The organism is Pantoea stewartii subsp. stewartii (assembly GCF_008801695.1).
Classification (GTDB): domain Bacteria; phylum Pseudomonadota; class Gammaproteobacteria; order Enterobacterales; family Enterobacteriaceae; genus Pantoea; species Pantoea stewartii.
Genome location: NZ_VZPF01000028.1, coordinates 1 through 53,964, shown reverse-complemented (window position 1 = coordinate 53,964; position 53,964 = coordinate 1). Strand labels below are relative to the sequence as shown.

Annotated in this window: 63 protein-coding genes, 4 tRNA genes, 1 other RNA gene and 3 pseudogenes (1 of these 71 only partly in view); 30 read left to right on the top strand and 41 right to left on the bottom strand. The window is 53.5% G+C overall.

Annotated features, from left to right (window positions below; genetic code table 11):
* Together F7Q90_RS10255 and F7Q90_RS10250 are read left to right on the top strand one after the other, a co-directional pair.
* Positions 1-757, top strand: the 3' portion of a protein-coding gene (locus F7Q90_RS10255) for a formate/nitrite transporter family protein (RefSeq protein ID WP_006120379.1). It extends 32 nt beyond the left edge of the window; 757 of the gene's 789 nt are visible here — the last part of the coding sequence; its start codon lies beyond the left edge, outside the window; the stop codon is at positions 755-757.
* 111 nt (positions 758-868) lie between these two features.
* A complete protein-coding gene (locus F7Q90_RS10250) occupies positions 869-1,222 on the top strand; it encodes a YfeC-like transcriptional regulator (protein ID WP_006120380.1) in 354 nt (117 codons plus the stop codon).
* Positions 1,223-1,350: 128 nt separating this feature from the next.
* Here F7Q90_RS10250 and gltX read toward each other — a convergent pair whose 3' ends face one another.
* The gene (gene gltX, locus F7Q90_RS10245; protein WP_082999264.1) at positions 1,351-2,769 is read right to left on the bottom strand and encodes a glutamate--tRNA ligase; all 1,419 of its coding nucleotides are present in this window, start codon (positions 2,767-2,769) and stop codon (positions 1,351-1,353) included.
* A gap of 269 nt (positions 2,770-3,038) precedes the next feature.
* Between gltX and F7Q90_RS10240 the strand changes: the two genes are divergently transcribed.
* From F7Q90_RS10240 to F7Q90_RS10215, 6 genes are all read left to right on the top strand, one after another.
* Positions 3,039-3,114 (top strand) — tRNA-Val (locus F7Q90_RS10240).
* Between the two features lie 47 nt (positions 3,115-3,161).
* A tRNA-Val gene (locus F7Q90_RS10235) sits at positions 3,162-3,237 on the top strand.
* 41 nt (positions 3,238-3,278) lie between these two features.
* Positions 3,279-3,354 (top strand) — tRNA-Val (locus tag F7Q90_RS10230).
* A 4-nt stretch (positions 3,355-3,358) separates the two neighbouring features.
* A tRNA-Lys gene (locus tag F7Q90_RS10225) sits at positions 3,359-3,434 on the top strand.
* Between the two features lie 31 nt (positions 3,435-3,465).
* A non-coding RNA gene (locus tag F7Q90_RS10220) (RtT sRNA) lies at positions 3,466-3,598 on the top strand.
* 435 nt (positions 3,599-4,033) lie between these two features.
* Positions 4,034-4,387 carry a FlxA-like family protein gene (locus tag F7Q90_RS10215; RefSeq protein ID WP_006117791.1) on the top strand — a complete coding sequence of 118 codons (354 nt, stop codon included), beginning with the start codon at positions 4,034-4,036 and terminating at the stop codon, positions 4,385-4,387.
* Here the strand turns inward: F7Q90_RS10215 and F7Q90_RS10210 are convergent.
* Positions 4,384-5,304 (bottom strand): LysR family transcriptional regulator, encoded by a 921-nt coding sequence (locus tag F7Q90_RS10210; RefSeq protein WP_006117792.1) that lies wholly within the window; start codon positions 5,302-5,304, stop codon positions 4,384-4,386. The genes F7Q90_RS10215 and F7Q90_RS10210 overlap by 4 nt on opposite strands.
* 95 nt (positions 5,305-5,399) lie before the next feature.
* On the opposite strand from F7Q90_RS10210, the gene F7Q90_RS10205 reads away from it, so the two are divergent.
* Positions 5,400-6,407, top strand: a complete 1,008-nt coding sequence (locus F7Q90_RS10205; RefSeq protein WP_006117793.1) for a bile acid:sodium symporter family protein — start codon at positions 5,400-5,402, stop codon at positions 6,405-6,407.
* Positions 6,408-6,450: 43 nt separating this feature from the next.
* On the opposite strand, the gene F7Q90_RS10200 is transcribed toward F7Q90_RS10205, so the two are convergent.
* The 3 genes from F7Q90_RS10200 to zipA all read right to left on the bottom strand — a co-directional run bounded on the left by F7Q90_RS10200 (position 6,451) and on the right by zipA (position 9,755).
* Positions 6,451-6,669, bottom strand: a complete 219-nt coding sequence (locus F7Q90_RS10200) for a DUF3820 family protein (RefSeq protein WP_006117794.1) — start codon at positions 6,667-6,669, stop codon at positions 6,451-6,453.
* Between the two features lies 1 nt (position 6,670).
* A complete protein-coding gene (gene ligA, locus F7Q90_RS10195) occupies positions 6,671-8,689 on the bottom strand; it encodes an NAD-dependent DNA ligase LigA (protein WP_006117795.1) in 2,019 nt (672 codons plus the stop codon).
* Between the two features lie 67 nt (positions 8,690-8,756).
* Entirely contained in the window at positions 8,757-9,755 is a 999-nt protein-coding gene (gene zipA / locus F7Q90_RS10190; protein WP_006117796.1) for a cell division protein ZipA, read from the bottom strand.
* A gap of 218 nt (positions 9,756-9,973) precedes the next feature.
* On the opposite strand from zipA, the gene cysZ reads away from it, so the two are divergent.
* The 5 genes from cysZ (at position 9,974) to crr (ending at position 14,929) form a co-directional block, all read left to right on the top strand.
* A complete protein-coding gene (gene cysZ, locus F7Q90_RS10185; RefSeq protein ID WP_006117797.1) occupies positions 9,974-10,741 on the top strand; it encodes a sulfate transporter CysZ in 768 nt (255 codons plus the stop codon).
* Between the two features lie 141 nt (positions 10,742-10,882).
* Complete coding sequence (cysK, locus tag F7Q90_RS10180; protein ID WP_006117798.1) at positions 10,883-11,851, top strand: cysteine synthase A; 969 nt, start codon at positions 10,883-10,885, stop codon at positions 11,849-11,851.
* A gap of 390 nt (positions 11,852-12,241) precedes the next feature.
* Positions 12,242-12,499 carry a phosphocarrier protein Hpr gene (gene ptsH, locus F7Q90_RS10175; RefSeq protein ID WP_003848868.1) on the top strand — a complete coding sequence of 86 codons (258 nt, stop codon included), beginning with the start codon at positions 12,242-12,244 and terminating at the stop codon, positions 12,497-12,499.
* 159 nt (positions 12,500-12,658) lie between these two features.
* A complete protein-coding gene (gene ptsI, locus F7Q90_RS10170; protein WP_006117799.1) occupies positions 12,659-14,386 on the top strand; it encodes a phosphoenolpyruvate-protein phosphotransferase PtsI in 1,728 nt (575 codons plus the stop codon).
* 42 nt (positions 14,387-14,428) lie between these two features.
* On the top strand, positions 14,429-14,929 hold the full coding sequence (gene crr / locus F7Q90_RS10165) for a PTS glucose transporter subunit IIA (protein ID WP_006117800.1): 501 nt from the start codon (positions 14,429-14,431) through the stop codon (positions 14,927-14,929).
* Positions 14,930-14,979: 50 nt separating this feature from the next.
* Here crr and F7Q90_RS10160 read toward each other — a convergent pair whose 3' ends face one another.
* The 10 genes from F7Q90_RS10160 to F7Q90_RS10115 form a co-directional block, all read right to left on the bottom strand.
* Entirely contained in the window at positions 14,980-16,329 is a 1,350-nt protein-coding gene (locus F7Q90_RS10160) for an ATP-binding protein (RefSeq protein ID WP_006117801.1), read from the bottom strand.
* Complete coding sequence (locus tag F7Q90_RS10155) at positions 16,326-17,006, bottom strand: response regulator transcription factor (RefSeq protein ID WP_006117802.1); 681 nt, start codon at positions 17,004-17,006, stop codon at positions 16,326-16,328. The genes F7Q90_RS10160 and F7Q90_RS10155 overlap by 4 nt, the downstream gene beginning before the upstream one ends.
* A gap of 165 nt (positions 17,007-17,171) precedes the next feature.
* Entirely contained in the window at positions 17,172-18,053 is an 882-nt protein-coding gene (gene cysM / locus F7Q90_RS10150; RefSeq protein WP_006117803.1) for a cysteine synthase CysM, read from the bottom strand.
* A 115-nt stretch (positions 18,054-18,168) separates the two neighbouring features.
* Positions 18,169-19,257 (bottom strand): sulfate/thiosulfate ABC transporter ATP-binding protein CysA, encoded by a 1,089-nt coding sequence (gene cysA, locus F7Q90_RS10145; protein ID WP_006117804.1) that lies wholly within the window; start codon positions 19,255-19,257, stop codon positions 18,169-18,171.
* Positions 19,247-20,122 carry a sulfate/thiosulfate ABC transporter permease CysW gene (gene cysW / locus F7Q90_RS10140; protein WP_006117805.1) on the bottom strand — a complete coding sequence of 292 codons (876 nt, stop codon included), beginning with the start codon at positions 20,120-20,122 and terminating at the stop codon, positions 19,247-19,249. The genes cysA and cysW overlap by 11 nt, the downstream gene beginning before the upstream one ends.
* Positions 20,122-20,955: a sulfate/thiosulfate ABC transporter permease CysT gene (gene cysT, locus F7Q90_RS10135; RefSeq protein WP_006117806.1), complete on the bottom strand. Its 834-nt coding sequence runs from the start codon at positions 20,953-20,955 to the stop codon at positions 20,122-20,124. Before cysT ends, cysW begins: the two co-directional genes overlap by 1 nt.
* Positions 20,955-21,971 carry a sulfate ABC transporter substrate-binding protein gene (locus F7Q90_RS10130; RefSeq protein WP_006117807.1) on the bottom strand — a complete coding sequence of 339 codons (1,017 nt, stop codon included), beginning with the start codon at positions 21,969-21,971 and terminating at the stop codon, positions 20,955-20,957. The genes cysT and F7Q90_RS10130 overlap by 1 nt, the downstream gene beginning before the upstream one ends.
* Before the next feature lie 207 nt (positions 21,972-22,178).
* Entirely contained in the window at positions 22,179-22,799 is a 621-nt protein-coding gene (locus tag F7Q90_RS10125) for an RpoE-regulated lipoprotein (RefSeq protein ID WP_006117808.1), read from the bottom strand.
* 63 nt (positions 22,800-22,862) lie between these two features.
* Positions 22,863-23,324: a DUF2919 domain-containing protein gene (locus tag F7Q90_RS10120; RefSeq protein WP_006117809.1), complete on the bottom strand. Its 462-nt coding sequence runs from the start codon at positions 23,322-23,324 to the stop codon at positions 22,863-22,865.
* Positions 23,314-23,739, bottom strand: coding sequence for a GNAT family acetyltransferase (locus F7Q90_RS10115; protein WP_006117810.1), 426 nt, complete (start codon positions 23,737-23,739; stop codon positions 23,314-23,316). The genes F7Q90_RS10120 and F7Q90_RS10115 overlap by 11 nt, the downstream gene beginning before the upstream one ends.
* Before the next feature lie 209 nt (positions 23,740-23,948).
* Between F7Q90_RS10115 and amiA the strand changes: the two genes are divergently transcribed.
* Both amiA and hemF read left to right on the top strand, forming a co-directional pair.
* Positions 23,949-24,794 (top strand): N-acetylmuramoyl-L-alanine amidase AmiA, encoded by an 846-nt coding sequence (gene amiA, locus F7Q90_RS10110; protein ID WP_006117812.1) that lies wholly within the window; start codon positions 23,949-23,951, stop codon positions 24,792-24,794.
* A 48-nt stretch (positions 24,795-24,842) separates the two neighbouring features.
* Positions 24,843-25,757: an oxygen-dependent coproporphyrinogen oxidase gene (hemF, locus tag F7Q90_RS10105; protein WP_006117813.1), complete on the top strand. Its 915-nt coding sequence runs from the start codon at positions 24,843-24,845 to the stop codon at positions 25,755-25,757.
* Between the two features lie 59 nt (positions 25,758-25,816).
* On the opposite strand, the pseudogene maeB reads toward hemF, so the two are convergent.
* Positions 25,817-28,036: pseudogene (maeB, locus tag F7Q90_RS10100) on the bottom strand (NADP-dependent oxaloacetate-decarboxylating malate dehydrogenase).
* A 360-nt stretch (positions 28,037-28,396) separates the two neighbouring features.
* Between maeB and tal the strand changes: the two are divergent.
* The 3 genes and pseudogenes from tal (at position 28,397) to F7Q90_RS10085 (ending at position 32,082) form a co-directional block, all read left to right on the top strand.
* Positions 28,397-29,347: a transaldolase gene (tal, locus tag F7Q90_RS10095; protein ID WP_006117814.1), complete on the top strand. Its 951-nt coding sequence runs from the start codon at positions 28,397-28,399 to the stop codon at positions 29,345-29,347.
* A 63-nt stretch (positions 29,348-29,410) separates the two neighbouring features.
* Positions 29,411-31,411: a transketolase gene (tkt, locus tag F7Q90_RS10090; protein WP_006117815.1), complete on the top strand. Its 2,001-nt coding sequence runs from the start codon at positions 29,411-29,413 to the stop codon at positions 31,409-31,411.
* Between the two features lie 275 nt (positions 31,412-31,686).
* Positions 31,687-32,082: pseudogene (locus F7Q90_RS10085) on the top strand (VOC family protein).
* Positions 32,083-32,241: 159 nt separating this feature from the next.
* Here F7Q90_RS10085 and F7Q90_RS10080 read toward each other — a convergent pair.
* The 24 genes from F7Q90_RS10080 to F7Q90_RS09970 form a co-directional block, all read right to left on the bottom strand.
* On the bottom strand, positions 32,242-33,642 hold the full coding sequence (locus F7Q90_RS10080; protein WP_006117817.1) for an HK97-gp10 family putative phage morphogenesis protein: 1,401 nt from the start codon (positions 33,640-33,642) through the stop codon (positions 32,242-32,244).
* On the bottom strand, positions 33,639-33,980 hold the full coding sequence (locus F7Q90_RS10075) for a phage head closure protein (RefSeq protein WP_006117818.1): 342 nt from the start codon (positions 33,978-33,980) through the stop codon (positions 33,639-33,641). The genes F7Q90_RS10080 and F7Q90_RS10075 overlap by 4 nt, the downstream gene beginning before the upstream one ends.
* Positions 33,980-34,312, bottom strand: coding sequence for a head-tail connector protein (locus F7Q90_RS10070; protein WP_052310101.1), 333 nt, complete (start codon positions 34,310-34,312; stop codon positions 33,980-33,982). The genes F7Q90_RS10075 and F7Q90_RS10070 overlap by 1 nt, the downstream gene beginning before the upstream one ends.
* Before the next feature lie 33 nt (positions 34,313-34,345).
* Positions 34,346-35,503 carry a phage major capsid protein gene (locus F7Q90_RS10065; protein WP_044241339.1) on the bottom strand — a complete coding sequence of 386 codons (1,158 nt, stop codon included), beginning with the start codon at positions 35,501-35,503 and terminating at the stop codon, positions 34,346-34,348.
* A 1-nt stretch (position 35,504) separates the two neighbouring features.
* Entirely contained in the window at positions 35,505-36,182 is a 678-nt protein-coding gene (locus tag F7Q90_RS10060; RefSeq protein ID WP_044241341.1) for an HK97 family phage prohead protease, read from the bottom strand.
* 17 nt (positions 36,183-36,199) lie between these two features.
* Positions 36,200-37,471 (bottom strand): phage portal protein, encoded by a 1,272-nt coding sequence (locus tag F7Q90_RS10055; protein ID WP_044241343.1) that lies wholly within the window; start codon positions 37,469-37,471, stop codon positions 36,200-36,202.
* A complete protein-coding gene (locus F7Q90_RS10050) occupies positions 37,471-38,994 on the bottom strand; it encodes a terminase large subunit (RefSeq protein ID WP_006117822.1) in 1,524 nt (507 codons plus the stop codon). Before F7Q90_RS10050 ends, F7Q90_RS10055 begins: the two co-directional genes overlap by 1 nt.
* A gap of 4 nt (positions 38,995-38,998) precedes the next feature.
* Positions 38,999-39,484 (bottom strand): magnesium transporter CorA family protein, encoded by a 486-nt coding sequence (locus tag F7Q90_RS10045; RefSeq protein WP_044241345.1) that lies wholly within the window; start codon positions 39,482-39,484, stop codon positions 38,999-39,001.
* 161 nt (positions 39,485-39,645) lie between these two features.
* Complete coding sequence (locus F7Q90_RS10040; protein ID WP_006117824.1) at positions 39,646-39,840, bottom strand: hypothetical protein; 195 nt, start codon at positions 39,838-39,840, stop codon at positions 39,646-39,648.
* Positions 39,840-40,181, bottom strand: a complete 342-nt coding sequence (locus F7Q90_RS10035) for an HNH endonuclease signature motif containing protein (RefSeq protein WP_044241347.1) — start codon at positions 40,179-40,181, stop codon at positions 39,840-39,842. The genes F7Q90_RS10040 and F7Q90_RS10035 overlap by 1 nt, the downstream gene beginning before the upstream one ends.
* Positions 40,178-40,708, bottom strand: a complete 531-nt coding sequence (locus F7Q90_RS10030) for a hypothetical protein (protein ID WP_006117826.1) — start codon at positions 40,706-40,708, stop codon at positions 40,178-40,180. The genes F7Q90_RS10035 and F7Q90_RS10030 overlap by 4 nt, the downstream gene beginning before the upstream one ends.
* A 140-nt stretch (positions 40,709-40,848) precedes the next feature.
* The gene (locus F7Q90_RS10025) at positions 40,849-42,306 is read right to left on the bottom strand and encodes a glycosyltransferase family 2 protein (protein WP_006117827.1); all 1,458 of its coding nucleotides are present in this window, start codon (positions 42,304-42,306) and stop codon (positions 40,849-40,851) included.
* 2 nt (positions 42,307-42,308) lie between these two features.
* On the bottom strand, positions 42,309-42,875 hold the full coding sequence (locus tag F7Q90_RS10020) for a hypothetical protein (RefSeq protein WP_044241349.1): 567 nt from the start codon (positions 42,873-42,875) through the stop codon (positions 42,309-42,311).
* Between the two features lie 154 nt (positions 42,876-43,029).
* Positions 43,030-43,482: a hypothetical protein gene (locus tag F7Q90_RS10015; protein WP_006117829.1), complete on the bottom strand. Its 453-nt coding sequence runs from the start codon at positions 43,480-43,482 to the stop codon at positions 43,030-43,032.
* Positions 43,479-43,715: an Rz1-like lysis system protein LysC gene (gene lysC / locus F7Q90_RS28125; protein WP_071988722.1), complete on the bottom strand. Its 237-nt coding sequence runs from the start codon at positions 43,713-43,715 to the stop codon at positions 43,479-43,481. Before lysC ends, F7Q90_RS10015 begins: the two co-directional genes overlap by 4 nt.
* Positions 43,612-44,064 (bottom strand): hypothetical protein, encoded by a 453-nt coding sequence (locus tag F7Q90_RS10010; RefSeq protein ID WP_006117830.1) that lies wholly within the window; start codon positions 44,062-44,064, stop codon positions 43,612-43,614. Before F7Q90_RS10010 ends, lysC begins: the two co-directional genes overlap by 104 nt.
* Complete coding sequence (locus F7Q90_RS10005; protein WP_006117831.1) at positions 44,061-44,486, bottom strand: lysozyme; 426 nt, start codon at positions 44,484-44,486, stop codon at positions 44,061-44,063. The genes F7Q90_RS10010 and F7Q90_RS10005 overlap by 4 nt, the downstream gene beginning before the upstream one ends.
* Positions 44,473-44,820: a phage holin, lambda family gene (locus tag F7Q90_RS10000; RefSeq protein WP_044241351.1), complete on the bottom strand. Its 348-nt coding sequence runs from the start codon at positions 44,818-44,820 to the stop codon at positions 44,473-44,475. The genes F7Q90_RS10005 and F7Q90_RS10000 overlap by 14 nt, the downstream gene beginning before the upstream one ends.
* Before the next feature lie 388 nt (positions 44,821-45,208).
* Complete coding sequence (locus F7Q90_RS09995) at positions 45,209-45,622, bottom strand: antiterminator Q family protein (protein ID WP_044241353.1); 414 nt, start codon at positions 45,620-45,622, stop codon at positions 45,209-45,211.
* Positions 45,622-46,605 (bottom strand): DUF7146 domain-containing protein, encoded by a 984-nt coding sequence (locus tag F7Q90_RS09990; RefSeq protein WP_006117833.1) that lies wholly within the window; start codon positions 46,603-46,605, stop codon positions 45,622-45,624. The genes F7Q90_RS09995 and F7Q90_RS09990 overlap by 1 nt, the downstream gene beginning before the upstream one ends.
* Positions 46,605-48,110, bottom strand: coding sequence for a DEAD/DEAH box helicase (locus F7Q90_RS09985; protein ID WP_044241355.1), 1,506 nt, complete (start codon positions 48,108-48,110; stop codon positions 46,605-46,607). Before F7Q90_RS09985 ends, F7Q90_RS09990 begins: the two co-directional genes overlap by 1 nt.
* A gap of 80 nt (positions 48,111-48,190) precedes the next feature.
* A complete protein-coding gene (locus F7Q90_RS09980) occupies positions 48,191-49,045 on the bottom strand; it encodes a hypothetical protein (RefSeq protein WP_044241357.1) in 855 nt (284 codons plus the stop codon).
* Between the two features lie 117 nt (positions 49,046-49,162).
* Positions 49,163-49,576 carry a hypothetical protein gene (locus tag F7Q90_RS09975; RefSeq protein WP_249042819.1) on the bottom strand — a complete coding sequence of 138 codons (414 nt, stop codon included), beginning with the start codon at positions 49,574-49,576 and terminating at the stop codon, positions 49,163-49,165.
* Positions 49,494-49,730 (bottom strand): transcriptional regulator, encoded by a 237-nt coding sequence (locus F7Q90_RS09970; protein WP_071988723.1) that lies wholly within the window; start codon positions 49,728-49,730, stop codon positions 49,494-49,496. The genes F7Q90_RS09975 and F7Q90_RS09970 overlap by 83 nt, the downstream gene beginning before the upstream one ends.
* A gap of 101 nt (positions 49,731-49,831) precedes the next feature.
* On the opposite strand from F7Q90_RS09970, the gene F7Q90_RS09965 reads away from it, so the two are divergent.
* The 11 genes and pseudogenes from F7Q90_RS09965 to F7Q90_RS09915 form a co-directional block, all read left to right on the top strand.
* Positions 49,832-50,560, top strand: a complete 729-nt coding sequence (locus tag F7Q90_RS09965; RefSeq protein WP_044241359.1) for an XRE family transcriptional regulator — start codon at positions 49,832-49,834, stop codon at positions 50,558-50,560.
* 207 nt (positions 50,561-50,767) lie between these two features.
* Positions 50,768-50,977 (top strand): hypothetical protein, encoded by a 210-nt coding sequence (locus F7Q90_RS09960; RefSeq protein ID WP_052310102.1) that lies wholly within the window; start codon positions 50,768-50,770, stop codon positions 50,975-50,977.
* Between the two features lie 72 nt (positions 50,978-51,049).
* Positions 51,050-51,280, top strand: a complete 231-nt coding sequence (locus F7Q90_RS09955; RefSeq protein ID WP_006117837.1) for a hypothetical protein — start codon at positions 51,050-51,052, stop codon at positions 51,278-51,280.
* A 90-nt stretch (positions 51,281-51,370) separates the two neighbouring features.
* Entirely contained in the window at positions 51,371-51,580 is a 210-nt protein-coding gene (locus F7Q90_RS09950) for a hypothetical protein (RefSeq protein WP_044241364.1), read from the top strand.
* Positions 51,570-51,761 (top strand): hypothetical protein, encoded by a 192-nt coding sequence (locus tag F7Q90_RS09945; RefSeq protein ID WP_044241366.1) that lies wholly within the window; start codon positions 51,570-51,572, stop codon positions 51,759-51,761. The genes F7Q90_RS09950 and F7Q90_RS09945 overlap by 11 nt, the downstream gene beginning before the upstream one ends.
* A gap of 1 nt (position 51,762) precedes the next feature.
* Positions 51,763-51,951 (top strand): hypothetical protein, encoded by a 189-nt coding sequence (locus tag F7Q90_RS09940; protein WP_006117838.1) that lies wholly within the window; start codon positions 51,763-51,765, stop codon positions 51,949-51,951.
* Positions 51,948-52,292, top strand: coding sequence for a hypothetical protein (locus F7Q90_RS09935; RefSeq protein WP_006117839.1), 345 nt, complete (start codon positions 51,948-51,950; stop codon positions 52,290-52,292). Before F7Q90_RS09940 ends, F7Q90_RS09935 begins: the two co-directional genes overlap by 4 nt.
* Positions 52,289-52,513 (top strand): ParE family toxin-like protein, encoded by a 225-nt coding sequence (locus F7Q90_RS28120; protein WP_044241368.1) that lies wholly within the window; start codon positions 52,289-52,291, stop codon positions 52,511-52,513. The genes F7Q90_RS09935 and F7Q90_RS28120 overlap by 4 nt, the downstream gene beginning before the upstream one ends.
* Complete coding sequence (locus F7Q90_RS09925; protein WP_006117840.1) at positions 52,510-52,893, top strand: hypothetical protein; 384 nt, start codon at positions 52,510-52,512, stop codon at positions 52,891-52,893. Before F7Q90_RS28120 ends, F7Q90_RS09925 begins: the two co-directional genes overlap by 4 nt.
* A 10-nt stretch (positions 52,894-52,903) precedes the next feature.
* Positions 52,904-53,479: a hypothetical protein gene (locus tag F7Q90_RS09920; protein WP_006117841.1), complete on the top strand. Its 576-nt coding sequence runs from the start codon at positions 52,904-52,906 to the stop codon at positions 53,477-53,479.
* 9 nt (positions 53,480-53,488) lie between these two features.
* Positions 53,489-53,824 (top strand): annotated as a pseudogene (locus tag F7Q90_RS09915) (ORF6N domain-containing protein); the annotation flags it as partial.
* A 43-nt stretch (positions 53,825-53,867) separates the two neighbouring features.
* Here F7Q90_RS09915 and F7Q90_RS27140 read toward each other — a convergent pair.
* Positions 53,868-53,964: transposase domain-containing protein (locus tag F7Q90_RS27140; RefSeq protein ID WP_151160719.1), on the bottom strand; the 97-nt coding region annotated here is incomplete at its 5' end.

The following is a 53,964-nucleotide window of genomic DNA, read 5'->3' as shown; positions in this document are numbered from 1 at the left end:
ACTGGCGATTCAGGCAGGGGTGGCCAAAAGCCATGCCTCCATTAGCTCCCTTATCATTCTTGGTTTCATGGCCGGTGCCTTTATTGCTACAGGGTTCCTGCTGGATGTTCACGTCATTAACTCTTTACCCGCAGACTGGGGGTCATTTGGTGGCTTTTTAGGGGCTGCCGTGTTCCCGGTGGGATTGATCCTGACCATTCTGGCCGGGGGCGAGTTGCTAACGGGTAACATGATGACGCTGCCCATTGCCTGGTTTGCCCGCCGTGTTAGCGGTTACAGCGTATTACGTAACTGGTTCTGGGTAACGATTGCGAACTTCCTCGGCAGCATCGCGATTGCCTGGTTCTTTGGTCACATGCTGGCCATGACCGAAGGTGATTACCTGAAAAAAACGCTGGCGATTGCGAATGCGAAGGTGCATGCCGATTTCCTGCATGCCTTTATCTCCGGCATTGGCTGTAACTGGCTGGTGTGCCTGGCCGTCTGGCTGGCATTCGCCAGTAAAGATGTCGTCGGTAAAATTTTTGGCATGTGGTTCCCGGTGATGGCGTTCGTGGCGATTGGTTTCCAGCACGTTGTCGCCAACATGTTCATTATTCCTGCGGCGATTTTCGCCGGTCAGATGACCTGGGCTGAATACTTCCCGAATTTTGTGGCGGTATTTTTAGGTAATGCTGTAGGCGGTGCCGTCTTCGTGGGTCTGGCTTACTTCCTGGCGTTCCGCCCCGCTGCCGAACAGGCACACACTGCGCAATAATTCCTCATTGCCTTTTGTTGAGAGACAAAAGGCAATTTCGTTTTCCGTTACTTTCACCCGTTACGATTTCCTGTAATATGTATAGCTAATGTATTGAACAGGGACAGCATCGTGAAAAAGGAATGGCTTACTCCGGAAGAACTGGCAATCGAAACGGGCTACAGTCGGCAGACGGTGAACAAATGGATCAAACGCGAGAACTGGACGACGACGCCAAAACCCGGCGTTCAGGGCGGAAAAGCGAGACTGATCCACATTGATGAGCGCGTAAAAAGCTTTATTCAGTCGACACGTAATCTCAATGAACTTACAGGCAATTATACTCCTCCACCTAATTCATTACCTGCGTTATTAATAAGTTCTGTCCAGCAAATGAGTCAGAATGAACAGGATCAACTTATGGCCCTGATTTTGCGGGAAGGGATAAAAGGTGTGCTTGAGCGTCTGGGCATTCGTGAAGAATAAGAAAACCGGAAGCGCGAGGCTTCCGGTTTTTTTGCGCCGCTGACAATCACGTCCCGCGGCTCAGACTTTAGTCGGGTGTTGTCAGTAAGTGTCCTGATAACATCACCGCCAGCCGTCAAAGAGAAAGATTATTCGCTCTGCGCTTCGCGCTCAGCAATAAAGGCCAGCGCTTTCTCAATACGCTCAACGCTACGGCTGCGGCCAATCGCTTCGACCGTCACATCCAGTCCCGGTGACTGCCCTGCTCCGGTAACGGCTACACGCAATGGCATACCGACTTTACCCATACCGACGCCTAACTCATCGGCAGCCTGCTGGATAGCGGCATGCACCGTTTCGGCATTCCAGTCAGTCAATGCAGCCAGTTTATCGCGAACCACTTCCAGTGGCTGGCGGGCGACCGGACGTAAATGCTTTTTCGCGGCATCCGCATCGAACTCTGTGAAGTCCTGGTAGAAATAGTGGCAGGATGCCGCCATCTCTTTCAGCGTTTTGCAACGTTCCCCCAACAGCGTAACCAGTTTCGCCAGCTCCGGGCCGGTACGCGTATCAATGTTTTGCTGCTCGATATGCCATTGCAGATGCGTGGCAACGTACTCCGGTGGCAGCGCATTAATATAATGATGATTTAACCACTGCAGTTTTTCCGTATTAAAGGCGCTGGCGGATTTGCTCACCGCGTCCAGGCTAAACAGCTCTGTCATTTCTTTAACGGAGAACACTTCCTGATCGCCATGGGACCAGCCCAGACGCACCAGATAGTTGAGCAGCGCTTCCGGCAGGTAACCATCATCACGATACTGCATAACACCGACTGCACCATGGCGCTTAGACAGTTTTTTACCGTCATCGCCCAGGATCATGGAAACATGCGCATAAACCGGTACCTGAGCCCCGATGGCTTTCAAAATGTTGATCTGACGTGGTGTGTTATTGATATGGTCTTCACCGCGCACAACATGCGTAATGCCCATATCCCAGTCATCAACCACGACACAGAAGTTGTAGGTTGGCGAGCCGTCGGTACGGCGAATAATCAGGTCGTCCAGTTCCTGATTACTGAATTCAATCGGGCCGCGAATCTGGTCATCAAAAATGACCGAGCCTTCCTGCGGGTTACGGAAGCGCACCACATGAGGCTCGTCTGCGGCATGGTGCTCGTGGCTGTCGCGGCAACGGCCGTCGTAACGCGGTTTTTCACCGTTCGCCATTTGGGTTTCACGCAGCGTTTCGAGACGCTCTTTAGAGCAGTAGCATTTATAAGCCGTGCCTGCTTCCAGCATTTCATCAATGACGGCGTTGTAGCGATCAAAGCGTTTGGTCTGATAATACGGGCCTTCATCCCAGTCCAGACTCAGCCAGTTAATACCGTCCATAATGGCTTCAATGGCTTCCGGTGTTGAACGCTCCAGATCGGTATCTTCGATGCGCAGCACAAACTCGCCCTGATGATGACGAGCAAAGAGCCATGAATAGAGTGCGGTACGAGCACCGCCTACATGTAAAAAGCCAGTAGGGCTTGGCGCGAAGCGAGTTTTGATTTTCATTCAGTATTGCCTTAAATGCGCGGGTTCTTGTCTGGATGACAAAAAACAGGTTAGACGCGAAAACAGTGCGCACATTCTAGCATCTGATGATGAATCCTCAATGCATGCAACGTAGCAGAGCGGCAGCAAAGCCCGCATTTCTGCTAAGAAAACCAGCATATTGGATAAAATCCCTGCGAGATGTTTAAAATTAAACCGAACGCACAATTAAGTTTTAAAAAGCGTTGACTCAAAATCAACTATCCCTATAATGCGACTCCACACAGCGGGGGTGATTAGCTCAGTTGGTAGAGCATCTCCCTTACAAGGAGGGGGTCGGCGGTTCGAACCCGTCATCACCCACCACTCTTAAGAAGGTTTAAGATGGCCCGCAGTGACAAGAGATAAGATATGGGTGATTAGCTCAGTTGGTAGAGCATCTCCCTTACAAGGAGGGGGTCGGCGGTTCGAACCCGTCATCACCCACCATATCTTAGTCAGATGACACTCTTGTGAAGCAGTACCGAAGTGGGTGATTAGCTCAGTTGGTAGAGCATCTCCCTTACAAGGAGGGGGTCGGCGGTTCGAACCCGTCATCACCCACCACTTCGGGTCGTTAGCTCAGTTGGTAGAGCAGTTGACTTTTAATCAATTGGTCGCAGGTTCGAATCCTGCACGACCCACCAATGTAGAAAGGCGCCCTAAAGGCGCCTTTTTGCTATGCGCAAAAAGTGCAGGATGAAAACCTGCTGCAGGTTCGACTGAATCACACAGCGATTCAGGCTGATACGCCAGCATTACCCGAAGGGCGAGGCCCGCCGGGCCGAAGGCAATCCTGCACGACCCACCAGTGTAGAAAGGCGCCCTAAAGGCGCCTTTTTGCTATGTGTAAAAAGTGCAGGATGAGAACCTGCAGCAGGTTCGACTGAATCGCACAGCGATTCAGGCTGATACGCCAGCATCACCCGCCGGGCCGGAGGCAATCCTGCACGACCCACCAAATTCAGGAAAAAGCGCCTGAAGGCGCTTTTTTCGTTTCTGCGCTCCGATGCCTGACGTGCGGAATGAGAATCTGCCGCAGGTTCAGTTACCCGCCCTGCTTTTTCCCACTGCCGAAATAATGAAACCAACAGCCGTATCCGCCACCGTTACCCGTCTACTCAACTGAATGCTAAGGACTAACGTTAATCTGTAAAAATCTTTTCGTAAATTTAACATTTTGAGGCATTAAGCTTTTGCCGCGCGCATCCGATAACCTAAAACGTCTAATTGCAAGGAGATCATCATGACAACTATTTCAACCAGCACACCGAGCATCGGCAGTGGCTCAACGTCAGATACGACAAGCGCCTCATCAGACACGGCAGCACAAATTGCCAGTCTGAATAAGCAGATTTCGCGCCTGAACGACCAGTTAAAAAGTCTGGGCGATGATAAGACACTGACCACCGAAGAAAAGAAGAAGCAGCAGGATACAATCAAAGCGCAGATTCAGGTTTTAGAAGCGCAAATCCAGCAGCTGCAACGCAAAGAGCAACAAAAAGCCGAAGCGAAACAGGCGGAAAAAGAAGGTAAAACCGTGTCAGCCGACGGCGTCAATCGCCCTACCCAAAATAATCAGCTCGACGTCTATATTTAAAACGCAGGACTGGAAGCACGTTGTTGCGTCAGCAGAGCTCCCTGCTGACGCACCTCCTGCCATATGGCCTCGCCCGCAGGCGTTAACGAGCGATTCTTGCGCTTAATTAATGTCAGGCTGCGATTGATCTCAGGATAGAGACGTCTTACCGTTAACGCGCGCCCCGCAGGAAGCGGTAACGCCAGCGCGGGTAAAATGCTGATCCCGATACCTGCATCAACCATAGGAAACAGCGTGGCCGGATGACCGATTTCCTGAACCACATTGATACTGATGTTCTGCTGACGTAACGCCGCGTCAATTAATATCCGGCTGCCCGACGCATAATCCTGAAGCACCATCGTACGTCCCTCCAACATCGGCCACCTTGCCTGCCCGACCTCAGCAAGCGGATCATCCTCCCGGCACAGCAGTAAAAAGGGTTCATCCAGTATGGCGCAACAGTCGAATTCACTGTCATTCAGCGGGCCAATCACAATGCCAAAATCGACTTCGGCGTGACGTACGCTCTGAAGCACGGCCTGCTGCACCCGATCGTGCAGGATGATCTTTATTTCCGGGTAGCTCTGCTGACTGGCGGCAAGGCATTGCGGCATCAGGCGGGCTGAGATCGTCTGACTCGCCGCGATGCGCACCGTACCACTGCGTTGTTCGCCATAGCTACGAATATCCAGCAGCGTGGTGTTTATCTCTTCCAGCAACCTTTCCATACGTGAAGCCAGCTGCTGCCCGGCTTCGGTCAGCACCACCTCGCGCGTCGTGCGATCCAGCAAGCGGACGCCCGTTTCCGCTTCCAGCTCTTTAATGCTGTGGCTGACCGCAGACTGACTCAGCCCAATCGCCTGCCCTGCCTGGCTAAAGCCACCATAATGCGCAACGGCCACAAAGGTGCGTAACTGACGTAGGGAGTAATTCATTAATTTCTCGCATAGATTCATTTAATAAATCAATTTTATTTCTAAACCCTCATCACGCACAATCACTCCAGACTTAATTTAACCGGATTTTAACGATGGGATTTCTCCGTATTGACCCGATGATGATCAAGCTGATCATCACTGTACTTCTGGCCTCTTTCATTCCGGCGAGAGGCGGCTTCGTCGACTTTTTCACGTACCTGACCACCGCCGCCATCGCCCTGCTGTTCTTCATGCACGGTGCCAAACTGTCACGCGAAAAAATCATCGCAGGCAGCAGCCACTGGCGGCTTCACCTTTGGATCATGTGCAGTACGTTTGTTATGTTCCCGGCGCTGGGGCTGCTGATTGTCTGGTGGCATCCGGTTAACGTCGGCGCAGAAATTTATACCGGCTTCCTTTACCTCTGCATTTTGCCTGCCACCGTCCAGTCGGCCATCGCCTTCACCTCAATGGCTGGCGGCAATGTGGCTGCGGCGGTGTGCAGCGCATCGGCATCCAGCCTGTTAGGTGTTTTCGTCTCCCCGCTGCTGGTTAATCTGGTGATGGACGTCAACAGTAACGGGCCAGGCGATGGCCTTGAGCAGGTGGGTAAAATCATGCTGCAACTGTTAGTGCCGTTTGTTTTAGGTCATCTGTCACGCCGCTGGATTAGCGGTTGGGTGGAAAGGAACCGTAGCCTGATTGGCATCACCGATCAGACGTCCATTCTGTTGGTGGTTTATTCCGCGTTCAGCGAAGCGGTGGTGAACGGCATCTGGAAACGCGTCGGGATTGATACGCTGCTGTGGATTCTGGCGGGCTGCATTCTGCTCCTGACGCTGGTGCTGATTATTAACTATCTTGCTGCGCGCCTGTTTGGCTTCAGTCGTCCCGATGAAATCGTGGTGTTGTTCTGTGGCTCGAAAAAGAGCCTGGCGAACGGCGTGCCGATGGCCAATATCCTGTTCCCCGCCAGCGCGGTGGGTATCATCGTCCTGCCACTGATGATTTTTCACCAGGTTCAGTTGATGGTGTGCTCGTTTATTGCCGGACGCTACAAGCGAACCAATGCGTTGCAGGCGGAGAAAAGCAAAGCGGCTGTCGTGGAATCGCAGAAATAACAGAAACACGTTCAGACACGCGGCCTCATGCGAGGCCGCGAACTCAGTCACCACGCTTTAAAGGTTTAACTAACCCTTCCAGCCCTTCAATTTTTATCGCCAGGGTAAGCTGCATCAGCTCCCCCAAACGACCAGCCGGAAACTCGCCGCTGCGGGCGAACCAGAGCAGATAGGGCTCTGGCAAATCAATCAGCATCCGGCCTTTATATTTGCCAAACGGCATGGCCGTATTCGCAATCTCGACCAGCGCCTGCTTATCCATTTCAGGCACCGAGTCGCCGGATCATTTCGGCTTCATCAATGATCTCGATGCCCAGCTCCTGCGCTTTTGCCAGCTTCGAACCCGCAGCTTCTCCTGCGATCAGCAAATCGGTTTTCTTCGATACGCTGCCGCTGACTTTGGCACCGAGTTCGATGAGTCGCGCTTTGGCATCGTCCCGGTTCATCTGCGAGAGTGAGCCCGTTAACACTACGGTCTTGCCTGCAAACGGACTGTCGATCTCGCCGGGGTTCACCGCCACCACCTGGGGCCAGTGGATGCCAATATCTTCAACCAGTTGCCGGATCACCTCGCGGTTGCTCTCTTCTTCCATGAAGTGCCGCACGTGCTTCGCGACGACCGTGCCCACATCCTGAACCGCAATCAGCGCGTCCAGATCGGCATCCATGACCTTTTGCAGATCGCCAAAATGACTGGCCAGGTTTGCCGCCGTGGCTTCGCCGACTTCGCGAATACCCAGCGCATAGAGGAAACGCGCCAGCGTAGTGGATTTGGCTTTTTCCAGCGCGTCGACCACATTCTGCGCCGACTTCGCGCCCATACGATCTAACCCGGTCAGGGTTTCACGGCTGAGCCGGAACAGATCGGCCGGGGTTTTGACGTACTCTTTCTCGACCAGTTGATCGATAATCTTGTCACCCATGCCGTCAACGTCCATGGCGCGCCGCGACACAAAATGCTTCAGCGCTTCTTTGCGCTGTGCGCCACAGATTAAGCCACCGGTACACCGCGTGACCGCCTCGCCCTCAACGCGTTCAACATCGGAACCGCACACCGGGCACTGAGAAGGAAATACGATCTCACGGGCATTGTCAGGCCGTTCGCTGGTCACAACATTGACCACCTGAGGAATCACATCGCCGGCACGACGAATCACGACTTTGTCGCCAATGCGCAGGCCGAGGCGTTCAATTTCATCGGCATTATGCAATGTGGCATTGCTGACCATCACGCCTGCCACCTGAACGGGTTCCAGTCGGGCAACAGGTGTAATAGCGCCCGTCCGCCCCACCTGGAACTCGACGTCACACACAATCGTCATCTGCTCCTGCGCAGGAAACTTGAACGCCACGGCCCAGCGCGGCGCGCGCGCGACAAAGCCCAGCTTTTCCTGCAATTCCTGCGAATCGACTTTAATCACCACGCCGTCGATATCAAAACCCAGCGTGGCCCGCTCTGATTCAACCTCGTGATAAAACGCCAGCGCTTCATCGGCGTTCTGCACCAGACGAATACGGTCACTGACCGGCAGGCCCCAGGCTTTGAACTGTTGCAGTCGCGCCATGTGGCTGCGGGGCATCTCGCCCCCTTCCAGCAGGCCCAGTCCATAGCAGAAGAACGTTAGCGGTCGTTTCGCGGTGATACGGGGATCCAGCTGGCGCAACGAGCCCGCTGCCGCATTGCGTGGATTGGCAAAGACTTTGCCCTCTGTACGGCGCGCCTCGGCATTGAGTTTTTCAAAGCCGCTTTGCGTCATAAACACTTCTCCACGCACTTCTACTCTGGCGGGAATATTGTCCCCTTTGAGGCGCAGCGGAATGGCACGAATCGTCCGCACATTCGTCGTGATATTTTCGCCTGTTGTGCCATCGCCGCGCGTCGCCGCGCGCGTTAATAAGCCATCTTCATACAACAGGCTGACCGCCAGGCCATCCAGTTTGAGTTCACAGCAATAGGTGAGATCGTCGGTGCTTTTCAGACGATCCTGGACGCGCTTATTGAAGGCCCTGAAACTGGCTTCATCGAACGCGTTATCCAGTGACAGCATCGGCACTTCATGGCGTACCTGCTCAAATACCATCAACGGGGCGGCCCCTACGCGCTGCGTGGGAGAATCAGGCGTGATCAGATCAGGATGCTGTGCTTCCAGATCCCGCAGTTCCCGCATGAGGCGATCGTATTCCGCATCCGGCACTTCCGGCGCGTCCATAACGTGATACAGATATTCGTGATGGCGCAACGTGGTGCGCAGTTCAGTGATGTGTTCCTGGACGGATTTCATATAACCCCATCAGATAAAAAACCCCCGACAGGCGGGGGTTCATCATAATAATTTGAAAAAGTGTGGATTACTCGCGGGATCCGACCACATCGCGGATACGCGCTTTGTAGGTTTCCAGCTTTTGCGGCGTCATCATCCGGCGTTCGTCATCCAGTACCACACCGCCCACATCGTCCGCGATACGCTGCGCGGACTGTAGCATCAGCTTAAAGTTCTGATTCGCATCGCCATACGACGGCACCATCATGAAAATGGAGACGCCAGGCGTGGTGAAGTCGGTCATTTCGTCAGGATTGAAGGAACCGGGTTTCACCATGTTAGCCAGACTAAACAGCACAGGACCGCTGCCTGCCGGACTGAGATGACGATGGAAAATGTTCATTTCACCAAACTGAAAACCGGCCTGCAAAATGCCCTGTAGCAAGGCTTCACCATTCAGCTGACCGCCTGAGTGCGCCGCGACATGCAGCACAATCACCGCTTCTTTGGGCTTACTGCTGGTCTGCGGACGAGGTTCAGGTTGTTTCGGCTGCGGCGGCGGACTGACCACCTCAGGTTCAGGCTCATAGTCAGGCTCAGGTTCGGCCTGATAAACAGGATTAGGCTGAACGCTGTCCAGCGGATCGCTATCCAGCAACGGATCGGCCTGAACCGGCGGTGCGGTGAAGGCTGGTGGCTGGCGAGTCGGTGCAGGCCGTTGTGGCGCACGTTCCGGTTGCGGTGCCGGGTCAAAAAGAGGATCGCTTTCAGGCTGCGGCGCAGAAGGCTGACGCGGGCGCTCCTTAACAGGCTCACGCCGCACTTCAGGCTGTGGCTCGCGGATGTCGTCAAAATGAGGCTCCTGGTGCCCGCGCGTATTACGCACACGCACTTCACCGACGCCGTCATCAACGTCGTCGGTCAGCGTCTCATCATCATGTTCATCACGTTGTTTCAAACGTTTGTGCGGGCGATCGCGGAAGACTGAAGAGCGTTCTTTACGGCTGGTCCACAGTCCGTGAATAAGAAGCGCTATAATGGCGATCGCGCCAACAACGATTAATATCAGACGCAAATCCTGCATCATTGTATTCTCTGTTGTTCCAATACCTTGCCACCGCGGCAAACTTTATTCTCTAACTGTATTTGCCCTGCCAGATAAGTGCAAGTCTGTGCAGTATTTTCTCACAAATAAGATAGCTTACCGTCACTTTTTCGTTGTTTTTTTACCCAAACGGCACCTGGTCAGCAGAAAAAGCCAGGTTATAGTAGGCGCACCTTAACATCTTCAGGAGAACTGGCTCGATGGCTGTGAATAATTCCGTTTCCTCTTTTAATGGCGTGCACTATTTTAGCCAGGGCTGGAAGCTAATCAGGTTACCGGGCATACGGCGCTTCGTCATCATCCCCTTGCTGGTCAACATCCTGCTGCTAGGCGGCGCCTTTGTCTGGTTATTTTTCCGTCTTGACGAGTGGATCCCCAAACTGATGTCGCATGTGCCGGACTGGCTGCAATGGCTCAGCTATGTGCTGTGGCCGCTTTCGGTGATTTCGGTGGTGCTGGTGTTTAGCTATTTCTTTTCAACGATAGCCAATCTGATTGCCGCGCCGTTTTGCGGCCTGCTGGCGGAACAACTTGAGGGGCGGCTGACGGGTAAACCACTGCCTGACAGCGGCTGGCTGGGCATGGTTAAAGACGTGCCACGCATCATGAAACGCGAATTACAAAAGCTGGGCTACTACCTGCCCCGCGCACTGTGCCTGTTATTACTTTATTTGGTTCCGGGTTTTGGGCAGACGGTGGCACCCGTGCTGTGGTTTATGTTCAGCGCCTGGATGTTGTCTGTTCAGTATTGCGACTATCCTTTCGATAACCATAAAGTCAGCTTTCAGCAGATGCGTCATGCCTTACGCCAGCACAAGACAGCCAATATGCAGTTTGGCGCGCTGGTGAGCCTCTTTACAATGATTCCTGTGGTGAACCTGGCCATTATGCCGGTCGCCGTGTGCGGGGCCACCGCGATGTGGGTTGATCGCTACCGGGCGAACCTGGCTCGTGAAAGCCTGCGCTGAACATATCAACTATCCTTATGCAATTTTTGGCAGGTCTTATCGCCATGAGACATATAGATATATGATTTCTTTCCTTCCGCCACGGGGCAGAACAGGTATGCTCAGAGGGTTCCCAATAATTCATACAGTTAAGGACAGGCTATGAGTAAGATCTATGAAGACAACTCTTTGACAATTGGTCATACGCCGCTGGTTCGACTGAACCGCATCGGTAACGGCCGCATCCTTGCGAAGGTTGAGTCCCGTAACCCGAGCTTCAGTGTGAAATGCCGTATCGGTGCCAACATGATTTGGGACGCAGAAAAACGCGGTATTCTTAAGCAAGGTATTGAACTGGTTGAACCGACCAGCGGTAACACCGGTATTGCATTAGCCTACGTGGCCGCCGCGCGCGGTTACAAACTGACGCTGACCATGCCGGACACTATGTCTGTTGAGCGCCGTAAGTTGCTTAAAGCCCTGGGCGCGAATCTGGTCCTGACCGAAGGCACAAAAGGCATGAAAGGCGCGATCGCCAAAGCCGAAGAGATCGTGGCCAGCGATCCCGACAAATATTTACTGCTGCAGCAGTTCAGTAACCCGGCCAACCCGGAAATTCACGAGAAAACCACCGGTCCCGAAATCTGGGAAGACACGGATGGTGAAGTGGATGTGTTCATTGCCGGTGTGGGGACCGGCGGCACGCTGACAGGCGTAAGCCGTTACATCAAAAACACTCAGGGTAAGAAATCCTTGATCACCGTGGCCGTAGAACCCACTGACTCACCGGTGATTGCGCAGGCGATGGCGGGCGAAGAGCTCAAACCCGGCCCGCATAAGATTCAGGGGATTGGCGCAGGCTTTATTCCGGGTAACCTGGATTTGGCGCTGATCGATTTAGCTGTCGGCATCACTAATGATGAAGCGATCGCCACGGCCCGTCGCCTGATGGAAGAAGAAGGCATTCTGGCCGGTATCTCTTCGGGTGCCGCCGTTGCCGCCGCGCTGAAGTTGCAGGAAGATGAAGCCTACGCCAACAAAAACATCGTTGTCATTCTTCCTTCTTCCGGTGAGCGCTATCTCAGCACCGCGCTGTTTGCCGATCTTTTTACGGAAAAAGAGCTGCAATAGCCCGAAGTTCGCCCTGGACAAACGCTTAAAAAGCACCCTGACGGGTGCTTTTTTGTGGCGCAGATCTCACTTTTACCATGCAGCCAATTGATTTCAGTCGTGTGGCTCTGGTATTTAGACTGCCAATTATTTCGATGCCTGAAATTAATCCTCCTTTGAAGTGGATCAAGCTGAATCAAGTTTCAGATTTAGTGAAAGGGCGAATCACGGCATAATTATCCGGTGACGTGCTCAACTCGTGTTTTGACACGCAGCGGGAATGAAACACTCATTCAAGCGCATTTGTTCGATTGTAAGTTGTATACCCGCGCACCTACACAGGCTAAAGTTACGGCTCCAGGCTAGACTTTAGATCCATAACACTCATCCTGAAAACGTTGGGGAAATAGAATGTTCCAGCAAGAAGTTACCATTACCGCACCAAACGGACTGCATACTCGCCCTGCTGCGCAATTTGTCAAAGAAGCTAAAGCCTTCCAGTCAGAAATCACCGTGACCTCCAACGGCAAATCGGCCAGCGCCAAAAGCCTGTTTAAGCTGCAGACTCTGGGTCTGACTCAGGGCACCGTTGTCACACTTTCTGCGGAAGGTGAAGATGAGCAAAAAGCCGTAGAGCATCTGGTTAAGCTGATGGCGGAACTGGAGTAATCTCCTTTCTGCTCCGCTTAAAACGACTCTTCTGCGCCATTGTGTGCAACATCTTGATCGCGGACAACCTGTCCGCGTTATTGCTTTCGTAGAGTACGTGTCACACGACTATGGCAACGCAACGAGTCCAGTCAGCCATCGTGATAAAAAGGTAGGGTTATGATTTCAGGCATTTTAGCATCACCAGGTATCGCTTTCGGCAAAGCTCTGCTGCTGAAAGAAGACGAGATCGTCATCAACCGTAAAAAAATTTCAGATGACCAGGTTGAGCAGGAGGTTCAGCGCTTTCTGCAAGGGCGTAGCAAAGCGGCTGAGCAACTTGAAGCCATTCGTATCAAAGCCAGCGAATCCCTGGGTGAAGAAAAAGCAGCCATCTTCGAAGGCCACATTATGTTGCTGGAAGACGAAGAGCTGGAGCAGGAAATCATCGACCTGATCAAAAAAGATCACGCCACTGCTGATGCTGCTGTGAACTCCGTCATCGACGCCCAGGCAAAAGCCCTAGAGGAGCTGGACGACGAATACCTGAAAGAGCGTGCGGCAGACGTGCGTGACATCGGTAAGCGTCTGCTGCAAAACATATTAGGTCTGCACATTGTCGACCTGAGCGCAATCCAGGAAGAATCTATTCTGGTGGCGAAAGATTTAACGCCATCCGAAACCGCACAGCTGAATCTGAAAAAGGTGCTGGGCTTTATTACCGATTTGGGTGGCCGTACCTCGCACACCTCAATCATGGCACGCTCGTTAGAAATCCCGGCGATTGTCGGCACCGGTAACGTGACCGCCACCATCAAAAACGGCGATTTCATCATCCTGGACGGGGTGAACAATGCGATTCACGTTAATCCGTCTGAGGCGGTTCAGGAAGAGCTGAAAGCGGTTCAGAATCAGTATCTGTCTGAAAAACACGAGCTGGCGAAGCTGAAAGATCTGCCGGCTGTTACGCTGGATGGCCATCAGGTTGAAGTCTGCGCCAACATCGGTACGGTACGCGATATCGCCGGTGCCGAGCGCAACGGCGCAGAAGGTGTTGGCCTGTACCGCACTGAGTTCCTGTTTATGGATCGCGACTCACTGCCGACCGAAGAAGAGCAGTTCCAGGCGTATAAAGCGGTCGCAGAAGCCATGGGATCGCAGGCCGTGATCGTCCGTACCATGGATATTGGCGGTGATAAAGACCTGCCTTACATGAACCTGCCTAAAGAAGAAAACCCGTTCCTGGGCTGGCGCGCCATCCGTATTGCGATGGATCGTAAGGAAATTCTGCATGCACAGCTGCGTGCTATCTTACGTGCCTCTTCTTTCGGTAAGCTGCGCATCATGTTCCCGATGATCATTTCGGTTGAAGAAGTGCGTACGCTGAAAGCGGAACTGGAGCTGCTGAAAGCGCAGTTACGCGAAGAAGGTAAAGCGTTTGACGAGTCAATCGAAGTGGGCATTATGGTGGAAACGCCTGCCTCTGCCGTGATTGCACGTCACCTGGCGAAAGAAGTCGACTTCTTTAGCATTGGGACAAACGATTTGACGCAGTATACTCTTGCAGTAGATCGTGGTAATGATTTGATTTCGCACCTGTATAACCCGATGACGCCTTCGGTACTGAACCTCATCAAGCAAGTCATTGATGCGTCTCATGCTGAAGGTAAATGGACTGGCATGTGTGGTGAGCTGGCAGGTGACGAACGTGCTACACTACTGTTACTGGGAATGGGGCTGGACGAATTCAGCATGAGTGCCATTTCTATCCCTGGCATCAAGAAAATTATTCGTAATACACATTTCGAAGATGCGAAGGCGTTGGCAGAGCAGGCACTGGCTCAACCTACGGCGGAAGACTTGATGAACCTGGTGAACAAGTTCATTAAAGAAAAAACGCTCTGCTGATCCACGAGATGCTGGCCCCAAATTACTGCTTAGGAGAAGATCATGGGTTTGTTTTCTAAACTTTTTGGCGAAAAAACAGATAGCGCTGGGACAATTGATATCGTAGCGCCTCTGTCTGGCGAAATCGTGAATATTGAAGACGTACCAGATGTGGTGTTTGCAGAAAAAATCGTGGGTGACGGTATTGCGATCAAACCAAGCGGCAACAAAATGGTTGCGCCGGTTGATGGGACTATCGGCAAGATTTTCGAAACCAACCATGCCTTTTCAATCGAATCCGATAATGGCATTGAGCTGTTCGTGCATTTCGGCATCGATACCGTCGAACTGAAAGGCGAAGGCTTCAAACGCATCGCCGAAGAAGGTCAGAAGGTTAAAAAAGGCGACGTGGTGATCGAATTCGATCTGCCGCTGCTGGAAGAGAAAGCAAAATCCACACTGACCCCTGTTGTCATTTCCAATATGGATGAAATCAAGGATTTGACAAAACTGTCTGGTCAGGTCGTCGTGGGTGAAACCCCGGTGATTCGCATCAAAAAGTAATACACAAACGGCACCTCAGGGTGCCGTTCTCTTATGCTTCACGTCTCTGCTTAATGCGGCTGCCAGCGGGGCAAACGCAGTGTCAGCTCCAGTCCGCCTTCAGGCCGGTTAACCGCCCTGACCTCGCCATGATGCGCCAGTACCACTTTACGCACAATTGCCAGCCCCAGCCCGTAGCCTTTACCCAGTAACGGCGAATTGACCCGGACAAAGGGATCAAAGATGCTGGACAGCTTATTCTCATCGACGCCTGGCCCCTGATCCCGCACCTGAATCGCCAGCCACTGTTGCTCAACCTGCAGGCTGACCTCAATGCGCTGACCCGGCAGCGAAAAGCGTAAAGCATTACGCAGCACGTTCTCAATGCCTCGCCGGCATAACTCAGCATTCCCGCGTACGGTATGATCGGCCTGCTCATCAACGTTAAACACGACCTCGACGCCGGGGATCTGCGCTTCATAACGGAGATCGGTAACCACCGCCTCTAATAAGCCGGCCAAATCAAAATAGTGTTCGCCCGGCACACTTTCATGCTCGGCACGCGCCAGGGTTAACAGTTCACCAATCATCTTATCCAGCCGCTGTGCCTCTTCGTCGATGCGATCCAGCGAGTCATTCACGTTTTCTGGCCGCTGTCGCGCCAGGCCCGTTGCCAGCTGCAGACGGGCAAGCGGCGAGCGAAGTTCATGAGAGATGTCATGAAGCAGGGCTTCACGGGCACGCACCAACGTGTCCAGGCGTTCAACCATGGCATCGAACGCCTGCGCCACGCTGGAGAGCTCGTCATGACGCTTACGCAGCGCAGGATAGAGCCTGATGCTTAAGTCGCCATTGGCTACTCGCGAAAAACCTTCACGCAGTTGTCGCATAGGGCGCGTCAGGTTCCATGCCAGCAGCAGGCTAAACAGCAACCCCACAGACCCGGCGAAAATGAACATGGGCTCAGGAATATTCAGGAAATTATGTGGCCGCCCCTCCCGGCTCATTGTGCGTATGCCTTTCAGATCGTACAGCAGCTCATAGCTCTTGCCGTCCGGGCTCTGTGCCTGGCGCACAAGATGGTCGGGAAAAAAGGATTTTTCGGGCGTTTCGGGCGCAAGCGGCGGTGCCTCTGCGTTGCGGAGATTATCCAGTGCGCGTACATGCAAAAACGCCCGATCTTCCGGGGCCCACTCCGCCATCATCGCATCCAGCGCTGACGGGCCGCCCCGCTCCAGCACCGACACGGCTGACGCCATCAGCGCGTCAGCCAGCCGCTGGGTGACCAAATATTCAGGGGGATGATGCCGCGTACCGGAAAGTGAGAAACCCAGCCAGATCAGCTGACTGATAATCAGGAAAACCAGCCAGAACCCCAGCAGGATCTTCCAGAACATGCGCCCACGGTAAGTTTGATTCATCGAATGCGATAACCAATGCTGCGAACGGTTTCGATGGTGATGCTGTCGGCGGTGAGCGCGCTGAGCTTCTGACGGATATTACTGATATGCACATCCACGCTGCGATCGTACGCTTCACGCGGTCGTCCCAGGCCTTTCTCAGACAGCTCGTCTTTCGTCACCACCCGGTCCGGTGAACGCAGCAGCAAATCCAGCAGATTAAATTCAGAGGCGGTCAGATCAAAGGCTTTCCCCTGCCATTCCGTCACGCGGTTGGCCGCATTGAGTGTTAACTCTCCCCATTGCAGCGTCTCTTTTTTATCCTGCAGAGGCGCATGCTCCTCAATCCGACGCAGTACGGCACGCAAGCGCGCCACCAACTCACGGGGATAACACGGCTTGGGCATATAGTCATCGGCCCCCATTTCCAGGCCGATAACCCGATCAATATTGTCGCCCTTGGCCGTCAGCATAATCACCGGCAGACGGCTTTGCTGGCGCACCTGCCGCAGGACATCGGTGCCGCTCATATCCGGCAGCATAATATCCAGAATCATGGCGCTGTACTCACCGGACAGCGCCCCCTGCACACCGGCAGTGCCGGTTAACACCAGTTGCGTATCAAAGCCTTCCGTGATCAGATACTGGCTCAGCATCGTGCCTAATTCTACGTCATCATCTACCAGCAGGATTTTCATTGTTATCTCTCTTACGTCACTGGCGCTATTTTGAACCGGGCCAGCGAAACGCGCAGCCAGTTTTACGCGATCCTTACAGATGCCAGTAAGCTTAGCCAAATAAACAAGACTCAGGCAGCCGACGGCGCAGCATAAGCCTTCAGAGGGCGTAATGGCTGCGTGGCGTTACTGATAAACGCCGGTAGAGAGATAGCGATCGCCACGGTCACAAACAATGGCCACCACGACGCTTCCAGGATGGGCGCTGGCAATACGCAGCGCGCCCGCGACCGATCCGCCTGAGCTGACGCCGCAGAAAATACCTTCACGCCGGGCCAGCGCCCGCATGGTCTCTTCGGCTTCCTGCTGCCCCATATCAATTACCTCATCCACCAACTCGGGCCGGTAAATGCCGGGCAAATACGCCTGAGGCCAGCGGCGAATCCCAGGAATGCTACTGCCTTCTTTAGGCTGCAGGCCAATCACTTTCACGCCCGTCTTATGTTCTTTTAAAAACCGCCCTACGCCGGTAATCGTGCCGGTGGTGCCCATACTGGAGACAAAGTGCGTCATGCGCTGATTCGACTGGGCCCACAGCTCCGGTCCCGTGGTCTGGTAGTGGCCCAGTGGATTGTCCGGGTTATTAAACTGGTCCAGCACCGTTCCCTCACCGCGCGCCGCCATCGCCTGTGCTAAATCACGCGCGCCCTCCATGCCCTGCTCCCGACCGATCAGGACTAGCTCGGCCCCATAGGCACGCATCGCATCCTGCCGCTCCTGACTCATATTATCCGGCATCAGTAAGCGCAACCGGTAGCCTTTCATCGCCGCGATCATCGCCAGCGCGATACCGGTGTTGCCACTGGTGGCCTCAATCAGCTGATCGCCCGGTGTTATCTCGCCTCGCCGTTCCGCCTGATGAATCATTGACCAGGCTGCGCGATCTTTGACGGAACCTGCGGGGTTGTTGCCCTCCAGTTTCAGCCAGATTTCACTGCCATTGTCAGGCGTCAGGCGCTGTAACCTGATAAGCGGTGTATTACCGATTGTGTGTTCCAGAGTGGTCACGGTGCATATCCTGGCGAAACGATACCGTTACGAGTCAGGCCAGAGCCTGAGGTATGGCGGTATAAACATTAAAAAAGGGCGGGACATTGTCCCGCCCTGCGTGAAAAAGAAAATATCAGGCGCTGTGCGCAAAGGCAACTGCCCGCAATGGCGTGGCGCCCTGATAGAGCCGGGCCTGTTGCAGCCCGACAAACAGGCGCTCGCCGCGCAGTGGCGCGGTCTGATCACCGTCGAACACCAGCGAGAAAGGTTCGCTCTGCCAGCCCGCAGGCTGCACGACCAACTGCCAGAAATGGCCACGCGGACTCACCTCAAGGACCTGTACCGGTAAAGGGGTTTCCAGGCTGCTTTTACGCGAAACATCAATTTCCCAGGGACGCAGGAACAGATCAACCGCGCCCTGATGGGCGGAGGTATAGCCTAACGGCCAGTGATGCGCCCCGACATGGAACTGGGAACCATGAACCTCACCGTCAAAGCGGTTAACTTCGCCCAGGAATTCCAGCACGAAGCGCGTCGCCGGATCGCGCCAGACCTCATCCGGCGTGCCCACCTGCTCGATGCTGCCCTGACTCATCACCACGACGCGGTCGGCAACTTCCATTGCCTCTTCCTGATCGTGCGTGACAAACACGCTGGTGAATTTTAATTCTTCATGAAGCTGGCGTAACCAGCGGCGCAGCTCTTTACGCACCTGGGCATCCAGCGCACCAAAAGGCTCATCCAGCAGCAGAATTTGCGGCTCGACGGCCAGTGCTCTTGCCAGCGCCACGCGCTGCTTCTGACCACCCGAGAGCTGAGCCGGAAAGCGGTTTGCCAGATGCGACAGCTGCACCATCTCCAGCAGACGTGTTACACGATTTTTGATTTCGGCACTGGATGGCCGCTCACGACGCGGCAGCACGGTCAGGCCAAAGGCAATGTTGTCAAACACGGTCATATGGCGGAACAGCGCATAGTGTTGAAAAACAAACCCGACTTTACGATCGCGGGCATGCAGGCGACTGACGTCATGCTCATGAAAACGAATCTGGCCGCTGTTCTGATGCTCCAGCCCGGCGATAATTCGCAGCAGGGTCGTTTTACCGGAACCGGACGGCCCCAGCAACGCCACCATCTGGCCCGACGGGATATCCAGTGAAATATCGTTCAGCACCGCTGTGCGACCAAAGGATTTGTTGATTTGTTTAATCTCAATGCTCATGATTTTCCTCCAGTTGCAGGCGTTTGTGCTGCTGCTCTAAGCGCCACTGCACAATGCTTTTCAAAAACAGGGTCAGGATGGCCATAACGGTCAGCAACGCGGCGGCGGTGAAGGCACCCACCGTGTTGTAATCCTGATGCAGTAATTCGACCTGAAGCGGCAAAGTGTAGGTTTCGCCGCGAATGGAGCCGGATACCACAGATACCGCACCGAACTCGCCAATGGCGCGGGCATTGGTCAGCACCACGCCGTACAGCATTGCCCAGCGAATATTCGGTAACGTCACACGGCGAAACATCTGCCAGCCCGACGCGCCCAACAGCACCGCAGCCTCATCTTCATGACTGCCCTGGCTCAGCATGACCGGCACCAGTTCGCGAACCACAAACGGACAGGTCACGAAGACGGTGACCAGCACCATACCTGGCCAGGTGAACATCACCTGAATATTGTGGGCATCCAGCCAGCCGCCTGCCGGACCGTTAATGCCCCAGAACAGCAGGTACATCAGGCCAGCCACAACCGGCGAGACCGCAAACGGAATATCAAACAGGGTTAATAACAGCTGGCGACCAGGAAACGTAAAGCGGGTGACCAGCCAGGCCAGCAAGGTGCCGAAGACCAGATTAACCGGCACGGTAATCAGCGCCACCAGTACGGTCAGCCAAATCGCGTGCAGCATATCGCTGTCGGTCAGGTTACGCAGAGTCAGGCCAAGCCCGCTGTGCAGCGCTTCCCAGAAGATGGAGACCATCGGCACCACCAGCAGCAGCACCGAGATCAGCACACCCGTGCCGATAAGCAGCCATTTACCCCAGTTTACGGGCTGGCGATCGGCATGATTGAGTTGCGAAATATCGGCCATCAGTGACCTCCCAGACGACGGCCAAAGCGGCTCTGTAAGGTATTAATGGCAAACAGCAGCAGCAACGACGCCGCCAGAATGACCGACGCGATGGCGCTGGCGGCCGGATAATCAAACTCCTGTAGACGGACGAAAATCATCAGTGAGGTCACTTCTGTTTTCCAGGCAATATTGCCCGCGATAAAGATCACCGCGCCAAACTCGCCCAGGCTGCGGGTAAACGACAGCGCAGTGCCCGCCAGCAACGCCGGAGCCACTTCCGGCAGCACAACGCGACGGAAACTTTGCCAGGGCGTTGCGCCCAGTGTCTGCGCCGCCTCTTCGTATTCCGGACCTAACTCTTCCAGCACCGGCTGCACCGTCCGGACAACAAACGGGATACTGGTGAAGGCCATCGCCAGCGCGATACCAATCCAGGTGTAGGAGATCTTAATGTCGAAATGAGCAAACCATTGACCGTACCAGCCGTTTACCGAAAACAGACCGGCCAGGGTTAACCCTGCGACGGCGGTTGGCAATGCAAAGGGCAAATCCATTAAACCATCCAGCAGCGTGCGACCCGGGAAGCGATAACGCGTTAAAACCCAGGCCATCAGCATGCCAAACAGGGCATTGAACAATGAGGCAACGCCGGCCGACAGCAGCGTCACTTTATAGGCTGCAATCAGCTGGGGATTGGTCACCACGTCCCAGTATTGCTGCAATGTCATCTGCGACAACTGCATGATGAGGGCGCTGATGGGCAGCAGCAGAATCAGGCAGGTAAACAGCAGACTGGTGCCCAGGCTCAGGCCGAAACCGGGCAAAACACGTTTTTGGCTGGCTGCAAACATTATCCACGCCCCGCCGCTAACAATTGATCCAGTTCACCGCCACTTTCGAAATGGGTTTTCATAACGTTATTCCAGCTACCAAATACGTCTTCAACCCGAAACAGCTGTGTGGCTGGAAAGCGATCTTTTTGCTGCTCCATCAGCTGCGGATTGTTCACGCGATAATAAAAGTCCGTAATGATTTTCTGTGCCTCGGGCGAATACAGCCAGGTCAGATAAGCCTTCGCCGCGTCGGCTGTTTTATTGTGTTCAACGTTTTTATCGACCCAGGCGACGGGGAACTCTGCCAGGATATCGGTTTTTGGCACCACGACCTCGTAATCATCTTTGCCGTACTGATTACGAATGGTGTTGACCTCCGATTCGAAGCTGATCAGCACATCCCCTAAGCCGCGTTCAGCAAAGGTGGTGGTGGCGCCGCGTCCGCCTGTGTCGAAAACCTCGACGTTTTTCAGAAACTGTGTCATCCAGGCGCGCGTTTTTGCCTGGTCGCCGCCGTCCGCTTTCTCTGCGGCACCCCAGGCGGCAAGATAGGTATAACGCCCGTTACCCGAGGTCTTCGGATTCGGGAAAATCAGCTTCACATCGTTACGGGTTAAATCGGACCAGTCATGAATCTGCTTAGGGTTACCCTTGCGAACCAGAAACGCCATGGTGGAATAAAACGGTGAACTGTGATTCGGCAGGCGCGTTTGCCAGTCGGCCGGGATCAGTTTGCCTTTGTCATGCAGCACCTGTACATCCGTCACCTGATTATAGATCACCACATCGGCACGCAGCCCTTGCAGGATGGCCAGCGCCTGTTTAGAAGAACCCGCATGCGACATTTTGATGGTGAGTTTATCGTCCGGATGTCGCGCATCCCACTGGCTGACAAAAGGCGCGTTCAGGGCGACGAACAGTTCACGTGAAACGTCATAAGAGCTGTTTAACAGCTCTGTGGCGTGCGCGGCGCCAGCAAGGCCCAGCGACAGCGCGATTCCGCTCACGATTTTTTTCATCGCTTTGAAGGTCATGGTTCACCCTGAAGAAATTTGATGCAGATCTCATCCGCAGATACAGCAGTTTATTTATAACTCAGCGTAAACCCGTAACGGTTTTATATATCGTTTGTTGATTTCAAAGTCGAAAAAGGCATAAGGCGGTGGGAAAAGAATGCGCAAAAACAGAATTGGGTTGGCAGGGCGCACTGAACGCCCTGCGGGAGGCAAAAATTACGTGGCTTAACGCTGCCAGACGAACTTGCTGAGTTTCCAGCTTTTCAGCGTGTCATCGGCAGGCAGTAATCCTTCCGGACCGTGCCAGGTCCCGCTGTAAACATAGCGTAGATGCGGGCTGCCAGGCACACGGCATTCGACGTCATGATTGTCTAACCCGGCAGCCACAATGCAGTTATTAAAGGCTTTGTCATATCTGGCGCTAAACGCATCGCCAATTTTGCTGCCGTCGGCACTGGCGATGTCGTTGTCCGTCACCTCAATGCGGTCAACCTGTGACTGACCATAGATGACCAGCTTAACCTGACCGTCCTTCATCGCCTGCCAGAAGGACACCACCTGACCGTTCTGGCCACGCATGCCCTGACGCAGATCGTAGTTGCCCTTAAGCCCGTCTTTGATGGCCGATTCGTTCATCGCCGTGGCACTGTTGATCCCACCAACACCCTGATCGCTTATCGTCAGTGAAGGACCAAACCAGTTCCATGGCAGCGCAGAAGCCCAGTGGTAACTCAATGGATTCCACCAGCGTACCTGCTGGCTGCTGTTGGCGTCAGGGCCGGAGGAACTGGCACACCCACTGACCAGCATGGCCACCGTCAGTATCGTGTAACGAACAGCTTTCATGAAAACTCCTGTTAATAAATAGACCTGGGCAAAACGGATTGGAGTCGCAAAGCGGCAAAAAGTTTATTCGGGATCGTGTGGCGGCAAAAAGCAGGCGCGAAGCCGGATACTGATCAGTAACCACAGCAGTGCCAGCAGATCAAACAGCGTAAACAGCAGCGGCAACGGTGAGCTGAGCAGATCGGTCTGGACGAGTTGTACGCTCTGCCAGAGCAAATTCGCCCCTAACGATACCACCAGCACCAGGCGCCAGCTGCGCCACACTCGGGGTAAACGCGACCGGTAGCCCGTGAGCAACAGCCCCGACAGCGCTGGCAGACCCAACACCAGTCCTGACCAGAACGCCTGGCGATCCGGATAGAAAAGGGCCAGAAGATCGTTTCCCTGCTGGCGTGACGCGCCGGCCATCACCAGGAGCCACCAGGTGCGCGACTGCAATAGCAGAATCAGCCAGAAAAGAAACGGCAGGCGCAGTTGCCCTTTGTCGTCGTAGTCCTCAGGCGGCCAGACCGAATTAATATTCACGATCTTCGATTAAACGTTTGCCCAGCAACACCACATCGACCGTTTCATAATCCAGCTTTTCATAGAAGGCAACGACCTGGTCGTTCTCTTCCCGCACCATCAGGTGAATTTTAGGGCAACCGCGCGCAATGAGTTTTTTCTCCAGGCGATTCATCAGGGCATTGGCAAAGCCGCGGCCCTGATAATCCGGATGCACCGCCAGATAGTAAGCCGCGCCACGGTGACCATCGTAACCGCCCATTACGGTACCGACGACTTCGCCCCCAACTTCCGCCACCAGAAACAGGTCGGCGTCATGATGCATTTTGCGTTCGATGTCCAGCTCCGGATCGTTCCATGGCCGTAACAAATCGCAGCGTTCCCAGAGCGTGATCACTTCTTCAAAATCTTCCTGGCGGAAGGTGCGGATTTCCATCTTCTGTACCTGCAGTTCACCTCAATTTGCTGATTATCACGCTTTCTTCGGCGGGTGCAACCCTGACTGCTGACGGCAACGTTAAAAAAAAAGAAATTGCCGGTTACCAGGCTGAAAAACAAAGTAATAACCTGAAATGGTTGAAAGATCGCACCGGGCATAATGTTACGCTATAACACGGTGCATTATGACTGCTCAGGGACATGCACATGCACTTACTCAAACGTTTAATTCATCGTCGCCAGCTGCTGCTGTCCGGGCTGGCGCTCGCCATATTGTCCCCGCGCGCGGTGCAGGCGAAGGAACAGCAGGCTTCGCTCTCTAACCGACCCTCGTCGCCCAGGCCGCGGGTTAACAACGGCAAGCGCATCGTGATGCTCGATCCGGGCCACGGCGGTATCGATTCGGGTGCGGTCGGCGAAGAGGGTTCCGAAGAAAAACACATTGTTTTAGACATCGCCAGTAATGTGCGCAGTCTGCTGCAGTCACATCCGCGTATCGAGGTCCGCCTGACGCGTGACAGCGACCATTTCATTCCGCTCTACCAGCGAGTGGAGATTGCGCATCAGCACGGTGCGAACCTGTTTATGTCAATCCATGCGGATGGCTATACCAGCCCGGATGCCAGCGGTGCCTCTGTGTTCGCGTTATCCAATCGGGGTGCCAGCAGCAGCATGGCGCGTTACCTGTCGAAACGTGAAAATGACGCGGACAAGGTCGGCGGAGCCAACGTGGAACAGCAGGACCAGTATTTACAGCAGATTCTGTTTGATCTGGTGCAAACGGACACCATCAGAAACAGCCTGACCCTGGGCAAACACGTTCTGGACCAGATTCGCCCGGTGCATCACCTTCACAGTCAGCATACCGAACAGGCCGCCTTTGCCGTGCTGAAGTCGCCGTCCATTCCCTCGGTGCTGGTGGAAACGTCTTTTATTACCAATCCGCGCGAAGAGCAGTTGCTGGGCACGACCGCCTTTCGGCAGAAGATTGCCTCGGCTATCGCCACAGGTATCATTAACTACTTTGATGAGTATGATCGTCGAATGTCATAGTAGATCAGCTATAATCACGGCCAATTTTTACTAAGAGAAGCCTATCCCATGCCTGATATCTCCCGCGTAAAAACGTTCCTGCTGGATTTGCAGGATGAGATTTGTCGCAAGCTGACTGCCGAAGACGGTGGCGCGCAGTTCACTGAAGACCGCTGGGAACGCCCCGGCGGTGGCGGTGGACGAAGCCGTGTGCTGCGTAATGGTGCCGTGTTTGAACAGGCTGGCGTGAATTTCTCCCACGTTCATGGTGACCAGATGCCAGCCTCCGCGACGGCACATCGTCCTGAGCTGGCCGGATGCAGTTTCGAAGCCATGGGCGTTTCGCTGGTTATCCATCCCAACAACCCGTATGTACCGACCAGTCATGCGAATGTGCGCTTTTTCATTGCCGAAAAACCCGGTGCCGAGCCGATCTGGTGGTTTGGCGGCGGCTTTGATATGACGCCGTTTTACGGGTTTGAAGAAGATGCGCTGCACTGGCATCAGACCGCCTTCGATATCTGCCAGCCTTTTGGCGAGGATGTCTATCCCCGGTTTAAAAAGTGGTGCGACGACTATTTCTATCTGAAACACCGCGACGAGCAACGCGGTATTGGTGGGCTGTTTTTTGACGATATCCACAAGCCGGGCTTTGAACAAAGTTTTGCCCTTATTCAGGCCGTCGGCCGGGGCTTTCTGGACGCTTACCAGCCGATTGTGGCGCGCCGCAAGCACATGCCTTATGGCGACCGCGAGCGGCAGTTCCAGCTTTACCGCCGGGGTCGCTATGTAGAGTTCAATCTGGTGTGGGATCGGGGCACGCTGTTTGGCCTGCAAACCGGAGGCAGAACGGAATCCATTTTGATGTCCCTGCCGCCCATGGTGCGCTGGGAATATAACTATCATCCTGAACCTGACTCACCCGAGGCCGCGCTCTACCGTGACTTCCTGCCGGTGAAAAACTGGCTCAACCTGCCTGAGTAATCCACGTTGCCGGCTCAGGAACGTGCCGGGGCGGCAACCCGGGTCGCCGCCCCGGTTGACTACAGCGGCTGCGTCTGCGCTTCCACCACCGCCAGCGCCACCATATTGACGATCCGGCGCACGGACGCGATGCGCGTCAGCACGTGCACCGGCCGGGTCATGCCCATCAGCACCGGCCCGACCGTTACGCCTTCCGAACAGGACACGCGCAGCAGATTGTAGCTGATGCGCGCCGCTTCCACGTTGGGCATGATCAGCAGGTTTGCGCTGCCTTTCAGCGGGCTGTCGGGCATGATTTCCCGCCGGATGCTTTCCACCAGCGCCAGCACATCGCGCATTTTCTGCGCACCAGGCGCACTGGAGGTGCCAAAGCTGGAGTGCGACAGCAACGCCACGCGCGGCTCAATCCCAAAGCGACGCACGGTTTCCGCCGCCATTAACGTTATATCCGCCAGCTGTTCCGGTGTAGGATCGGCGTTGACGTAAGTATCCGCAATAAACGTGTTGCCATTCGGCAGTAACAGCGCATTCATGGCCCCGGCCACCTTCACATCACTCCGCAGGCCCAGCACGCGCTCCACAATCTCGTAGTGCTCGTTATAATCGCCGATGGTGCCGCAGATCAGCGCATCGGCCTCACCACGGTAGACCATGATGGCACCGATGAGGGTCGGATTGCCAATAACGGCGCGTTGCGCCTGCTCGGGGGTGACACCGCGCCGCTTCATCATCTGGTAATACTCATTCCAGTACGCTTTAAAGCGGGGATCGGATTCGTTATTCACGATTTCAAAATCCTTTCCGGCCTCAATTTTGAGCCCCTGTTTTTCTAACCGCATGGCGATCACGTTGGGGCGACCTATCAGGATGGGTTTCGCCAGCCCCAGCGAGACCAGCTCCTGCGTAGCATGCAGCACCCGCACCTCTTCGCCCTCCGCCATCACCACCCGTTTCGGGGCTTTACGCGCCTGGGAAAAGATCGGCTTCATAAACAGGTTGGTCTTATACACAAACTCCGTAAGTTGCTCCCGGTAGGCATCAAAGTCAGCCACAGGCCGGGTTGCCACGCCGGACGCCATCGCCGCTTTCGCCACGGCAGGGGCTATCTGCACGATTAAACGTGGATCAAAGGGTTTGGGAATCAGATAGTCCGGTCCGAAGCGCAGGTCCTGATCGCTATAGGCCGAAGCCACTACGTCGCTTTGTTCCGCCTGTGCCAGTTCGGCAATGGCGTGTACGGCCGCCAGCTTCATCTCTTCATTGATGGCGGTGGCCCCCACATCCAGCGCGCCACGAAAGATAAACGGGAAGCAGAGCACGTTGTTCACCTGATTAGGAAAATCAGAACGTCCGGTGCAGATAATCGCATCCGGCCGTACGGCTTTCGCCAACGGCGGCAGAATTTCGGGATGGGGATTTGCCAGCGCCAGAATCAGCGGATCTTTCGCCACGCTTTTCACCATATCCTGCGTCAGGACATCCGGTCCGGAACAGCCCAGGAAAATATCTGCGCCCTCGATCACGTCGGCCAGCGTGCGCTTGCCGTGATCCTCCACGGCATAATCGGCTTTGGTGGCCGCCATATTGGGTTCGCGGTCACGGTAAATCAGCCCTTTCGAATCGCACACCTGAATATGGTCTTTCTGCAAGCCCAGCGCGACCAGCAGGTTCATACAGGCAATGGCCGATGCGCCCGCGCCTGACACCACCAGCCGTACATCAGCGATAGCCTTGTTGACGATGCGTAGTCCGTTCAGCACCGCCGCCGTACAGATGATGGCCGTGCCATGCTGGTCATCATGAAACACCGGAATTTTCATGCGCTGCCGCAGTTGCTATTCGATATAAAAACACTCGGGCGCTTTGATATCTTCAAGATTGATTCCGCCAAACGTGGGTTCCAGCGCGGCAATCACCTCGATCAGGTGATCGGGATCCTGTTCGTCGACCTCAATATCAAAAACGTCAATGCCCGCAAATTTCTTAAACAGAACGCCCTTGCCTTCCATCACCGGTTTCCCGGCCAGTGCGCCGATGTTCCCCAGCCCCAGTACCGCCGTACCGTTTGAAATCACCGCCACCAGATTGCCGCGCGCGGTGTACTTGTGCGCCGCCAGCGGATCGGCGGCGATTTCTAAACAGGGCGCCGCCACGCCAGGAGAATAGGCCAGCGCCAAATCCCGCTGGGTGGCAAGAGGTTTGGTGGGGGAAACCTGAATTTTTCCGGGAGTGAGATACTGATGAAAATCAAGCGCACTTTGCTTCAGTTGGTCATCCATTAGACATCCTTCTTCGCCAGGTAAGTGGATGTTCAGTATAGAAAGCACACCATCACAAAGCGGTGAGGCGGTTCAAAGAACCTTCTTTCTTAACGCACAGATTGCCACAGTCTACCCTGCGTCATTTTTCATGGCTGCTATCCTTAATGGCTGGACAGTCGTTATCCGCAGAAATGTCATCTCGGGTGGTTGCGCGCAACCCTCATCGCACAACATTCAGAGAAAACGCATTTTCACTGCACCTGGTCTGTTGCAATGTGGTGAGTCGGCGTTACTACGACGTGTAATGTCTGCACTGATTAGGGCACGAGGCCAGAGGTGTTCCCTTTTGTTACAACGTATTTTTCAAGGAGTGTAGAAATGAACCAGCTTGAAGCCCTTAAACAGTTCACGACCGTGGTGGCTGACAGTGGCGATATTGAGTCCATCCGTAATTATCACCCACAAGATGCGACGACTAACCCTTCGCTTATTCTGAAAGCATCTGCTCTCCAGCCTTACAAACATCTGATTGATGACGCCATCGACTACGCGAAAAAACAGGGTGGCAGCAAAGAAACGCAGATTATTAACGCCAGCGATAAAGTGGCCATTAACCTCGGTATGGAAATTCTGAAAAGCATACCAGGCCGTGTTTCGACCGAAGTGGATGCGCGCCTCTCCTTCGATCGTGGCATGTGCGTCACGAAAGCGGAAAAGCTGGTCCGCATGTATGAAGAGCACGGCATTGATCGCTCTCGCATCCTGATCAAACTGGCCTCCACATGGGAAGGCATTAAAGCCGCAGAAGAGCTGGAAAAGAATGGTATCCAGTGCAACCTGACGCTGCTGTTCTCCTTTGCCCAGGCGCGCGCCTGCGCCGAAGCCGGGGTTTATCTGATTTCGCCGTTTGTCGGCCGTATCTATGACTGGTACAACAGCCGCAAGCCCATGGACCCGTATAACGTCGACGAAGATCCGGGCGTGAAATCGGTGCGCCGTATTTACGATTATTATAAGAAGCATCGCTATGACACCATCATCATGGGTGCCAGCTTCCGTAAGGTCGAACAGGTACTGGCGCTGGCCGGGTGTGATCGGCTGACGCTGTCACCTAACCTGCTGGAGGAGTTGCAGAACAGCGAGGCGCCCGTAGAGCGTAAGCTTGAGCCTTCCACTGAATGTTTCCATCAGCCGTCGCCGCTGTCCGAAGCGGAGTTCCGCTGGGAACATGATCAGGACCCTATGGCGGTCGAAAAACTGGCAGACGGTATTCGCCAGTTCGCCGTTGACCAGCAAAAACTGGAAGATGTGCTGGCGGCGCGCCTGTAGTTTTTCCCCTCTTTTACCGGGCGGGCTCACTCCCGCCCTGATGCTTAACAAGGGAGACCCTTTATGTCCTCACGCAGAGAGTTGGCGAATGCGATTCGCGCATTAAGTATGGATGCGGTACAAAAAGCAAAATCCGGTCATCCTGGTGCGCCAATGGGCATGGCAGATATCGCCGAAGTGCTGTGGCGCGATTTCCTCAAGCATAATCCGACCAACCCCGCCTGGCTGGATCGCGACCGCTTTATCCTGTCTAACGGTCACGGCTCAATGCTGCTTTACAGTTTGCTGCACCTGACCGGGTACGATTTACCGATTGAAGAGCTGAAAAACTTCCGCCAGCTGCACTCCCAAACACCGGGCCACCCGGAAATTGGCTACACGCCGGGCGTGGAAACCACGACCGGCCCGCTGGGTCAGGGTCTGGCAAACGCCGTGGGTCTGGCCATTGCGGAACGGACGCTGGCTGCGCAGTTTAACCGTCCACAACACGATATCGTTGACCACTTCACCTATGTGTTTATGGGCGACGGCTGTCTGATGGAGGGGATTTCCCACGAAGTCTGCTCACTGGCCGGAACGCTTGGTCTGGGCAAACTGATCGGCTTCTATGACCACAACGGCATTTCCATCGACGGAGAGACCGAAGGCTGGTTTACGGATGACACGCACAAACGTTTCGAAGCCTATAACTGGCACGTGGTCGGTGAAATTGATGGTCACGATGCCGAGGCCGTTAAAGCCGCAATTAAAGAAGCGCAAAGCGTCACCGATAAGCCGTCACTGATTATCTGCCGCACGGTTATTGGCTTTGGTTCACCGAATAAAGCCGGTAAAGAAGAGGCACACGGGGCCGCGCTGGGTGAAGAAGAAGTCGCACTGACGCGCAAGCAACTGGGCTGGAATTATCCGGCGTTTGAGATCCCGCAAGAGATTTACCAGCAGTGGGATGCCAAAGAAGCTGGCGCGGCGCGCGAAAAAGCCTGGAACGATAAGTTTGCCGCGTATCAGCAGGCTTATCCTGAACTGGCCGCAGAATATACGCGGCGTATAAACGGCGAAATGCCCGCAAACTGGGAAGCGGAAACTGCCCGATTCATTGCCGATCTGCAGGCGAATCCGCAAAAAATCGCCAGCCGCAAGGCCTCGCAAAATTCACTGGAAGCCTACGGCAAAATGCTGCCTGAATTCCTGGGCGGCTCTGCCGACCTCGCCCCCAGTAACCTCACCATCTGGTCAGGTTCGAAATCCATCAAAGAGGATCCGGCCGGGAACTATATCCACTACGGTGTGCGTGAATTTGGTATGACAGCCATTGGTAACGGTATTGCCCACCACGGTGGTTTTGTGCCCTATACCGCGACCTTCCTGATGTTCGTCGAGTACGCCCGTAATGCCGCGCGCATGGCGGCCCTGATGAAGGCCCGCCAGATTCTGGTTTATACCCATGACTCAATCGGTCTGGGTGAAGATGGTCCAACCCACCAGCCGGTAGAGCAGATTGCCAGCCTGCGCGTTACGCCGAATATGAGCGTCTGGCGTCCGTGCGACCAGGTGGAAACCGCTGTGGCCTGGCAGGCTGCGATTGAGCGTCATCATGGACCTACCGCCCTGATCCTGTCGCGTCAGAATCTGGCACAGCCAGAGCGTACGGCGGAACAGGTGGCGAATATCAAACGCGGCGGTTACGTCCTGAAAGACTGTGAGGGCACGCCAGACGTCATTCTGATTGCCACCGGCTCTGAAGTGGAGATCACGCTGGGTGCAGCAACGAAGCTGACGACCGGCGGCCATAAGGTGCGGGTCGTTTCACTGCCTTCAACGGATCTGTTCGACGCGCAGGATGCGGCTTATCGCGAATCCGTGCTGCCTTCCGCTGTGAAAGCACGCGTGGCCGTGGAAGCAGGCATTGCAGATTACTGGTATAAGTATGTCGGGCTGGACGGTGCCATTGTCGGGATGACTACGTTCGGTGAATCTGCGCCAGCAGAAAAGCTGTTCGCGGAGTTTGGCTTCACGATAGAAAACATCGTCAGCCATGCCGAAGCCCTGCTGAAACCGGCATAATCCTCGCACTCACGCGATCCGGCTTCCTCAGCCGGACCGCGGTTTTGCTCTCAGCACGCCAGCCTGACGCTGGCGTGCTGCTTTCTGAAAACCCACCTTCTTCGGTAACCACGTTTTTCGCCGTGTCCGTTGCAATCAAATCCTTTTCCTCGCCCGGAAGCTCAATGGCTGGCAGCACAGAAACAATAAGTGTGATTAATGTTGCATCGCCCGTTCCGTTTCAGCGACAGTGAGGTGAACTCAGTTTTTCTGGTGATCCGCTGACGAGGTAAAGGATGAGAACGCAAAAGCGATGCATGGGCTATATTGCCGTGGTGGTTGATGATTACGACCGCGCCATTGAGTACTACCGGGATCAACTGGGTTTCACCCTAATTGAAGACACGCCCCAACCGGGCAAGCGCTGGGTTGTCGTCTCACCGAACCCCGACAGCGACTGCCATCTTCTGCTGGCGCGCGCATCAAACTAACGTCAGGCCGGTTTTATCGGAGACCAGTGCGGTGGCCGTGTCTTTTTGTTTCTTCAGACGGATGATTTTTGGCGGGATTATCACGCTATGAAGGCAAAAGGGGTGCACTTTTGTGAGGAGCCCAGACAGGAAGCCTACGGCACGGTGGTAGTGTTTGAAGACATCTATGGCAACCGCTGGGATCTTTATCAGAATGCCTGAGACGGGATTCAACTGACGCTAAAGACCCTTAAAAGTGCAAAGCCCTCTCGTCATTAAACATATGAAGTGAAGTGCTCGCGCCCTGGTAACATATGATTGAAGCAGACGAAACGCGTCAGCAAGGCACCGTACAGGTCGCCTTGCTGACCTTAACAACCGTTACTTTAAAAAGTGGCTCAGCAGCAGCAAAGAGAGCGAAACGTTGATGGCTCCGCCGATACGCGTCGCGATCTGAGCAAACGGCATCAGGCCCATGCGGTTACCGGCGGTGAGAATGGCTACATCGCCCGTCCCGCCCTGCCCACTCTGGCAGCAGGAAACAATGGCGACATCAATGGGATGCATGCCAATCTTTTTCCCGACAAAGAAGCCCGTTGCGACCAGCGCACTGACCGTGCTGATAATGACCAGCAGATTGGTGAGCGTAAACGCGGTGACCAGCACATGCCACGGCGTAATGGCCACACCGACAGCGAACAGGACGGGATAGGTCACTGCGGTGCGGAAAAAGCGATAGACCACCTGAGAACCGGCCAGAATACGGGGCGAAACGCCATTGACCAGTTTCACCAGCACGGCCAGGAACAGCATCCCTACCGGCGCACGCAGCCCTGTCAGCTTCTGCCCCAGCATCCCTACCATATAGAGCAGCACCGCAAGCAGCGCCCCGGAGGCAATGGCCGTTACGTCAACTTTACCGGAAAAAACGGACTGCAGCGGCTCGGGCTCAACGTTCGTGACATTCGGCATCAGTTGGCCTTCCCCGGTGAGGTGCGGATAACGTTTACCCAGTTGGTTCAGGCAGCCGGAAATAATAATGGCGGTCACGCCCCCCAGCATCACCATCGGCAGGATGCGGCCCAGCGCCACGCCCTGATCCATATGGAGCAACGCCGCATAGCCGATGGAGAGCGGAATGGCCCCTTCGCCGACGCCACCCGCCATAATGGGCAGAATGATAAAAAAGAAAATCTGGAACGGCTCCAGCCCCAACGCTAATCCGACGCCCATGCCGACAATCATGCCCACGATTTCACCGCATAGCATGGGAAAAAAGATGCGCAGAAAGCCCTGAATCAGCACCGTACGGTTCATGCTCATGATGCTGCCGACGATGATGCAGCAAATATAGAGATAGAGAATATTGGTCGATTTATAGGCCGCTTTTGCCGCATCTTCCATGCGGGCATCATAGGCCGGGCGCAGAAACGGCACAGGCGGCATCTTCGACGTACCCAGTTCCAGAAAACGCCAGTAATAAGCATTATTGCGGTCGCCGGTTTTCATGTTACCTTCACTTTTCCCCGTTTCTGGGTTGGTGCCGCGTACATGAACGCCGGAAGCAATGCCGCCATCGCGCTGGCGCAGCGTGGCCACAACGATATTTCGCGCCAGCCTGCCGGTTTTGCGCGGCGCACGCTTTTTAGCCTCATCGCGCACGACCGTAGCGGCGGCGCGGGTGGCATCACGGAGCACCTTGCGGTTTTCGGCCTTGCTCAGCACGTTCAGATCGTCTGACAGGTCAAGCAGGCCGGAAAAGTCGAGTCGCGTGTCTATCATGTCTTTACCCCCTGCTTACAGAGAATTTCTAACCGCGTCATACGGTTATCTGCAATGGGTATCCCGATCACGTCCAGAACATATCCACGGTAGGGACCCGTTTCACAGACGAGACGGGTAGCTGCGGTGATGTCGTTACGGTATCGCATCCACACGCGAATGGCGGCCTCTGCTTTTTCGGCACCAGAGGCGACGATTTCACGACCGCTGATGCCTTTAACCTCAGCGGGAACGCCTGTTGCAACGGCGTGCCACTCATCCTTTCGCTGGCCGGACGGGAGTTTGACCTGAACAGCATTCTGCACCGTAACACGGTGTTTGAGTCGTCCTGGCTCCATCAGCTACCCCTCTCGTCGGGCGGGTCGATAACGCCGCGAAAGTTTCTCACCTGCAACAGCAGGTCATTTGCGCGGGCATTGCTGTAGAGCTGAACGTCAGTCTGCGCCCCTCTGTGCTCGAAAGCGTCACAGAAAAAAAGCAGCATCGCGTTCACTACCTGTGAGGGAAGGTCGGAGGCCGTTTTCCAGCGAGGATCGTCACAAAATCGGATGCAGTAGTCGAGGGAGCCCTGAGCGTAACGGGTTAATACGGCGTCACGATCATCTGAATCCATCTCGATGTGCTGGCGAAGCTCAGTAATCGGTACCACATCAAGAACATTTATTGGCATGGCATCAAGGGCGGGTTTCCCCGCCCCTCCCGGTTATGAGCCAGATTCGAAGGTGCCTTTGATGATGGCTGTCGGGCGGTAGTGCGCCAGCGCCAGGCGTTCTTCGCACAGGATGGTCAGCATGTTTTTGACAAAGTTGTCGCGGTCTTCACGGCTGATTTCAATGGTCGCATCCATACGGTCCCAGACCTGAGACGCCAGATCGAAGCCGCCTACCGTGAATGTACCCTGTACCTGGGCACGGGTCGGAACAACCGGAAGACCCCACATGATGTTGCTGGTAAACGCCTGCGGACCGCCAAAGATATAGCGACCTTCGCCATCTTTCAGCAGCGCAATGTTGTGCCAGTCACGCGGGTTAAGGATGATGCCTGATGCGCTGAACTCTGACTCGGTCACCTGATAGATGGCGTGAGCGATCATGTCGGCACGGGTATCACCGCGGGCATTCAGTGTGGTGTCGTAGGCGGTTGCCACTGTGTTGATGCCCGTCAGGTTGTCTTCCTGACCGTCACCGTTCAGCAGTTGCCCCTCTTCCACCAGCGCCAGCCCGTACATGAGGCGGTTGTTGACGTAGGACTGAAGCATTGGCGCATCGTCCATAACCTGACGTGAGGCCTGCACCCAGTGGGCGATGGTTTTGACGTTCGCCGTCTGCTTGCTGAAGGTGATGTCGGATTCAGGCTTCATGGCCTTCTCTTTCACCGATGCAGCAGAGTTGGTGAACTTCTCTTCGCGCACGTATTCCAGAGAATTGCTGGAAATACGCCCCTGCGCCAGCAGGTCACGGATTACCAGACGGCGCAGGCCCGGCGTCACGATGCCCGGCACCTGCATTGGCTGGATCAGGCTGCCGGCCGATGCGGAATCGCTGCCCAGCGACTTGTTGAAAGTCTGCGCCTGAAACTCGCCTTTGCTGCCGTTCCAGGACTTCTTCAGCTCTTCAGCAGCGCGTTCAGAGAATGATTTCTCCTGAGAGGGGCTCTGTGCGCCGGTTGCCAGCTTCTGTTCCAGATCAAACAGGCGGGCACCCGATTTGCTCAGTTCTTCCTGAACCTTGCCAAGATCATCCTGAAGCTGCTTTGACACTTTACCGGTGCTTTCAATTTCGGACTTCTGCGCCTCAAAAAGCTGGGTCATTTTAGACTGCGACTCTTCGATGGCCTTCTGAATCTGTACGAGTTCGGACATGTTATTTACCTAAATTAGAGGGAAAAGATTTGATGCTCTCTAACAGAGCGTTAATTTGCGCTTCGTTTTCGCCGCTCCCGGACTCGCTCCGAACTGCTGACTTAAACCGGGCGATTAACCCGACTGCCTGTGACTTGCTGAGTCCGACTGAATCCCTCAGCCAGTTCTCAACGTCACGGATGGTTTCGATCCCGTCCACGCTCTTCATGGCAGAGACGCCCGCAAGCTCGTTGGCCGGAAAGGTGCATACGCTGATTTCTCGCAGCGCCGCAATGTTTTTGAATATTCGCCCGCTGGTACCCAGCGAGTAATCATCTTTGTTGACGGAAAAGCCAACCGACATGCCATCGACGGTGCCGTGCTGCATCGCCGCCTTCAGGTCTGTCGCGCCGCTGTGTCCCGGCGTAAGCTGGCCGCGCACGTAAAGCCCTTTATCGTCTTCTGCCAGGCTGTCCCACTTGCCCACCGGCAAATCCCACGTTTTATGATTAAAAAACATGGCAACCTTGCGGCTCTGGTTTGCCAGGGCGTTTTTGAATGCGCCGGGCAGGATAATGTCGCCGTCTGAGTCCGTGTTGTTGAACACGGAGGCGTAGCCTTCAAAAATTCCCTGCTTTCCGTCACCGGAAAACTTGATTTCGGTTTCTTCAAACGCCAGCGTTTTTACGATCTCAGCCATTACGGCCCCCATAAAAATTAAGCCCCGTCAGTGCGGGGCTCTTTGTTGGTAACTAATTCCGTGATTGGCACATACTGCGCCTGTCTCATGGCCACATCGCCGCCAGGTAACGGCGGCATGTTGTCAGTGCGCCGCATTTCGTTGATCGTGCGCAGTCCCGCTTCACCCATAGCCTTCATGAATGCAGCACGGGAAGCCGAATCGCCGCGCAGAAGACCGTCAAGATTGTGCTCAGCGTGATAGCGTCCGACCTGATCGGGCCGGATAAGCCAGCGCTGAATAGCATTTTCCCAGCGGGAGATATAAGGCTGAAGCGTGTACTGAAGAAACCCGAGGTTCTGCTGCTCAATGCCGGTTCCCCAGCTCGTCGATTTTTCCACATCGCCGACAAGGTGCGGCGGTACGCCAAAAAAGCGGGCCAGTTCGCTGACCTGAAACTTGCGCGATGCCATCATTTCAGCATCCTGCGGCGTGACCCCTATCGGCGAGTTTTTGAGGTTTGATTCCAGTATCCACAGGCGCTTTTCAACCGGCCCACCCGCAATTTCACGGAAGTTACCCTCTAACTGATCGCGCTGTTCTTTGGTCAGCACCCTGTCGGAGTAAAGAATCTGGGGTGATTTTGCACCGTTGGCGAAAAAGTCACGCTGGTTATCCTCCATGGCCACCGCCACGCCTGCCGATTTGCAAGCAAAAGCGATGGGTGAGAGGCCCACCAGACCGTTAAAGCCGAATCCTTTGAGGTGTAAAATCTCTGAATGGCTGAAATCTGCATAGCTTCCGTCTTTCTGGTAGCGGTAAACCAGCGATTTACCCACCATGCGCGGGTCCATGCTGGCCGACTGTAGCGGTAGCAGGCTGACCGGGTCACCTGCACCGTTTCGGTCAATGAGCGCATACGCATTGCCATAGAAGCAGAGCTGCATCGTCATTGACTCGCGAAACTCCTGCGCGGTCATGTACTGATTGGGCGCATAACGCAGCAGGCGGGCCAGCGGATTATCCATGCCGACCTTGCTGCGGTTGTCGTTGCGGTCAGTTTCGAAAACGTCCAGCGGAAGGCAAGCGGTCAGCGTGGAAATCAGGCTCACGCAGCGCCAGACAGTAGAAATCTGGAGAATACGCTCATCGGTCACGGCTGAATTGCCGAGGTGACCGGAAGCTGATACGGGTCCACCCTGCGATCCCTGCCCGGGCGTGATAAGTTGACCGCCTACAAACCATGACTGTAGACGCGCCCAGAGTCCGTTATTGGTTCTCAGGTCAATAGAATATTTGGGTTCATCCATCACATGCTCAGCGGTCTGTTTAAGAAGTCGTCAAAGTCGCCCTGTGGATCAGCGCCTTCACCATTTGCCGCGCCCAGCGCCATAGCCAGCGCCACCATGCCATCCATGCGGCCTGTTTTTTTGGATTTATCAATCTTGCGGTTACCTGCTGCGTCACGTATGACAGTTGCGTTAGCCGCGCACATGTTCATCACCGGATGATTGGCGTGCCTTATCTTTCCGTTCAGTAGCGCACCCTCAAGGGTGTCTATCGCGGGTGCCATGTCTTTGTAACCCTGCCCGAACTGAACCATCGGTAGAGTCAGTCCGATGCGATCAAGCTCTTTTTTAAATATCTCAATGCGCCAGCGGTCAAATGCAATCGCTGTCATATCAAAATCGGCCAGTATTTCGGGCAGTTTCACCACAACAAAATCGTATTCAACTGATGCGCCGGGCGTGGTGAACATGCGGTCTTCTCTGGCCCATACGTCATAAGGTGCCCGATCCCGCTTTGAGCGGTCGATAATAGTTTTTCCGGGCGTCCAGAAATAAGGGAAAACCAGCCAGTTACGTTCAGCGTCCTGCCCGACAACCACCAGCGCGGTGAGATCGTTGCGCTCCGACAGGTCAAGCCCCGCGTAACACTCACCAACTATCATGCCAGGGTGAATGCTTTCATCAATGCACGCCTCCCAGACGCTACGGGAGACAAACGGCGAGTCGGTAGAGATTCGCTGGTTTAAGTTCAGGTTGCGGAAGGTGTTCTCAAAGCTGGGCATACGCCCTGCCTGCTCAGCAAGACGCTCCATGTCTTTCAGCGAACGGAAAACACCCATTGCCGGATTGGCAGACCGCCACGTTTCGGGACTGCTGATATCGGCGTCTTTAGCGGCCGCATAGACGTGCGAAACAATGTGCGGGTCTTTCGAATTTTTGGCATCGTCCAGCCAGATACTGAGCAGGTCACCGTCATTGGCAGCCTGCGTGCTGATCGCAATCAGTAAAGGGCTTTTATGCGCACCCTGAGCGGTAACGATGGCGTCAATAAAGTCGCTCTGGGGGCCGGTAACCTGACCCACCTCATCCAGGATAGCCAGAACAGGTGAAAGCCCGTGCGTGGTTTTCCCCTCAGCAGACAGCGCCTTGTACTCAACATTCATGGGCTTACCAATGAGGCGCTTGCCGCTCGGGATAATATGAATGATCTTCTGCAACTCAGGGCTGAAGTTGATCATTTTCACTGCCAGGCTGAATACTATGCCAGCCTGCTCAAGACTCATTGCGCCGCTGACTATCTGACTGTTCTGCACAGACTCGGGACCGACAAGGTGCGCCAGCAATACGGCGGCTATCAGCCCTGTTTTCCCGTTTTTACGCGCAATGCTGAGATATGCTTTGTCCGTGCCGGCTGGATTATCATAAATTTCAAGTAAAAAACGCTTCTGAAAATCGTCCAGTCGCATCGGCTGGCCCATCAGTTCGCCTTCTGGGACGATGCAGAACTTTTCAATAAAGCGGATGACCTTTTCGCCACGCGTCATGTGATTATCCGTATGTCGGGAAGGCGATCAGATTATCGTCATCGTCCTCGTGCTCTTTGGTAGTTTTGCGGGCATCCCGCTCGTTCTGATTGCGCTTCTGCTGGTCACGGCTTTCGCCGTTGGTCGCGTGAGAATGAATCTGCAAGTCGCGGCGCTGTGCAAGAATGGTTCGCTGTAATTCAACGATCTGCTTTCGCAGGTCCTTAATCAGCGCTTCATTGCGTTCCTCGCCACGTATACGCTCTTCTTTGCGCAAATCTTTGCGTAAAACGGTGATATAAAGCTGATTATTTGCCAGTTCCACAGCCGCCAGCAGATCAGCAGGAGTCCAACTGTCCAGAGACTTTGATCTAATATTGTCATGCCAGAATGGTTCGGCTTTTTTTTCCAGGCCCGCATGCGACGGGGGCTGGATGGTGTCCACTGTCGCATTTTGCATGGTCTGAACGGCAGCCGCCGAACTGTCGGAGCGCGTTCTTTTTTGTGCCATTTGTAAACACCCTTAAAACTGAAAAAATCGGGTTAGCGTTAAATTGGAGGTTAGGCGGCGGTCATTTGGGGCCTTCATTTTGAAGTTTTGACCTCCCCCCCCTTGCCTTGATGAGATTCGTTCTCATTTGCGATGGTTGCAGATGAAATGGTTTCTCTTGGTTACTTATTTACCTGCTCAAGCTCTTTGCCTGACTTATTGGGTCCGCTCATTATGTGGCCGGATAGCGAGAGGGTTGGCAAGGTCTCACCCACTTCGTGTGAGAACTGGATCGCGGTGATATGGTTCATCTCAACACCATCGACTACCACATGAACAAAATTTCCATCACGATATTCAATCTTCAGGTCTTTCATTACTTACTCCAGTGAGACGCGGGGTCCAGAGGATAGCCGTTGGCATGACAGCCAATAATCGTACCGCTCTTCTCCATTCTCTGTTTGGTTGAATCATGATGCTGCTTGCACAGTGGCTGCCAGTTGGCGGTATCCCAGAAAAGCTTTTGTGCTTTGGCTATTGCATCGCGGTTGCCTGACTTGATTGCGTCCTTGAGCTTGTGCGGCTCGATATGGTCAACGACTGAGGCGGGTGATACGCGCCCCTGCTGCTCACACATAACACACAGTGGGTTATGCTGAAGAAACCTGAGTCGCGCTTTATCCCACCGTGATCCGTACACGCGCGGCTCTTTACTCATGCAAGCCTCCACGCCCTGCGGCGTTCTGTGCGTTGCTCGTTGTCGGGGTGCCGCTCTACTGTTGTAGAGTCTGCATGGTCAACCAGTGAGTAGCAGGGATAGATAACATCACCGCCATAGGCATCACCAAACGCGTAGTCAGCTGGCTTTGCGCTGTCCCATCTGGTCAGCACATCACCGATGCGATGCTGCGGTATGCTGTAACAGACGCCGTGAATCAGCCTGCTCATGGTGATGTAGTCAGTCTGGCACTGGTCGCTGTCGATAAGCTTTGTTGCCACTTCAAGCTGATACTGTGGTGGCCTGCCGGTGCCTAAATAGAAAGACAGCAAATCATCAGGGAACCGGTCAAGCCAGGCTGTTACCTTTTCGGTGAAGCCATCAACTAACAGCGCATCGTCTTCCAGTATCACTACACGGCAATCCTGCTGACTGGCCCACTCAATGGCGCGGCGGTGATTGGCATTGGCACCACCATCTTTATCATCAAGCAGGAAGTGCGCATTAAGCACGTGCTTCAGGTTCATCACTGCTTCTAATCGTGAGTGATGCGCCACTATGGCAAACTTAATCACCGAGATATCTCCCGATAGTGATACCCAGAGAAAGGCAGCTTATCGCGAGGGCGATTATGGAAATAATTGTGCTCGAATCCATAACCTGCTCCTTATTTATGGCGCCAGAAAGCGAACTCCTTACCGATGCCGTCAGATTTGAAAACTGTGTGGACGCGTGGGCCTGTTACCAGCCGGTCGCGGTAACGATGAGCGACTATACCGAAAGCGATCATGTCGCCAACGGACGATGCTGAAGGCTCTTTGCCCCAGAACCGCAATGATTCGATGTGGTAATACAGCCGGACAATGCCATGTGCTATTGCCATCACATCATCGCGGGTGCCACCCAGCAGGCCAGCGTTTAACATCACATCATTGCGATGCTCATCAATGAATGCCTGACAGATAGCTTCGGGATGATTCTGCTTAGCCCAGTTGTCGGCATAAGTCTTGGGTTCAGAGCCAACGTAAATCTTGCCCTGCTCCATTTCCTGCCATGGTTCCTGAAGCATTTCTACATCAGTGCCATCGGTACACCAGACAAAGTGATATTCAGGGTGATCGCGTAAGTGCTGCCAGATATGCAGCCAGCGCCGGAAGTAGACATTCATCTTCACATCGGGCACACGAAATAACTCGGTATCTGCCGGAGCAATGTCCAGCTCATCAGCCAGGACGATGCGGCCACAACCACTGAGCGAGGATGCCCACTTAGCCAGCAGGTCAGGTGATGCGGTTATCTTCGCGCCGCGCTGAGGGTCAGGCTGACTTGTCAGTAACGTGGTGATAACCACATTGTGCCTGTCGCGGTACTCTGCATACCCGGTATAACCACTGTTACGGCGCTCGTTGTGAATTGTCACATTGCGCTTAACCTGCGCTTCACGGTCTGGCTTCGGTACAGAACGTTCAACAGCCTGATGCTCATCAAGCGAGTAAATTAACTTTTCCGAACCTACGACATCAGCGAACGCCCATGACGTGAGCCCGGCATTGTGAATGCGTAACGCTAAATCTGAGTGCTCGTACATGCCGCGCTGATAGATGGGGTCAAACCCACCCACCTTTTCAATCACGCTGCGATGGTAGTACAGCATCACGCCGCGCTGGCCTGTGTAGGCTACGTGCCTATCGTCACGGTACAACACGGCTATGTCGTTTAACTTCTGGCCTGTAGCGAAGTCCTGAAACTGATAGGCCAAGTGCGGTTCGGGTGAGTCGATGTAAGGCTGCTCCCATCCACCAGCTACAGGCCATGCGTCATCATCCCAAAGGAAAAGATGTTCACAGCCTGCATCAATCAGCGTCAGTAAGCTGGCGTTCTTTGATGACACTATGCCGCGTGACACGTCACGACGAATTAGTTTTACTCCAGCCGGAACAGTCACCGGAAGGGTTGAGCCGTCATCAATCACAACCACCAGCGCACCGGCTGGCAGATACCTGATGTGGTGATCGAGAGCACGGGACAAAACGTCATGGCGGTTATGGGTTGTTATGGCAATACCGATATTTGATGCCCGATCAGTCACTGGCGCATAAGCAATGCCATCAATAAGAACATTCATGACTACCGCCTGAAGAGTAAGCCGCCGGGCTGAAGTTCCTTCCTGATCACTTCCCGGACTACGCCTGATATTTCTTCGCTGAACTCATTGCTCAAGCCTTCCAGTAAGTCATTAATAAAAGGCTTATCTTCATTTGCAAACAATTCATCCAGCGCTTTATCAGCCTTGTCCTGAGCTTTTTTTACTCCGACACACATTTGTCTGGTGTTGAGGGCTTCACTGATGAAGACTACGCCGTTTTTGATAGTGAAAGGGTTCCGCTCAGCAATGAAATCTACAGAGACCTTCAGGTTTGGCAGGTCTGGTCGGTTGTGCACTGCAACCAGATCAACGGAAGAAGCGTTAATAACTACCTGTCGGGTAAACTGACCTGATGATTTGCCCGAGAACACTTCGCTGTGAATTTTTTCGCCCTTCTGAAGGATATCCACCTGAACAGCAGTGCCTCTGACAATCCCTTCCTTCCATTCCTCAAGACCAGAAATGGTTATACCAATCTTCCTCTTCGGAAAAGGGAAGCCACCAAACGGTAACCTGCCGCCGTCAAAACTGTCTTCTTGAGTGCTCATTTAGAATATCCTGCTGGCTGGGTGCGATAGATGCTCGGTATTGGCGAGACCACCATCCGATGATTCATCGTGTTTATGCTGAAAAGTGAACTCAGTGAATGCATTTTTCAGAACAAAATAAAAAGGCGCACTGCTGGAATGCGCCTTGTGGTGATCACTTCATTAAGTGGGCTGCGTATTCGATGAGGTAGAGCTTTGGGGCTACCCAGATTTTCAGCCAGGTCAGGTCCAGAACTCTATCGGCTATGCAAAGCACCCATACAGGGACTATGAAACCAAAAAGCATTGCGCCTGGAGAAAGTTCACCTTTGCTATCCCACATGAGTGTAGGGCGGTACTTAGGTTTGCCCTCACCCCAGGAATAACTTTCGCCACGGGCTATCGTACCTGTCTGTTTGCGCGATAACTGAGAGCGCAAAAACCAGACCAAAAGAGGAATTGTCAGCGCGGCCACAACAGTGGTAATCAGACTGAATGTGAAGTTCCAGACCAGCAACTGATGAATCACATCCGGGATTTGCGCCTGGCTGAATGACACAGCGGCATCAATACCGTTGCTGGCCTTTTGTAATAAGTCGGCCAGTATTTTATTGGCTTGTTCGTTCATTGCTTATTCCCTGATTCGATTTTTCGGATTGCGGCGCGGTCTGTGTTGCACTGCTCAATAACGCCATAGAGTTCAATGTTGAGGCCAACGCTGTTGCCGTAGGTCATATTATCGGGCGGCAGAGGTACACTAATGGGGCTTGTCAGTTCCGCTGGCAGATTTAGACGTGGCTGGCTGATTGTCCTGTACTCCACCTGCGGCCTTTGCTGCACTCCGCAACCGGTTAACAGCATCAGCAGGAACAGGCGCGGCAGCGTTTTTATCCGCTGCAAGGTATTGCTTGATTTCATCTTGTAGTTTCCGGTTCTGCTCTGCTGTTGCGGCGCGTTGTTTTGCGACCTGACCCATGACTTCGTTTTGCTCTTTTACGGCATTAACCAGGTCATTGACGCTGGCAGCCAGACCGTCATTCTTGGAGCGGAGGTCGTTGATCTGGCCGTCTTTGCTGTTAGCCAGCTTTTCAAGCCGTTCATTGGTTGCTGATAACTGCGAGTTGCGGGCATTCAAACCCCATAAGGCTACGCATATCAGCCCTATGACGATTACCGGCGCAAAGTTTTTGATGATTGCCAATGGATTCATGAGAGAAATACCTCTCGCTCTGCGGCACGGCGCTTAACAAGGCCAGCCAGTTGCTTGCCACCAGCGTTAACCCACCTGCCAAACTCATCGGCTGCACCTGCGTAGTCGCCCAGATTGAGCTTTTTGAGCAATGTGGATTTAACGAAGTTGCCGGAGCCAAGGTTGAACACAAATGACGTCAGCGCGTCGAACTGGTTCTGTGTCAGCTTCACCTTGACGTTGGTGTTAATGGTCAGCTCTGCAACCTGCAAATCTTCACGAAGAAATGCATCGGCCTGTTCGCCGGTAATGACATCGCCCATCTTTACGCCGCGGGTGTGACCGTAGCCGATGGTAGGAATGTTTACGCTGTCGCGGTATGCCTCAATTTCCAGACCTTCGAAGCGCTTGATGAGGTTGATCCCGTTATTACTGACCTTCATTGGTTTCCCCTGATTTTCTGTCTATCCACCCGCGCAGTCTGGCGCTGATGTAGTCATTGCCGACATACCCGATGTAAACCGCGAAAACCTGTGCGGCAGCATCGGGTATGTTCCAGTTGAAGAGAGCGCCGACTACCTGAAGTGTTGGCGCTGCGAAAAAGGCCAGCGCACTACAGGAAACAGCGTCGAGAACCCGTTTGCTCCACGGGCTTTTTGCATAGGCACTGCGTAATAGTGAAAACATGCCTGCTACCCCGGCATATCCCCATTCGGTCTTGTGACTGTATAGCCAGAGTAAAACTCTGGCCCAGAAGCCAGGGTCTTGTGAGGACATACTTTATTCCCGCCACCGGAATGATGGCGGCTTGCTGTGGAAATGAAAAAAGGCCGCTCTGTAGCGGCCCTTTGTAAATAGTTGCTCTGACGCTACTGCGATTAACTGCCTGGCATATCTGCCCAGAGCGAATTTGGTGCAAACTGATGGTAACGATCCACCCTCTCAAGCTCTTCAGGCAAGCGCTAATTCTTCTCAGCTAAGTTTGCATTTTTGGCGGGCAAGGCAGGATTCGAACCTGCGACCAATCGATTAACAGCCGAACGCACAACCGCTGTGCTTCTCACCATGAATTACAGGCACAAAAAAACCCCGCCGAAGCGAGGTCTTGAATGTTATGTGTCAGTGCGTTGTGTCAACTCATAGCAGAATAAGTTGGGTTTTGTAATTACACAACTCTTTTCAGCTTAGGCGGCAAAATATTTTCTTTGCGACATTCCCTGTCCATTTCCAGCCTGATATCCAGCGTGCAAAGTGAGCCTTGAATAAAGCTTTCGGCCGCCTGAATTCTTACCGATACCTGGTTATGTGAAATACCCAGCTTTGTCGCCATTGCACGGAGCGGCAAATTCTCGATGTAATGCCATTCCAGCAGCGCACAGAGATATTCATCGTGCTTGCTCAGGCGAATCATAGCCTCGTTGATAAACATTCCGTCATCATCGCAGCAAGATACCCGCCCCTGACGACTGGCAGGAAGCAGCCTTGAAAGTCCGGCAGCCGTGCGCGGATAGCCGATATTACTTTCACCACTCGCTGCCCAAGCGCCCCAACGAGATAAAACCATCTGAATATCACGCATTATGCTGCCGCCTTTTTGTTAAATGTGAGTTCCCGAACCTGATCGCCGTTCATAATCAAATCGTTGAAATCGCCGCCGTCACACCAGCGAACTGTAACTTTTTCAACATCGTTTTTAGCCAGTAAGTTTTTATGTGCGCACTCGAACGCCTTTGCGTGCCCTGTTGCCGTGTGCCTGTCCATGTCGGTAAAAATAATCAGGTGAGTTACCCCTGCCGGCGCGAGAAACTTCTCCATGAAGTTTGCGTTGATGACTGACCAGGTATTGACGCCATAAAGCTGTTTGCACGACAGGGCCGTTTCGATCCCCTCTGCGATACCCAGCGTGGACGCTACCGGGAAAAGCCGGATAGCAACTGAGGTGGCATATTCCAGATAGTTATCGTCCTGTAGCTTTTTCTGCTTTTTCGCCATATCGACTGATGCCTTTTTGTCACCGTCCAGTAGCGTGCGGTGGAGATAGCACAGGTTCATTTTGCTGTCGGTTGCCAGTGACCATATCGCCTGAAACGTGCCGCCAGCGTGCAGAGGCTGACTCGTACAGTATCTGGCTGCGTCCGGTGTGGGCAGCGTGAATATCCCCCTGCTGCTGAGATAATCCTGTGCTGGCGTGTCTCGCAGCCCCTGCATCCCTGAGAACTTGCGCAGAACGGCATCACGCACCTGATCCACCGGAGCAGGCTGCTTTTGTCGCTGCGGTGCGCTGGCGTCACGCTGCCAGACGTTGCCGATAATCTGATCCACCTCTGCAAACAGTTCGCCGATGGTCTTCTGCTGCGTCAGTTCAAGCAGCTTCCAGCCGTCACCGCTGCCGCAACTGCAAATCCACGTACCCCGGCCCTCTTTGTCATCGATGCGGAATTTGCCCTTTCGGTTGCAGACCGGACATTCCTTCGCCCAGTGCTTCAGCCCGGTTACGGGTGGCATCCCAAATGCCTTAAACACTTCCGGCCAGCGCCCGATCACTGCGTCTCTGGTATTCATCAGGCGGCACCCCGCGACTTGCTGAATGCGATAAATTTCGCCTTGATATACCCGGCAACCTCCGGCCCGGTTTCCATCGGGTAATCAGACAGCCCGTTAGGCCATTCTCCAAACTTCTCCCGGAAGGTATGGGCGCACCATCCGTCTGATACGGGCTTCTTCCCGCTCATTGCCCTGAACCGCTGATAGCCCTTAATCTGGCTCCACCACACCTGCTTGTCGCTGCGGGTGTAAATGCGCTTTTTGCCTGTCAGTTTGTGCAGCCTGCGAGATGTGTCCGTTTCGACGTTCTCACCGCCAACGGGTTTGAAGCCGCATTTCGGGCAGACATAAACGCCAGCGGGCTTCATGAAGTGGCACTGTGAGCACTCTTTGGGTTTCTTCTCTGCCTTTTCACTTTCGCTGTAACCGGCTGCGGCCTTCATGCCGTCATTTTTGCCAGGCAGCGTGTCGTACTCGATATCGTCCGGGTAGCCCAGGCGGTGAATGCTGCCGCTGTGATCGAATATCAGGCAGTGTTCTTTACCGGGGGCTGTGCGCAGTCCGCGCCCCAGACACTGTATCCAGCGCATTTCTGATTTGGTCGGGCGGGCATAAATAATACAGCGCACATCGCTGTCAAAACCCGCCGTCAGCACGCCCACGTTGACGATCACTTTCGTGGCACCCTGTTCGAAGCGGTGGATGATCATGCGGCGCTCATCGGACGGCGTGGCGTCGATGATGATTTCTGCGGAAACGCCAGCACGGTTAAACTCTGTCGTGATGAATCCCGCATGCGACTGATTGACGCAGAAGCATACTGTCGGGCGGTTTTCACCATGCTGCAGCCAGTTACTGACGATATCGCCCACCAGCGCTGAGTCGCCCATAATCTCCGCTAGCTGCTCCTCGTTGTAGTCCTTGCCGAAGCCGCCCTTCGCGGACATTTTCACGCCATTCAGATCCGGGTTTGTGGGTGCGTAAAACTCATACGGACTCAAATCACCAATGCCGATAAGCTCTTTCATCGTGGTTGGCTTAATGAGGCGCTCGTAATACTGGCCCATCCATGACGAGAACGGCGTACCTGACAGACCGATCACCCGAATGTCGCTGTCGCGGATAACCTCAAGCAGGGCGCGGCGTTTCATGTGGGCCTCGTCCACGATCAGCAGGTCGATATTGTCCGGGAATTCACGGCGAATCAGCGTATCTGCCGAAGCAATCTGAATCAGGCGATCCGGGTCATGCGGCTTGTAGTCGCGCCAGACGTAGCTGATCTGGTCTTCGGGGATGCCGTACTGAACGAAACGCGCCGCCGTCTGGTGTACAAGCGTCAGGTAAGGCGCTACAAACATTGTGCGCTTACCGCTGGCAAGTGCACGATCAGCAAGGAATGCTGATATGAATGTTTTCCCATATCCGACAGGGGCATACAGTAGGAAAGTGCGATAATCATTCCAGTCCTGACGCAACATCTGCAAGGCTGTAACCTGTTTGAGTTTAGGCTTGAGATTAAGCATGAGCAGTCCTCCGCATGAACACCGTATGATCGCCCTCTTTACAGGAAACCTGTTCCGCAACTGATTCAAGTGTGTAATAATCACTCATGGTGGTCGGCCTCGTAATTCTGATTACCAGCAGCAGCCGGTTCGGTACTACCCTGCAAAGTTTTCCCGTCCGGCTTGCTGCGTCCTCCGTTTAAAAGCTGTTCTTTCCATTCCTCGATGATCCGCTTGCTGTCCTCGCGGTGTGCCGGGTGCGGCATCATGCGATAGTCACGCTCATAGTCGATGGTGTGAAAATGGGGATTGGTAATTTTCGGTGCCACAATCCCCACGGCACGCTTCACGTCTTCCTCGTTCGGTACGCGCTCCAGATACTTCTTAAACTCAATCTCACCTGACGCCTCAAGGCCATCCGCAATTTTGCGAAGCTGCTTAACGGCCCGAAAAAGTTCTTTCACGTAGTCATTGTCAGCGGACGGCATGGGTTCGCCGGGGATCTCCACGCCGTCGATATACAGCGGAATGCTGTCGAGAAACGCATCACGGTTAAGGTGTTTGTTAACCTCAGCCGTGGTGATAATCGGGTACGCCTTGACTAAACCAAACAGCTTCACGGCGGTTGCGCCATCGTGGCGGCCAGACTTGCCGTTAGCGCAGCGGACAGCGGCGATCAGCGCGTCCTGATGGCGCAGGCTGAGCATGTCGTAATCGCCAACAACGATGTAATGCGTGCTCAGGTCTTCCATGTTGACCGGCTTTGCATGGCTGTTGTGGGGCTTGTGCGCCTTGGTTTCTTTGCGGGCAGGCGTGACGGATTTCACAAGCACTTCGGCCTGCTGCTGATCCATGCCAGTTTTAACCAAGTCTGCAACAACGCGTGCCGGTTTCCATGCGACCAATTTCCGGTGCTTATCGATTACTTTTTGGGCTTTCTCGTTGTTGATATTCATTATCATTTGTCCAAAAAAAATATGGGGGTACTTAAGTAAGTGATCTCTGGCAGATCGGAGAAAAAGCACCTTTGCCAGTAGCACAGGCCCAAATCTGAGCCGCTTTCTGTTCCGTTCTCACCACCACCCCTCTGCAAGCTGATCGCCGCCGATCTGTGCAGCGGCAACCGGCTTGGCATGGTTACTGGCCAAGGCGGGTTTTTCGGTCAGCCCCATAGCCGCATTCTGATAACGCTGCACATACAGGCGCAGGCGCGTGTTAGCCTCGCGGCGTCCGGCGTTCTGCTGGCGGTATGGGGTCGGTTCTGCATCGAATGCAGCCTGATAGACTTCGGCATACTGCGTTGCTACCTTGTGCCGCATCGACGCAGGAAGCCCGTTAAGCTGCTCCTGAATCCACTTGCCGTCTTCCTGCACGTAGAAGGCTGGCATGACGACTGAGAGGTAATCAGGCTGCATGGTCTGGGCCTGTTGGGTGGGGGAAGAGTGTTGGTAGATCTGGGCGTAATTCGTGGGGTTGCACAGCGCCATTTGTCGCCTTGACAATGCACTCGACATACTGCGGTGACACTTTAGACTTGTTATGCAACCACTTATAAACGGCTTGCTGGGTTAAACCGCATGTCAAAGCAAGTTTCCTTTGAGAGCCAACGATAGTTATTGCCTTTCCGATGAATTCGTTCATGGTACCTCCTAAGATTATGGTAGAAATATAAAACTATAGTTGTCATATGTCGATAACTATTTTCGCTTGCTCATACACAACCAGAGTTGTACTATCAACACATGAAAAGCACACTCTCAGAACGGCTTCGTTTAGCCAGAAGTAAGCGAGGGCTCTCCCAGAAAGCATTGGGGGAATTGGTCGGTATATCTCAAGCAGCAATACAAAAAATTGAGGTGGGAAGAGCAAAAGAGACTACTAAATTGTTAGACATAGCTAGAGTTCTTGACGTTAACCCTGATTGGCTAGCGAATGGCGTAGGTGATACTGGCGAGCAAGCCGTTCGGAATAATCCACAATTAGGGCAGGATGCTGCTGGATCGCGTTGGGGTGGGAGAGCTTACTCTTGGGACCGTGGTACCCCACTCGAAGAGGACGAGGTTGAAGTTCCTTTCCTGAAGGATATTGAATTTGCCTGTGGTGACGGAAGCGTTGGCGACGACGATTACAGTGGCTACAGTCTGAGATTTTCAAAATCTTTGATGCGCCAAGTGGGCGCGAACTCAGATGGCTCAGGTGTGCTTTGTTTTCCTGCCACTGGCGATAGTATGGAGCCATTCATTCCAAATGGTTCAACTGTGGCGATAAATACGAACGATAAGAAAATTATCGATGGCAAGGTTTATGCGATAAACCAAGAGGGCTGGAAGCGCCTTAAAAGGCTATACAGAACAGGGCCAAACACCGTAAGCATTAGAAGTTTCAATGATGGAGGACACCCCCCTGAAGAGGTAGAGCTGAAGGATCTTGAGATAATAGGTCGCATGTTTTGGTCAAGTGTAATCTGGTAACGATATAGCTATAAAATTTCGAAACGCAGCGGAATACTAACGCTGCGTTTTTTTTGCCTAAAGAATGTGAAAAACCAAATAAACCAATAAATATCAAACACATAAACAAAACAACCATAGCATTCACAGAAATAACAACCAAATTCGTTGACATATCAACAACCATAGTTTTTAATTACTCCATCGGCAAACAACGAGGCCCATGAGATGGAAAATATCACAACCAAATCCCCTACAGAAATGATTGAAGCGTTAAGCGCTGAAATAATCGAAAGCATTGCACTCCTTGAATTAATTTATAACAACAGCAATGAACATCACGAAACCGATTGCACGATTGCATGTTTGATTCGTTCTCTTGATAAAACAAAAGAAAAAGCAAATTTATTTGTTAGTCAATTAAATAACAGCATCTAACTAAATATAAAAAAACTCAATTTCACGCCCAACGGCGCGGGGTTCGTGCAACCAAAATCAGGAGTGCGGGGAATGAATAAAGAACTATCAAAGGAAATTGGGCGGAGAATGGTGCAAATTTGCGATGCATTTTCTGCGCTTGAGTTTGCATATCGTAATTATGACGGTTCGAAAGATGCGTCAGATATCGTTGCAGTCATTGGCGTTGCCACTCATTCAGGCATGACTGCTTTTGAGAACCTTCAAAATGCTTTAGATAAGGTCAGTAAAAGTGAAAATGACAGTGAAAAGCATTCGAACTAATCAGCAGTATCTTCGCGCTATTCTGCTTCACAAATCAGGCCATGACGTTATTGCAAACCTGTTTCTCCGCGCTGCTTATGGAGTGAAGTGATGAAACAAGCCGCATTAGATATGTCGGGCGTTTTAAGTGCTGCATCGCGTGCCAAGCAGCTTTTCGCTCTACTTGAAACGATATTTGAAAATGGCACGCAAGGTTGCCAAGCCGATGATGAACTGGTCGGTCTTGCTTATGACCTCAGCTCAAAAATTATGAATGATTTAGCTCACATCGAATCGGAGTTAAAAATAAATGGCAAGTAAACTCGCAATTTCAAGAGCCAACCAAAAAGCCGATCAACTTTGTGCATTATTGGCGGTGATTGACAAGGATGGCGCTAAGTATGAAGAAACCATTTTGGCCTCATTAATTTCACTTGCTTTCCATTTATCGGGTGACGTTTCTCAGACTCTAATTGACCTTGACGAAAAGGCGGGAGATTAACATGTCCGGCATTGATACTTTCGAAGAAGCAAAAAACGTATCGCAACAACTGAATGTCTTAATTCAGGTTATGTATTCATATGACCTGACTGAGCATGAAAAGGATATTTTAACGGGCCTGAGCCTTAACTTAAGCTGTGAGCTTACTAACTTCTGCATGGCGGGTTTTGAAAAAGAGGACGCTCAATGACCAGCATCCTTGAGAACAACCGCAATTGTTTAGTCGCTACGACCATCAATTCAATGCTGATGAAAAATGGTCATAAATTTTGCACTGTAAAATTATCAAATGGTGAATCAGTCAGGTTACAGATTAATGAGACAAAGCTGATTGGCGCTCTGGTTCATTTCTTTGAGACGGCTGTTTATGCAGATTATCCCCGTGACAAGGCCGAGGGCGAAATAAGGGGTCATTATCAGAACTGCCTTAATACAAATAAAGACCGTTTAACTTCTGTCGGCGTTGAATTCATGAGCGGGCTGATTGAAAACGTTGCAGAGGAAGCATTCGCCAGCAGTGGTGATAAATGAGCCTTACAACTTTTAAAGCGCCTGAATGGGTAATCGTTCAGGCAACGAAGAAATTATCGCAGTACAGGAAGCGCCGGATATTCGCCTGCCGCATTCGTAGTACCGGCTACCTCAGCCTGGCTGTTAATCCTCGTTGGCGTCTGCTGTCGCGGAATAACGGCAAAGACTGGCAGTTAATGACACATGAAACGTATTCAAAATGTAAGGACGGAAAAAAATGAAATCAGCCACCAGCAAGCTACTAATCGATAACTACCTCAAGGCGTGCGACTCCACTGTTTATGTCGTGACACGTCACGGACGCCGCCGCCGTTTTCTTAGCCGCAGCGCTGCAATCAACAATCTGGTGCATTTCATGGTAACCGGCACATTCGACAAAGCTGGCATTCCCACCCATGAGCCCACTCAGCGCGTTCTGCACGAAGGGGTTTACGTAAACCAGCGCGGCTCTCTGACCGAGGGTTACTGGAACGCGCATCACCGCACTCATCGCCGCGTCATGAAGCTGCTGGCCCGGCAACGCGATATTGCCCTGTGGGAAAAGAAACATGCCGCATGGGTTGCTATGCGCGATGAACTCTACAGCCAGAAACCTTATTGAGGCCCGAGTAATGGATAACGCGAAAAATGCACAGGCAACACCAGACGGGGTTTTAGATAACGGCAAGGTCACCGGTTATTCGGTCATCATCCGCGCCCTGAACGATGGTGAGCATGACGCTAACACGGTTAAGGGGCTTCGCCTTCTGGCCTGTCTCTGGGAAGCCGTCGAGAACGGCTGGTACCGCCTGAGCGTTGCCAGAGAAATCATCATTTGGCGCTGGCTGGTTGTTGCCGTTTTCATCGGGCAGGAGAAAGACAAGAACGGCACCGCTGATGTGCCTAATGACGAAGGCGGTATAGATCGGGCCGTTATATATCGCGGCACTAATGGTGGCATGGGTATTTACCCGGGGCCAGAACGATTCGCCCTCGCTAATCACGTTGAAAGCATCGCTATTGAAAAGTGCGGAGCCGAACAAGGGCTGCTGCTTGCTCTGGATATGTACAAAAACATGCTTACTGCTCGCCCGGGTTACGGATTCAGGCTCTCAGAGTTCGGGCAGGAGGCTTTCGAAATGCTGCACGACGGCTTTATCGAAGAACTTAACAAAAATGGCGTGCCAGCCGCGCCGGTTATGCACTGAGGAATAGACATGCAAACAGTAACTATCAATAACAAACAACTTCCTGCTGTCAATTATCAGGGGCAGCGCGTAGTAACACTGGCAATGGTTGATGAAGTACATAATCGCCCCGAAGGGACGGCGCGATCTGCTTTCAACCGCAATCGTGAGCACTTTATCGCGGGAGTGGATTTCCTTGAACTGACTGCGGACGTAATACGTACGGAGTCAATTTCTGATGTATTTGCCCCACGAACCCCCAAAGGAATCATTCTTTTCGAAACCGGCTATCTGATGCTGACTAAGCCATTCAATGATCCGTTGTCCTGGCAGGTTCAGCGTGAGCTCGTTAGCTCTTATTTCCGTCAGCAGCAGGCACGTAAGCGTCGCATTCAGACCGTATTGACGTTCAGGCAGAGGGAAGCTCGACCTTCCATGGCAGCAGATCGCGGACCCGGTTCACCGGCCAGTCCTGTATATGACCGATGACGTAACGCAACCACGTC

What these genes read in the sequence shown, in the direction of transcription:
- gltX (WP_082999264.1), bottom strand. Translation starts at nt 2,769, where the DNA reads ATGAAAATCAAAACTCGCTTCGCGCCAAGCCCTACTGGCTTTTTACAT.
- F7Q90_RS10215 (WP_006117791.1), top strand. Translation starts at nt 4,034, where the DNA reads ATGACAACTATTTCAACCAGCACACCGAGCATCGGCAGTGGCTCAACG.
- F7Q90_RS10210 (WP_006117792.1), bottom strand. Translation starts at nt 5,304, where the DNA reads ATGAATTACTCCCTACGTCAGTTACGCACCTTTGTGGCCGTTGCGCAT.
- F7Q90_RS10205 (WP_006117793.1), top strand. Translation starts at nt 5,400, where the DNA reads ATGGGATTTCTCCGTATTGACCCGATGATGATCAAGCTGATCATCACT.
- F7Q90_RS10200 (WP_006117794.1), bottom strand. Translation starts at nt 6,669, where the DNA reads ATGGATAAGCAGGCGCTGGTCGAGATTGCGAATACGGCCATGCCGTTT.
- ligA (WP_006117795.1), bottom strand. Translation starts at nt 8,689, where the DNA reads ATGAAATCCGTCCAGGAACACATCACTGAACTGCGCACCACGTTGCGC.
- zipA (WP_006117796.1), bottom strand. Translation starts at nt 9,755, where the DNA reads ATGATGCAGGATTTGCGTCTGATATTAATCGTTGTTGGCGCGATCGCC.
- cysZ (WP_006117797.1), top strand. Translation starts at nt 9,974, where the DNA reads ATGGCTGTGAATAATTCCGTTTCCTCTTTTAATGGCGTGCACTATTTT.
- cysK (WP_006117798.1), top strand. Translation starts at nt 10,883, where the DNA reads ATGAGTAAGATCTATGAAGACAACTCTTTGACAATTGGTCATACGCCG.
- ptsH (WP_003848868.1), top strand. Translation starts at nt 12,242, where the DNA reads ATGTTCCAGCAAGAAGTTACCATTACCGCACCAAACGGACTGCATACT.
- ptsI (WP_006117799.1), top strand. Translation starts at nt 12,659, where the DNA reads ATGATTTCAGGCATTTTAGCATCACCAGGTATCGCTTTCGGCAAAGCT.
- crr (WP_006117800.1), top strand. Translation starts at nt 14,429, where the DNA reads ATGGGTTTGTTTTCTAAACTTTTTGGCGAAAAAACAGATAGCGCTGGG.
- F7Q90_RS10160 (WP_006117801.1), bottom strand. Translation starts at nt 16,329, where the DNA reads ATGAATCAAACTTACCGTGGGCGCATGTTCTGGAAGATCCTGCTGGGG.
- F7Q90_RS10155 (WP_006117802.1), bottom strand. Translation starts at nt 17,006, where the DNA reads ATGAAAATCCTGCTGGTAGATGATGACGTAGAATTAGGCACGATGCTG.
- cysA (WP_006117804.1), bottom strand. Translation starts at nt 19,257, where the DNA reads ATGAGCATTGAGATTAAACAAATCAACAAATCCTTTGGTCGCACAGCG.
- cysW (WP_006117805.1), bottom strand. Translation starts at nt 20,122, where the DNA reads ATGGCCGATATTTCGCAACTCAATCATGCCGATCGCCAGCCCGTAAAC.
- cysT (WP_006117806.1), bottom strand. Translation starts at nt 20,955, where the DNA reads ATGTTTGCAGCCAGCCAAAAACGTGTTTTGCCCGGTTTCGGCCTGAGC.
- F7Q90_RS10130 (WP_006117807.1), bottom strand. Translation starts at nt 21,971, where the DNA reads ATGACCTTCAAAGCGATGAAAAAAATCGTGAGCGGAATCGCGCTGTCG.
- F7Q90_RS10125 (WP_006117808.1), bottom strand. Translation starts at nt 22,799, where the DNA reads ATGAAAGCTGTTCGTTACACGATACTGACGGTGGCCATGCTGGTCAGT.
- F7Q90_RS10115 (WP_006117810.1), bottom strand. Translation starts at nt 23,739, where the DNA reads ATGGAAATCCGCACCTTCCGCCAGGAAGATTTTGAAGAAGTGATCACG.
- amiA (WP_006117812.1), top strand. Translation starts at nt 23,949, where the DNA reads ATGCACTTACTCAAACGTTTAATTCATCGTCGCCAGCTGCTGCTGTCC.
- hemF (WP_006117813.1), top strand. Translation starts at nt 24,843, where the DNA reads ATGCCTGATATCTCCCGCGTAAAAACGTTCCTGCTGGATTTGCAGGAT.
- tal (WP_006117814.1), top strand. Translation starts at nt 28,397, where the DNA reads ATGAACCAGCTTGAAGCCCTTAAACAGTTCACGACCGTGGTGGCTGAC.
- tkt (WP_006117815.1), top strand. Translation starts at nt 29,411, where the DNA reads ATGTCCTCACGCAGAGAGTTGGCGAATGCGATTCGCGCATTAAGTATG.
- F7Q90_RS10080 (WP_006117817.1), bottom strand. Translation starts at nt 33,642, where the DNA reads ATGATAGACACGCGACTCGACTTTTCCGGCCTGCTTGACCTGTCAGAC.
- F7Q90_RS10075 (WP_006117818.1), bottom strand. Translation starts at nt 33,980, where the DNA reads ATGGAGCCAGGACGACTCAAACACCGTGTTACGGTGCAGAATGCTGTT.
- F7Q90_RS10070 (WP_052310101.1), bottom strand. Translation starts at nt 34,312, where the DNA reads ATGCCAATAAATGTTCTTGATGTGGTACCGATTACTGAGCTTCGCCAG.
- F7Q90_RS10065 (WP_044241339.1), bottom strand. Translation starts at nt 35,503, where the DNA reads ATGTCCGAACTCGTACAGATTCAGAAGGCCATCGAAGAGTCGCAGTCT.
- F7Q90_RS10060 (WP_044241341.1), bottom strand. Translation starts at nt 36,182, where the DNA reads ATGGCTGAGATCGTAAAAACGCTGGCGTTTGAAGAAACCGAAATCAAG.
- F7Q90_RS10055 (WP_044241343.1), bottom strand. Translation starts at nt 37,471, where the DNA reads ATGGATGAACCCAAATATTCTATTGACCTGAGAACCAATAACGGACTC.
- F7Q90_RS10050 (WP_006117822.1), bottom strand. Translation starts at nt 38,994, where the DNA reads ATGACGCGTGGCGAAAAGGTCATCCGCTTTATTGAAAAGTTCTGCATC.
- F7Q90_RS10045 (WP_044241345.1), bottom strand. Translation starts at nt 39,484, where the DNA reads ATGGCACAAAAAAGAACGCGCTCCGACAGTTCGGCGGCTGCCGTTCAG.
- F7Q90_RS10040 (WP_006117824.1), bottom strand. Translation starts at nt 39,840, where the DNA reads ATGAAAGACCTGAAGATTGAATATCGTGATGGAAATTTTGTTCATGTG.
- F7Q90_RS10035 (WP_044241347.1), bottom strand. Translation starts at nt 40,181, where the DNA reads ATGAGTAAAGAGCCGCGCGTGTACGGATCACGGTGGGATAAAGCGCGA.
- F7Q90_RS10030 (WP_006117826.1), bottom strand. Translation starts at nt 40,708, where the DNA reads ATGAACCTGAAGCACGTGCTTAATGCGCACTTCCTGCTTGATGATAAA.
- F7Q90_RS10025 (WP_006117827.1), bottom strand. Translation starts at nt 42,306, where the DNA reads ATGAATGTTCTTATTGATGGCATTGCTTATGCGCCAGTGACTGATCGG.
- F7Q90_RS10020 (WP_044241349.1), bottom strand. Translation starts at nt 42,875, where the DNA reads ATGAGCACTCAAGAAGACAGTTTTGACGGCGGCAGGTTACCGTTTGGT.
- F7Q90_RS10015 (WP_006117829.1), bottom strand. Translation starts at nt 43,482, where the DNA reads ATGAACGAACAAGCCAATAAAATACTGGCCGACTTATTACAAAAGGCC.
- lysC (WP_071988722.1), bottom strand. Translation starts at nt 43,715, where the DNA reads ATGCTGTTAACCGGTTGCGGAGTGCAGCAAAGGCCGCAGGTGGAGTAC.
- F7Q90_RS10010 (WP_006117830.1), bottom strand. Translation starts at nt 44,064, where the DNA reads ATGAATCCATTGGCAATCATCAAAAACTTTGCGCCGGTAATCGTCATA.
- F7Q90_RS10005 (WP_006117831.1), bottom strand. Translation starts at nt 44,486, where the DNA reads ATGAAGGTCAGTAATAACGGGATCAACCTCATCAAGCGCTTCGAAGGT.
- F7Q90_RS10000 (WP_044241351.1), bottom strand. Translation starts at nt 44,820, where the DNA reads ATGTCCTCACAAGACCCTGGCTTCTGGGCCAGAGTTTTACTCTGGCTA.
- F7Q90_RS09995 (WP_044241353.1), bottom strand. Translation starts at nt 45,622, where the DNA reads ATGCGTGATATTCAGATGGTTTTATCTCGTTGGGGCGCTTGGGCAGCG.
- F7Q90_RS09990 (WP_006117833.1), bottom strand. Translation starts at nt 46,605, where the DNA reads ATGAATACCAGAGACGCAGTGATCGGGCGCTGGCCGGAAGTGTTTAAG.
- F7Q90_RS09985 (WP_044241355.1), bottom strand. Translation starts at nt 48,110, where the DNA reads ATGCTTAATCTCAAGCCTAAACTCAAACAGGTTACAGCCTTGCAGATG.
- F7Q90_RS09980 (WP_044241357.1), bottom strand. Translation starts at nt 49,045, where the DNA reads ATGAATATCAACAACGAGAAAGCCCAAAAAGTAATCGATAAGCACCGG.
- F7Q90_RS09975 (WP_249042819.1), bottom strand. Translation starts at nt 49,576, where the DNA reads ATGGCGCTGTGCAACCCCACGAATTACGCCCAGATCTACCAACACTCT.
- F7Q90_RS09970 (WP_071988723.1), bottom strand. Translation starts at nt 49,730, where the DNA reads ATGAACGAATTCATCGGAAAGGCAATAACTATCGTTGGCTCTCAAAGG.
- F7Q90_RS09965 (WP_044241359.1), top strand. Translation starts at nt 49,832, where the DNA reads ATGAAAAGCACACTCTCAGAACGGCTTCGTTTAGCCAGAAGTAAGCGA.
- F7Q90_RS09960 (WP_052310102.1), top strand. Translation starts at nt 50,768, where the DNA reads ATGGAAAATATCACAACCAAATCCCCTACAGAAATGATTGAAGCGTTA.
- F7Q90_RS09955 (WP_006117837.1), top strand. Translation starts at nt 51,050, where the DNA reads ATGAATAAAGAACTATCAAAGGAAATTGGGCGGAGAATGGTGCAAATT.
- F7Q90_RS09950 (WP_044241364.1), top strand. Translation starts at nt 51,371, where the DNA reads ATGAAACAAGCCGCATTAGATATGTCGGGCGTTTTAAGTGCTGCATCG.
- F7Q90_RS09945 (WP_044241366.1), top strand. Translation starts at nt 51,570, where the DNA reads ATGGCAAGTAAACTCGCAATTTCAAGAGCCAACCAAAAAGCCGATCAA.
- F7Q90_RS09940 (WP_006117838.1), top strand. Translation starts at nt 51,763, where the DNA reads ATGTCCGGCATTGATACTTTCGAAGAAGCAAAAAACGTATCGCAACAA.
- F7Q90_RS09935 (WP_006117839.1), top strand. Translation starts at nt 51,948, where the DNA reads ATGACCAGCATCCTTGAGAACAACCGCAATTGTTTAGTCGCTACGACC.
- F7Q90_RS28120 (WP_044241368.1), top strand. Translation starts at nt 52,289, where the DNA reads ATGAGCCTTACAACTTTTAAAGCGCCTGAATGGGTAATCGTTCAGGCA.
- F7Q90_RS09925 (WP_006117840.1), top strand. Translation starts at nt 52,510, where the DNA reads ATGAAATCAGCCACCAGCAAGCTACTAATCGATAACTACCTCAAGGCG.
- F7Q90_RS09920 (WP_006117841.1), top strand. Translation starts at nt 52,904, where the DNA reads ATGGATAACGCGAAAAATGCACAGGCAACACCAGACGGGGTTTTAGAT.